Here is a 54,912-nt window from a genome sequence, read left to right as displayed (position 1 = left end):
GGCCACGGCGTCGGCCGGCACTACCACGAGGATCCCCATGTCCCGAACTTCGGCGATCCCGGTCGCGGGCCGCGCCTCTCGGAGGGGATGACGATCGCGATCGAGCCGATGATCACGATGGGCGGTCCCGAGGTCTGGCTCGCAGAGGACGGGTGGACGATCTCGACCACCGACGGGTCTCGCGCCGCCCATTTCGAGCACACCGTCGCGATCCTTCCCGACGCCCCGCGGATCCTCACGCCGAGGGTCGGCATCGCGACCGAACGGGCACGTTTGCTACAGTAAGCGGCCCGCACGGCGGCCGGTCGCTCCGTGCCGCGCTCGTGTGCGGGATCTCAATGAACATCACGACGGGCAGGGCGCGAACCCTGCGCGAGGAGTCGGTTGGCAGTCAGGGAAGAGAAGATCGAGGTCGAGGGCGAGGTGGTCGAGGCCCTGCCGAGCACGATGTTCCGCGTCGAGCTCGAGGGCGGCCAGTCCGTGCTCGCAAAGATCTCGGGGAAGATGCGCAAGCACTACATCCGGATCCTTCCGGGTGACCGGGTCAAGGTGGAGTTGTCCCCGTACGACCTCACGCGCGGCCGCATCACGTTCCGTCTCAAGTAGCCGACCACTCAGGAGCTCACGTTGAAAGTCCGTCCTTCCGTCAAGCGCATGTGCGAGCGGTGCCGCGTGATCAAGCGGCACGGGCGCACGATGGTGATCTGCACGAACCCCCGGCACAAGCAAAGGCAGGGCTAGAAGACACATGGCACGCATCGCCGGCGTCAACCTCCCCAACCAGAAGCGCCTCGAGATCGGCCTGACCTACATCTACGGGATCGGCCAGTCGAGCGCGCAGAAGGTCTGCAAGGAGCTCGGCCTCGATCCCGACCAGAAGGTCAAGGACCTGACGGACGACGAGGTCACGAAGCTCCGCGCCTACATCGACACGAACCTCGAGGTCGAGGGTGACCTGCGGCGAGAGCGAACCCAGGCGATCAAGCGCCTCACCGAGATCGGCTCCTACCGCGGCCTCCGGCACCGGCGCAACCTGCCCGTGCACGGCCAGCGCACGAAGACCAACGCGCGGACGCGCAAGGGCCCCAAGAAGACCGTCGGGCGCGGGAAGAAGGCGAAGTGATGGCACCGCCACGCAAGTCCGCCACCCGTGGCCGCACGCGCCGCCGGGTCAAGAAGAACGTCGCGATCGGCCAGGCGCACATCAAGACCTCGTTCAACAACACGATCGTCTCCCTGACCGACCAGGAGGGGAACGTGATCGCGTGGGAGTCGGCCGGCTCCGCCGGATTCAAGGGCTCCCGCAAGTCGACCCCCTTCGCCGCTCAGGTGACGGCCGACAACGCGGCGCGCAAGGGCATGGAGCACGGCCTCCAGAAGGTCGAGGTGTTCGTCAAGGGCCCCGGCTCCGGCCGCGAGACGGCGATCCGCTCGCTCCAGGCCGCGGGCCTGGAGATCCTCGGCGTCAAGGACGTCTCCCCGCAGGCGCACAACGGTGTCCGTCCGAAGAAGCGGAGGCGGGGCTAGTGGCCCTCCTGGCAACAGTCAGGGCGCCTCTGGCGCGCGATCTGCTGCGCGCTGCGTCGTCCTCGGTCGCGTCCATACCGTCGGGTGTGCACGCTCCCTGCGTCCTCGCATCGCTTGCATCTGGCGCGCCAGAGACGCGAAACCGTCACCAGGAGAACCACTGATGGCGCGCGACATCGGAGCCAAGTGCCGTCAGTGCCGGCGTGAAGGGCTGAAGCTCTTCCTGAAGGGCGAGCGCTGCCTCACCGAGAAGTGCGCGATCGAGCGCCGCTCGTATCCGCCGGGCGAGCACGGGCGCGGCCGGATCAAGCAGAGCGAGTACCTGCTCCAGCTGCGCGAGAAGCAGAAGGCGCGGAGGTACTACGGCCTGCTCGAGAAGCAGTTCCGCAACACGTACGCGAAGGCGTCGCGCCGCACGGGCCCGACGGGCGAGAACCTCCTGCGGATGCTCGAGACGCGGCTCGACAACGTCGTCTACCGCCTCGGCTTCGCCGGCTCGCGCGCGCAGGCGCGTCAGCTCGTCCGCCACGGGCACTTCATGGTCAACGGGCGACGCGTCAACATCCCGAGCTTCGGGGTGAGGCCGGACGACATCATCTCGCTCAGGCAGGGCAGCCCCGCCGAGCCCATCGTCCGCGACGCCACCGATCTCACCGCCGCCGTCACGCCCTGGCTCCAGGCCGACCACGACGGGCTGACCGGAAAGATGCTCAAGTGGCCCGAGCGTGCCGAGATCGACACGCCGGTGCAGGAATCCCTGATCGTCGAGCTCTACTCGAAGTAGGGGCGCGGCCCGTCCCGCCCGTTCTTCGCCCCGAACCACCCCAGATTCGAACCGCCGAAAGGATCACATGGCCACCCGCTCTTCCCTGATGGACTTCCAGACGCCCAAGATCGTCTCCGAGGACGCCGACGAGCGCTCGGGGCGGTTCACGATCGAGCCGCTCGACCGCGGCTTCGGCTACACGTTCGGCAACTCGCTCCGGCGCGTCCTGCTCTCCTCCCTCGAGGGGGCCGCCGTCACGGCCGTCAAGATCGAGGGCGTCGCGCACGAGTTCACGACCCTGCCCGGCGTTCGCGAGGACGTCACCGACATCATCCTGAACCTCAAGGAGCTCGTCTGCCGCCTCCACGGCGAGTCGCCCGAGATCGAGGTGCACCTCTCGAAGAAGGGCGCCGGCGCGGTCACGGCCGCGGACATCGAAGCGCCTGCCGACCTCGAGATCCTCAACCCGGACCTCGAGCTCGCGCACCTCGCCGACAAGGGCAAGCTCGAGATGACGCTCACGATCGGCCGCGGCCGCGGCTACCTCCCGGCCGACCTGAACCGCGGGCCGGAGACGACGCTCGGGGTGATCCCGATCGACTCGATCTTCTCGCCCGTTCGCCGTGTCGCCTACGAGGTCGACGCCGCGCGCGTCGGGCAGCGGACGGACTACGACAAGCTCGTCCTCGACGTCACGACCGACGGCTCGGTTGCACCGAAGGACGCCATCGCAGGCGCCGCCGAGATCCTGAACCCGGAGCTCGAGATTGCTCACCTCGCAGACAAGGGCAAGCTCGAGATGACGCTCACGATCGGCCGCGGCCGCGGGTACGTCCCCGCCGACCAGAACCGCGGGCCCGAGACCACGATCGGCGTGATCCCCATCGACTCGATCTTCTCGCCCGTGCGGCGCGTCTCCTACGAGGTCGACTCCGCCCGTGTCGGGCAGCGCACCGACTACGACAAGCTCGTCCTCGAGGTCACGACCGACGGCTCGATCGAGCCGAAGGAGGCGATCGCTCGGGCGGCAGAGCTGCTCATCGACCAGCTCCGGATCTTCGCGGACCCGGCGCGGATCGAGGGCTTCGGCGAGCTGGCCGCTGCGGCCGAGGCCGAGGTGGCCACGACCTCGCACGGGATGGAGAACTTCCCGATCGAGGAGCTCGAGCTCGGCGTTCGCTCGTACAACTGCCTCAAGCGGGTCGGGATCGAGACGATCGGCGACCTGACCTCCAAGTCCGAGAACGAGCTGGCGGCCATCCCGAACTTCGGCCGCAAGTCGATCGAGGAGGTCCGCGAGACTCTCGCGGCACACGGCCTCACGCTGAAGGGCGAGGAGCTCCCGGCCTAGCCATGCGTCACGCGCGCTCAGGCAAGAAGCTCGGACGCGACTCGGCGCACCGCAAGGCGCTCTACTCCAACCTCGCCGGCGCGCTGATCACCCACGGGCGGATCGAGACGACCGAGGCGAAGGCCAAGGCCGTCAAGCCGTTCGCGGAGAAGATGATCACGCTCGGCAAGCGCGGAGACCTGCACGCGCGGCGGCTCGCGATGGCGGAGCTTCGCTCGAACGACGTCGTGCACCGGCTGTTCTCGGACGTCGCGCCGCGGTTCGCCGAGCGGAACGGCGGCTACACGCGGGTCGTCAAGCTTGGCCCGCGTCAGGGGGACGCCGCCCAGATGGCGCTCCTCGAGCTCGTCGACTACGAGGCCTAGGCAAGCCCCGCGGCTCGTCGGCGTGGGCGAGTAACCGTCAGTCGTCGGTGCCCGGCTCCGGCCGGGCGCCGACGGGCTCTACGCTGCCCGCATGCTCACGATCGTCGCCGTCGTCCTCGCGCTCACGGTGATCCCGTACCCGTGGGGGTGGGTGGCGGTGATCGGGGCGGCGCTCGTCGACGTCGCGGAGACGGCGTTCTTCGTCCACTGGTCGAAGCGGCGGCGTGCCGCGGTCGGCCTCGAGACCCTCGTGGGACGCACGGCCGTCGTGGTTCGCGCGCTCTCGCCTCGGGGCCAGGTGAAGCTGGACGGCGAGGTCTGGGAGGCGCGCGCCGAGCACGCCCTGCTGCCCGGCGACGAGGTCGTCGTCCGCTCGGTGGACGGTCTCGTGCTCGTGGTCGAGCCGACCTGAGCGGCCTCACGTGAGGCCCGTGCACACGATGTGACACCGAGGGGTCAGGCCCTCGTGGACACTGTGTTACAAGGCCCTCGTGCCGACCCTCCGGTTGACCCTCGAGTACGACGGCACCGGGTTCCGCGGCTGGGCGCGCCAGCCCGGGGCACGGACGGTCGAGGGGGTGGTGCGGGACGCGCTGGACGCTGTGCTGCCCCGCTGGGAGACCCTTGCCGTCGCCGGGCGCACCGACGCCGGCGTGCACGCCACGGGCCAGGTCGCCAGCCTCGTCGCAGAGGGCGGCCCGCCGGTGGTGCGGTTGGCGGAGGCGCTCAACACCGTGCTGCCCGAGGACGTCGCCGTCGTCGACGCCGAGCCGGTCTCCGACGGCTTTCACGCCAGGTTCTCGGCCACCGGGCGGTCGTACCGCTACGTCGTCGCCGCTCGCCGGGAACGCACGCCGCTGCGGGCCCGGCGTGCCCTCTGGTGGCCGCGACGCCTCGACGAGGAGGCGCTCCACGCGTGCGCCGCTGCCCTGGTCGGCGAGCACGACTTCACCGCCTTCACGCCCACCGAGACGCACCACGACGTGTTCCGGCGAGAGATCCGAGCCGCGCAGTGGGAGCGGCGCGACGACGAGCTCCACTTCACGGTCACCGCCGACTCGTTCCTCCGCCACATGGTGCGGACGCTGGTCGGGACGATGCTCGAGACCGGCCCCCCGGCGTTCGAGAGGCTGCTCTCCGGGCGGCCTCGCGCCGAGGCAGGCACGACGGCGCCGCCCTGGGGGCTGTACCTGGAGCGCGTCGACTACCCCTGACCGCTGGGGCCGGAGCCTCGCCGGCCGGGCTCCCCGTCGACCCGGCTACGATCGACCACGTGCGCCGCCCAGTCGTCCTCTTCGACCTCGACGGCACGCTGATCGACTCCGGGCCGATCATCCTGGCCTCGATGAAGCACGCCTCGCTCACCGTGCTCGGGCGCGAGCCCGACGAGGAGCTGGTGCGCTCGGCGATCGGCGGGCCCGGCCTGATCGCGCAGATGCGCGACCTCGACCCCGATCGCGTCGACGAGCTCGTGGACGCCTACCGGGCCCACAACGAGCCGTTGCATGCCGAGCTGGAGGCGTTCCCCGGTGTCCTCGACCTGCTCGACGTGCTCCGCGGCGAGGGGCGCCGCCTCGGCATCGTGACGGCGAAGCGCCTGCGCACCGTCGGCCTGGCGATCGATCGCATCCCGGAGCTCGCGAAGATGAACGTCGTGATCGGAGCGGAGGACACCGAGCGCCACAAGCCCGAGCCGGACCCCGTGCTCGAGGCCCTTCGGCGGCTTCGCGCCGAGCCCGCCGAGGCAGCCTACGTCGGCGACTCGCCCTTCGACATCCGCGCCGCGAAGGCCGCAGGGGTGCTGGCCGTGGCCGTCGGCTGGGGCGGCATCCACCCGGACGAGCGACTGCTCCGCGAGGAGCCCGACGCGCTCGTGCACACGACGGAGGAGCTCTACGCCGCCCTCGGGGAGCCCGGCACGACATGACGACGAAGCGTCGAACCGCGACGAGCTCCGGCGCCGCGGAACGGGTCGCCGAGCTGCGGCGACTCGTCGAGCACCACAACTACCGCTACCACGTCCTCGACGATCCCGAGGTGCCGGACAGCGCCTACGACGTGCTCTACGACGAGCTCAAGTGGCTCGAGGAGGAGCATCCGGAGCTCGTCACGCCCGACTCGCCCACGCAGCGCGTCGGCGGCGCGCCTGCCGCGGGCTTCACGAAGGTCGAGCACCTGCAGCCGATGGGGTCGCTCGAGAAGGTGACGACGGGCGAAGCGCTCGAGAAATGGGCTGCCGACGTGCGCAAGCGTCTCGGGACGGACGAGCCCGTCGCCTACGTGATCGAGCCCAAGATCGACGGCTCGGCGGTCTCCCTCGTCTACGAGAACGGCGCGCTCGTCCGGGGAGCGACGCGCGGCGACGGCCACCGCGGCGAGGACGTGACGCAGAACCTCCGCACGGTCGACGCGGTCCCGCTCCGCGTCCGGGCGGACGGCGACCCGCCGCGACTTCTGGAGGTGCGCGGCGAGATCTACTTCCCGCTCTCGGGATTCGCGCGCTTCAACGAGGCGCAGGTCGAGGCCGGGAAGAAGCCGGCGCCGAATCCGCGCAACGCTGCCGCCGGCTCGCTGCGCCAGCTCGACTCGCGCATCACCGCCGCGCGGCCGCTCTCGCTGTGGGTCTACGGGGTGGGCGCCCATGACGGCGAGATCCCGCACACGCAGTGGGAGCTGCTCGGCTGGCTCCGCGAGCACGGGTTCCGCACCAACCCGCACGCGCAGCGGCTCGAGACGATCGAGGAAGTCGCCGAGGCGTGCGGGGCGTGGGAGTCGCGCCGGGCGGAGCTCGACTACGAGATCGACGGGATCGTGATCAAGGTCGACGACCTCGATCAGCAGCGTCGGCTCGGGGCACTGCACGAGAGGCCCCGCTGGGCCCGCGCGTACAAGTGGGCGCCCACCGCCGCCGTGACGACGCTGCGGAAGATCCACATTCGCGTGGGGAGGACAGGTGCGCTCAACCCGTGGGCCGAGCTCGAGCCCGTCCACGTCGGGGGCGTGACCGTCTCGAACGCCACGCTCCACAACGAAGAGGACATCAACCTCAAGGACATCCGCGAGGGCGACCTCGTGATCGTCCAGCGCGCCGGGGACGTGATCCCCCAGGTCGTGGGGCCCGCCGGCGACCATGCGAAGGGGACGAAGCCGTTCCGCATGCCGAAGCAGTGCCCGCTGTGCGGCGTGGACGTGGTCAAGCCTGCGGGGGAGGTCATGCACCGCTGCCCGAACCGCGCGTGCCCGTCTCGCGGCCTGGAGACGCTCATCCACTGGGTGAGCGCCGCCATGGACATCGAGGGTGTCGGAGAGCAATTCGTGCGCCGGCTGTGGGACGAGGGCCTCCTGCGCTCGATGCCCGACCTCTACCGCCTCACCGCCGAGCAGCTCGCGGCGCTCGATGGCTACGGAGAGGTCTCCGCAGCGAGGGCGGTCGCGTCGATCGAGGCCTCCAAGGCGCAGCCCTTCTCGCGCGTGCTGTTCGGGCTCAACATCCCGAAGATCGGGTGGGTGCTGGCGCGCAACCTCGCCCGCCACTTCGGCAGCGTGGACGCGCTCATCGAGGCCAGCCAGGAGGAGCTCGAGCTCACCGAGGGCATCGGGCCCGACCGCGCGGAGCTGGTGGCCGAGTGGTTCGCGGAGGACGAGAACGTCGCGCTCGTGCGCGAGCTCGAGTCCCTCGGCCTGACGATGACGTCGGGCGAGGCGGAGCGCCCGGTCGAGGGGCCGCTCAGCGGTCGCCAGTACGTGATCACCGGCACACTCGAGGGCTTCACCCGCGAGGAGGCGAAGGAGGCGCTCGAGGCGCTCGGGGCGAAGGTCTCGGACTCCGTCTCGAAGAAGACCGCGGGCGTGGTCGTCGGCGAGAGCCCGGGCTCCAAGGTCGCCAAGGCACGGAAGGCCGGCGTCCCGATCCTGGAGGAGGAGGACCTCGTCGCCCTGCTCCGCTCGCGGGCCTGAGCGGCTCTCAGCCCGAAGCGGTCGCCCGCCCGTACGCGGATCGCGCGAGCGCGGTGACGAATCGATCCTGCGCAGCCCGTGCGGGCCAGAAGGCGACCGGTGCGCCGTCCTGGAGCACGGCGAAGGCGACCGAGCCGTTGACGAGGCCCGACAGCGAGCACGCACGGCTCGTCGTCCCCGTCTTGCCGCGGACGATCCCCGAGAGCGCCGGCAGGCGCGACCTGAGCGTGCCGCTCTGCCCCGCGACGGCGAGCGAGCCGACGAATGCGTCCCTGATGCGGGGGTTCTCGAGCCCTGCGCGGATCACGCCGACGAGCGCCTCGGCGGTGATCCGATCGAGCGAGGAGAGACCCGAGCCGTCGACGAGGCGAACGCCCGCGATCGGGATCCTGGCGGCTCGCAGCTCCGCGAGCACGACCCGTGCGCCGCGTGCGCTCGTCCCGATCCGCCCGTCGACCGTTCCGAGGTGCTTGAGCAGCATCTCCGCGGTGAAGTTGTCGCTCTCCCGGTTCATCGCCCGCACGATCGTCGCGAGGCGGGGCGAGTGGTCGGAGGCGAGGAGCTCGGCCCCCGCGGGAGCCTTCCCCAGCCCGGGCAGCCCGTCCACCGTGACCCCGCGCTCGACGAGCGCGGCGCGAAGGGTGCGTGCGGCGAGGAGCGGGGGTGAGTGCGCTGGCCAGCCGCGTGCTCGATCGACGACGAGGGCCGACAGCGGGGGCGTCTCGACGCCGACGAAGTAGGTCTTCCAGCCGGCGACGCCACGGCGCGCGTCGAACAGCGACTCGTCTCCGCGGATGCGGCCGGCGACCCGCGTGATCCCGGACGCCCTGACCGACGCTGCGAGCCGCCGGATGTCCGCAACCGTGAGGTTGGGGTCGCCCGACCCGCGCAGGAACAGGTCGCCGTCCCAGGTTGCGCCGGTGCGGACGCCCGTCCCGAGGAGCTCGGTCTTGAAGCGATACGCCGGCCCCAGGCGCGTGAGCGCTGCCCAGGAGACGGGCAGCTTCTCGTTCGACGCGGGGATCACCGGGAGCCGCTCGTTGTGCGCGAACAGGACGGCTCCCGTGCGCACGTCGACGGCGATCGCCGACGTGCGGGCGAGCGAGACGTGCGGTGAGCGCAGCGTCTTCGACAGCCGCGTCGCAAGGTCTCCGGGCGCCGCGAGCGGGGAGGAGACCGCCGTCGCTGCGATTGCCACCGAGCAGAGCGCCAGCCGGAGTCGCACGACCCGTAACCGTAGACGGTCTTCGTGACGGTATGACGCGTCGCAGGGACGAGGGCGGACGCGCCACGAGCGCTCGTCCGGGCGAAGAGATGCCTCGGCCCTGCTGCGATCGTCGCCGTGGAAGGTGCCGGATCGCACAAATCCGGCTGTTTGCAGAGATTTTCGTGTCGCATGTCCGTGCAGACGTCTTCCGACGCTGCTAGGCTCCCCGACTTGTGGCCGGTGACCCCACCATCGGCGAGCCTGTCGTTGGGCGACCGAGACGCGGCATGAGGCACTCGAGGACCCGACGGGCTCCATTCCTCGTAGCTGCTCTCGTCGCCCTCGCGACGGTCCTCGTCGTCGGCACGGGAGCCGCAACGGCCGACCCGTCGATCAGCTCGAAGCGCGAGCAGGCGCAAGCGATCCTCGGGCAGATCAGGGAGATGGACTCGAGCCTCTCGCACGCGATCGAGTCCTACAACCTCGCGAACATCCAACTCGACGAGATCGATGCCGACCTCGATACGAACGGCCGCCACCTGACGATTGCAAGGGCGAGCCTGGGAGTCGCGCAGCAGCACATCGCCAAGCGGCTGCGGGCGCTCTACATCAACGGGGACTCGGGCGGGGCCGTCGAGGTGATCCTCGGCGCCCGGAGCCTCGACGACCTGCTCGACCGCCTCGACATGGCCCAGCGCGTCGGCGGCCAGGACGCCGAGGTGCTGACGGACGTACGGCACTTCCGCAACGAGGTCCAGACCCGGCGCGCGAAGCTGAAGTCCGACCGGGTCCGGCAGGCACAGATCGTTGCCGAGCGCGCGGCGCGCAAGCGCTCGATCGAAGGACAGCTCGCGGAGCGCCAGCGGCTGCTCGCCTCGGTGAAGGACGAGATCGCACGTCTCGAGGAAGCCGAGCGACGCAGGCAGGCGCAGCTCGAGGCGCAGGCGCGCGCGCGGCTCGAAGCCGCGGCCGCGGCCCGCGCATCGGCACGCCAGCAGACGCTCGAGCTCTCCGGGACGTCGTCAGACGACTTCGGGACAGGAGCGACGTACAGCTCCTCGCCCGCGCCTCCGGCGAAGTACGGGGGCGTCGTGGGAATCGCGATGCAGTACCTGGGCGTCCCCTACGTCTGGGGCGGCGCCAGCCCGTCCGGGTTCGACTGCTCCGGTCTCGTGACGTACGTCTACGCCCAGGTCGGCATCTCCCTGCCGCACAACGCCGCGATGCAGTACGGCAGCGTGGGGGTGTCCGTCTCTCGCAGCGAGCTCCAGCCGGGCGACCTCGTGTTCTTCGACGGGCTCGGGCACATGGGGATGTACATCGGCGGGGACCAGTTCATCCACGCACCCCACACCGGCGACGTGGTCAAGATCTCCAGCCTGAACGACTCCTGGTACGCCTCCACGTACGTCGGCGCGAAGCGGGTCACGTGATTCTCCGCTAGCGCGATCCGCAGGAGCGGATCCTGCCCGCGCTCCCCGCCTTCGGCGGGGCACGTCCCTGAAGCAGCCCGCTGTCGCGGTCGCGACTGCCGCGTAGCGCACGGGCGAGGGGTGGGGGCGGTAGGACCCGTCGTTGCTCTGGACGGTCCCGCCTACGACCTCTCGGCCGGGGCGGCCGCCCCGTCGTACAGAGCCTCGACCTCGTCGGCGAAGTGCTCGAGGACGACACGCCGCTTGAGCTTGAGCGTCGGGGTCACCTCACCCTGCTCCATCTCGAAGTCCCGGGAGAGGATGGCGAACCGCTTGACCTGCTCGAAGCGGGAACGCTCGCGGTTGACCTCGTCGACGATGCCCGAGACGAGGTCGTGCACGCGCGGGTGACGCGCGAGCGTCTCCGCGTCGCCCTCGATCCCGTGCTCGGCGGCCCACTTGCCGATCTCGACGGGGTCGAGGGTGATCAGCGCGGCGGGGAACGGGCGGCGGTCGCCCACCACGAGCGCCTGTGAGACGAACCGCGACGTCTTGAGGTCGTTCTCCAGGTTCTGCGGCGCGATGTTCTTCCCCCCCGCGGTGACGAGGATGTCCTTCTTCCGATCGGTGATCGTGACGAAGCCGTCCGCGTCGATCGTGGCGATGTCACCGGTGCGCAGCCACCCGTCCTCGTCGAGGACGGCGGCCGTCGCCTCGGGCTCCTTGAAGTAGCCCGCGAAGACCGTCTCGCTGCGAATCAGGAGCTCCCCGTCCTCGGCGAGCCGGAGCTCGAAGCCGGGCAGCGCGGGCCCGACCGTGCCGAAGCGATACCGATTCGAGCGGTTCGTCGTGGCGGCGGTCGTGCACTCCGTCAGCCCGTACCCCTCGAGGATGCACAGCCCCAGCGCATCGAACAGCTCCGCGACCTCCTTCGCGAGCGGCGCCCCGCCGGAGATCGGCCTCCGCAGGCGCCCGCCGAGGCGCTCCTTCACCTTGGAGAACACCAGGCGGTCCGCGATGCGGTGCTGGAGCGCGAGCCCGCGCGGCAGCGGGCGACCCTCCTGTCGCAATGCGCTCTCCCGTCGTCCGACCCGCAACGCCCAGTCGACGAGGCGTCGCTTCGCGCCCGTGGCCTCGGAGAACGTCGACATGACGGCCGTGTGGACCTTCTCGTAGACCCGCGGGACGCTCGGCAGGATGGTCGGCCGCACCTCGGGGAGCACGCGCGCGACGTCGAGCGGGTCGGGGACGAACGCGATCGTGTAGCCGACGTACGGGCCCGAGAGATGCATCAGCCTCCCGAAGTTGTGCGCGAGCGGGAGGTAGAGGAGCATCACGTCGCCCGCCGCGCTGTGGTCCGGCAGCTCGTCGACGACCGTCACCATCGCGTAGTAGTTCCGATGCCGGATCATGCAGCCCTTGGGCGGCCCGGTCGTCCCCGACGTGTAGATGAACGTGAAGAGGTCCTCCTCGTCGATCGCGGCCACCGCGTCGTCGAGGGCAGTCGGGTTGGCTGCCCGGTACGCGCGCCCGTCTTCCTCGAGGGCGGGAAGGTCGGCGTAGGTGAGCACGTGGCGGAGCGCGGGGAGCGAGGGCCCTCCGTCCTCGACCTTCGCCCGCTGCTCGTCGTCCTCGCAGAGCACGCCGACCGCTTCGGAGTGCTCGAGGACGTAGTGCACGTCGTGGGGCGAGGAGTTCGCATAGATCGCGGCTCCGATCGCTCCGACGTGCCCGAGGGCGAAGTCGAAGAGCGCCCATTCGAGCGTGTTCCGAGCGAGGATCCCGAACGCGTCGCCCTTCTGCACACCTCGGGCGAGGAGGCCGTTCGCGAGCAGCTCGACCCGCTCGGCCGCATCGGCCCACGGCACCTCCCGCCAGCCTTCGTCGGTCTCGACGAGGTAGGCAGCCCCCGTGTTCTGGGCCACGGCGTCGCGCCAGAGGCGCGGAATCGTGCGGTTGCCGGCCATCCATACGGACTGTAGATGCCGGAGGGAACCGCTGTCAGGGAGCGAAACCCTTCGGTCCGCCCCTAGACTGGAGGGTCATGCGCACCACCTGGAACGGATCGCTGAGCTTCGGGCTCGTGAGCATCCCCGTCGGGCTCGCCCCCGCGACGAAGCCCGCGGCGCGGCAGTCGGACATCTCCTTCCGCCTGCTCCACAGGGAGTGCCTCACGCCGATCAAGCAGAAGCGCTGGTGTCCCAAGCACGACCGCGAGGTGACCCCCGACGAGCTCGTCAAGGGCTGGGAGGTGGCCAAGGGGCAGTTCGTCGTCGTCGAGGAGGCCGAGCTGGAGGCGCTCGAGCGCCACGACGACTCGCGCACGATCGACATCGAGCGGTTCGTCCCGCTCGGAGACGTCGACCCCGTGTGGATGGACAGGACCTACTTCCTGGTGCCGGGCAACGCTCCGGCGCAGCGCCGGCCCTACAAGCTCCTGCTCGAGGCGATGGAGGAGGCAGGCGTCGGTGCGATCGGACGGTTCGTCCGCTCCGGCCGTGAATCGCTCTGCCTCGTCCGCACGCGGGGGCAGGGGCTGGTGCTCGAGACGATGTACCTCGTCGAGGACGTCTACTCGCAGGCCGAGATCGAGGAGGCGATGGGGGAGACCGACGTCAAGCCCGCCGAGCTCGAGCTCGCGCGGCAGATCGTCCAGGGCCTCGCCGCCGAGTTCGACCCCTCGGAGCTGACCAGCGCCTACCGCCGCGACCTCCGCACGCTGCTCGAGGCGAAGTTGCGCGGCGAGGAGATCGCCGCACCCGAGCCGGTTGCCGAGCCGGCGCCCGCGGTCGACCTCATCGAGGCGCTGAAGGCGAGCGTCGCGGCCGCGAAGGCCACGTCGGCGCGCCCCAAGAAGGCGGCGGACAAGCCGAAGGCCGAGAAGCGGCCGGCGCGCAAGGCCGCCCGCAAGTAGCGCCGCCTGCGTGACGAGGGGCCCTGCCGGGCCCCTCGTGAGCGAGATCGTGTGGCTCGCCGCTAGTGCGCGGACGCCTGACCGGCGCCGACTGCCTGCAGCTGAGCCTGGAAGAGGTGCTTGTCGATCTTCCCCTGGTAGATCGGGACGCCTTCCGCGATACAGAGCTTGATGACCGCCTCGCGGTCCATGTTGAGCTCCTTCGCGAGCTCCTCGGGCGTCAGGTGATTCGCCATCGACCGTTTCCTCTCTCGAGCACGAAAAAAGCCCTCCGACGCGGCTGCGTGCAGGCGGGCTCGATCGACGCTCGTTCGTTGGCGACGGGGATCAACGGGCCCGCCTCCCGAAAACGTCCATGTGCTTCGAGGATACTCCGGACCGCGGCCGGTGCGCAATCGTCTTCGTACTCCCTGAACGAGCCGCCTAGACGGGGTTGTCGACCTCGAGGTAGCGCCAGTCGAGACCGAACCGCTCGGAGAGGTGCGCGGCGAGCGCCTGCACGCCGAAGCGCTCCGTCGCATGGTGGCCTGCCGCGATCAGGTGGATCCCGAGCTCGCGTGCCGTGACGGCGCTCGGCTCCTCCGGCTCCCCGGTGAGCAGCGCGTCGTACCCCTCGTGGGACGCCTGGACGAGGTCGTAGCCGGCTGCGCCAGTCGCCACCGCGAGGCGACGGATCCGCCGGTCGCCACCGCGCAGCACCAGCGGCGGCCGCTCGACGACCTCGGCGACGCGCGCCGCCAGCTCGTCGAGGCCGACGGCGTCCATCGTGCAGCCGAGGCCCACCGCTCCGAACTGCTCGACGGGCACGGCGCCGACCCGCGCCGCGAGCTGCGCGTTGTTGCCGAGCGTCCGATGGGCGTCGAGCGCGAGGTGGTAGGCGACGAGCGAGACGTTCCCGCGGAAGAGCGCCTCGAGACGTCCTCGCAGCCGCGCGTCGACGACGAGCGGCTCGTTCCGCCAGAACAGGCCGTGGTGGACGAGCACCAGGTCTGCGCCGCCGTCGACGGCGCGCTCGAACAGCTCCTTCGAGCACGAGACCCCGCAGGCGATGGTCGTCACCTCCTCGGAGCCGACGACCTGGAGCCCCTGCGCTGCGAACTCCGGATAGCGATCGACCTCGAGCAGCGCGTTCGCGTACTCGACGACCTCGTCCCTGGCGGCGGCCACGGGGCGAGTCTACGAAGTCGTCGAGCCCGTGCTCGCGTTCGCGCCCTCGAACCCGGAACCGCTACCCTTCTCCCGCCTCGGGGTGTGGCGCAGCCTGGTAGCGCGCTCCGTTCGGGTCGGAGAGGTCCCCAGTTCAAATCTGGGCACCCCGATTTCTCCGCAGGGCATGAATCCGCAGAAGCGGATTCCTGCCGCGGATCCCCCGCCTGCGGCGGGGGCACGTCCCTGAAGGCGTCCGCTGCCGCGGCCGCAACTTCCTCGACATCTCCACGGTCCTGCGCCGGGAGCAATTACGGGCCCCTCCTTTCGGCGCTGCACCGGCTTGCCGTTCCTGGCCTCCCCCCCGGCCGGCCGAGCCGGCCTCCGGCCGCGGCGGCTTCCTCACGGTCCATCGCTTCGTCGTGGGCGGATGGGAGCCACGCGGGAAAGTCGGCGCTCCGGTGGAGCCTCGCGAAGGCGAGCGCGCGTGCGATCCTTCTCACCATGGACGCACCGATCCGGTATGCGCGGAGCGGCGACGTCAACATCGCCTACCAGCTGACCGGTGACGGGCCATTCGATCTCGTTCTCGTCCCGGGCTTCTTCTCGCACCTCGAGATCGACCGGGAGTACCCGGAGTACGCCCGCTTCCTCGAGCGACTGGGATCGTTCGCGCGGCTGATCTGCTTCGACAAGCGGGGTACCGGGTTGTCCGACCGGGCAATCGGCCTGCCCGACTTCGAGACGCGCATGGACGACGTTCGTGCCGTCATGGACGCGGCCGGAAGCGAGTCCGCAGTGCTGTTCGGCTACTCGGAGGGCGGCCCGATGTGCGTCCTCTTCGCCGCGACGTACCCGGAGCGAACTCGCTCGCTCGTCCTGTACGGCACGTACGCGAAGAGGTGTCACCCCGACGACGACTACCCCTGGGCGCCGACATGGGAGGAGCGGACCATGCAAGCTGCGGAGCTCGAGCGCACCTGGGGTGAGAACGTCGATCTCTCCACACTGGCTCCCAACGCGGACGCGGCGCTCGGCGCGTGGCTACTACGTCGCGGCCGAACGGCGCTCAGCCCGGCGGGCGCCCGCGACCTGATTCTCATGAACTCGAGCGCGGACGTGCGAGAGCTCCTATCCAGCGTCCAGTGCCCGACGCTCGTGATCCACCGGACGGGGGATCGCGATTCGCGCATCGAGGAGGGGCGATACATCGCGGAGCGGATACGTGGCGCCCGCTTCGTCGAGCTCGAGGGCGACGACCACCTGCCGTCCGTCGGACCCGATCAGATCCTCGACGAGGTCGAGGAGTTCCTCACCGGTGCGCGTCCGGCAACGCCTTCCCATCGCGTGCTGACGACGATCCTCTTCACCGACCTCGTCGGCTCGACGGCGCGCGTCCAGGACCTCGGCGATGCCCGTTGGACAGCGCTCCTCGACCAGCACCACAAGGCCGTACGCCGCGAGCTTGGCCGCTTCTCCGGTGAGGAGCTCGACACGGCCGGTGACGGCTTCCTCGCAGCGTTCGACGGCCCGGCGCGCGCGATCCGCTGCGCGCTCGAGATCCGACGAGCCCTCGCGCCCCTCGGCCTGGACGTCCGTGCCGGCGTGCACACCGGTGAGGTCGAGCGGCGGCCCGGAGAGAAGCCGCGCGGGATCGCAGTTCACGTGGGCTCCCGGATCGCCTCCCTCGCTCAGGCCGACGAGGTCCTCGTCAGCTCCACGACGCACGACCTCGTGGCCGGATCGGGGCTCGACTTCGTGGATCGCGGCGAGCACGTGCTCGAGGGCATCGAGGGCCGAAGACGGATCTTCGCGGCGCGCTGACCTCGATCGGAGGCGCCCGAACCGCACGTATCCTCGTCGCGTGCTCGAAGCGGTTCTCCTCGACGTCGACTTCACGCTCTTCCGACCCGGGCCCGAGCTCGGGCCCGAGGGCTACGAGCGGATCGGCGCGCGGCACGGCCTCGCGCTCGACGGCGCTCGCTACGAGGCGGCGCGGCTGGCTGCGCTGGCGGACCTCCAGCGCCACCCGGAGCTGGAGCACGACCAGGAGCTCTGGGTGCGCTTCACGGAGGACATCGTGATCGGGATGGGCGGTGACCCCGTCCTCTCGCGCTCGTGTGCGGTCGATCTCGTCCGGGCGTGGGAGCGGCACGAGAACTTCTCCCTCTACGAGGACGCGCTCCCGGCGCTCGAGGCGCTTCGCGCGCACGGGCTGCGGATCGGGCTCGTCTCCAACGGCCAGCGCGACCTCGAGGAGTTCGCGCGCCATCACGCGCTCGACGTCGACGTCTGCGTGGGCTCGATGAGCCACGGCCACGTGAAGCCGCACCGGTCGATCTTCGAGGCGGCGCTCGTGGCGCTCGACGCAGCTCCGGCCCGGGCGGCGATGATCGGTGACAGCTACGCCGACGACATCGAGGGCGCACGGGCCCTCGGGATGCGCGCGATCCTGCTCGACCGCGACGGCCTGTACCCGGAGGAGCCGGAACGGATCGACACCCTGCTGGCGCTCCCGGCCGCCCTCGGCCTCACGGCCGCCGCCGGCCCAGCCCAGGTTCAGCGGGCGGCGAAGCCTCCGTCGATGTAGAGCTCGAGGCCGGTGACGAACGAGGCGTCGTCGCTCGCGAGGTAGGCGACCCCCGCGGCGATCTCCTCCGGGCGCCCGAGACGTCCCATGGGAGTGAGGTCGAGCATGGCCTGCTCGTAGGGCGTCCCCTTGGTCTCGGCCAGGATCGGCGTGGCGATGAACCCGGGGTGGACGGAGTTGACCCGAACGCCGTTCTCGACCCAGTGCAGCGCCGTGTTCTTCGTCAGCGTGCGGACTGCGCCCTTGGCAGCGTGGTAGGCGGGCGAGGTCCCGAAGCCGCCGCTCGTGCCGAAGATCGAGCTGATGTTGATCACGGAGCCGTGCGCTGACGCGGCGAGCGCAGAGGCGGCGGTCTTCATCCCGAGGAACACGCCCGTCTGGTCGATCGCGATCGTCCGGTGCCATTCCTCCAGGGACGTCTCCTCGATCGTGTGGAGGTCGCCCATCCCGGCGTTGTTGACGAGTATGTCGAGCCCGCCGAGCTCCTCGACCGCGGTGGCGACGGCCGCGTTCCATTCCTGTTCCGACGTGACGTCGAGGTGCGCGAAGCTGGCCCGCGCTCCTCCGGAGGAGAGGCTCTCCGCCAGGCTGCGACCGCCCTCGTCGTCGATGTCCGTGACGAGCACCGCGGCGCCTTCGCTCGACAGCCGCTCCACGATCGCCTTGCCGATCCCGCTCGCGCCGCCGGTCACGAGCGCCACACGTCCCTCGAGCCGCTTCATCGCTCCACCTCCCTCGTGCATCGATTGCCTGCGGTCATGATGCCGAGCGCGCGGCGTGCCGGCGGTCGGCCGCTCAGGGCCCGGCGGCGAGCTCGGCCCGCCAGCGCTCCGTGTCGGCGCCGAGCTCGACGTCCGGCGGCGGCTCCTCCCACGGGCCGAGGTCGGCCCGGGCCTCGTCGAGCGTGGCGACCGGGCCGACGCAGACCTCCTCCGCGTCGAACAGCGCAAGCCACTCGGCGAGAGGTCGCTCGGCGAACAGCTCCGCGAGCTCGGCGCGGAGCAGCTCCTGCCCTCCCTCGTACTGGCGGGCAGCGAGCTCCGGCCGTCCCAGCAGCTCGCACAGTCGTGAGAAGAATGCCGGCTCGAGCGCGGCGACCGTCAGGAGGCGTCCGTCGAGGGTCTCGTAGACGGCGTAGCTGGCGAGCCCGCCGGTCAGGAGCCTCGGCACGGGGTCGCCGCCGGCCCGGTGGGCGACCAGGTCGTGGGAGCCGTGGGTCATCGACACGACGAGGCGCGCTCCTTCCCCGGTCCGCTCGCGCCGGACGAGCGCCGCGAGGATCCCCGTCACTGCCCCAAGCGCGCCCGCGGCGAGGTCGGCCGCCTGGACGGGCGGCAGCGCCGCCCCCGTGTCGGCGAGAGCGCCCGCCCAGCCGAGGTAGTTGAGGTCGTGGCCGACCCGTGCCGCGTGCCGCCCCTCGGCGCCGAAGCCGGTGATGGAGCAGTAGACGAGCGTGGACGGCAGGTGCTCGGGCCCGAGACCGAGCCGGGCGGCGACCCCGGGCCGGAACCCCTCCAGCACGACGTCCGCCTGGGCGCAGAGCGCCCGCGCGAAGTCCCCGTCGCGCTTGAGGTCACAGACGACGGACTCCTTGCCACGCCGCAGGGCGTCGTCCCACGCGGGTGCCGCGCTGCGCATCGGATCGCCGCCGGGAGCCTCGACGCGCACGACCCGCGCCCCGAGTCGCAGGAGCTCGCGGCTCGCGTAGGCCCCCGGCAGGTAGCGCGCGAGATCGACGACGAGGGTGCCGTCGAGCGGCCGTTGCGCTGCGTCTGGCATGCCGCCTATTCTGATCATGCGTTGACTGACCGTTCAATCGCACGCGTCGACCGGCACGCGAGCGCCGAGGAGAAGCGCCGCCTGATCCTCGACGCGGCAGTGCGGGTGTTCGCGCGCAACGGCTTCCACGGCTCCCGTGTGGGCGACATCGCCGAGGAGGCGGGTGTCGCACACGGCCTCCTCTACCACTACTTCTCCTCCAAGGACGAGGTGCTGGAGACCGTCTTCCGCGAGAACTGGAGCGAGCTGCTCCAGCGATTCGGGCAGGTCGCGGCGTCCGACGAGCCCGCGGACGAGAAGCTCCTCGGGATCGTGAAGATCCTCTTGCGCACGTGGCGCAACGACCCCGACCTCGTGACCGTGATGGTGCGGGAGGTCGGCAGGAGCGCCCACCTCGCGAGCCAGGTCGACGACATCGGCAAGGGCTTCGCCGTCATCCAACAGGTGATCGAGCAGGGGCAGGCCGAGGGCGTGTTCCGCGAGGACCTCGACGCCCGTCTCGCGAGCTGGGTGGTGTACGGGGGCCTCGAGGAGATCCTCACCGGCTGGGTGATGGGCCGGCTTCCCGACGGCGACGAGGAGGTCGCCCGTGCCGAGCGGACGCTCGTCGACGTCGTCCACGGCGGCCTCGCCAGGACGCCGGTCGTCTCCTGAGGCGGCCGCCAGGCGCGACACGCTCGTCCTCGGGGCGGGCGCACTCGGCCTGGCCTGGGCGCTGACGACGACCGCGGCGTACCTGCCTCCGATCCTGGGCCGGTACACCGACTCGACGACACTGGTCGGCCTCGTGCTCGCCGCCGAGGGGTTCTTTGCGCTGACGCTGCCGCTCGTGATCGGGCCGTGGAGCGACACCTTCCACACGCCGCTCGGCCGCAGGCGGCCGTTCATGCTCGCCGCGCTCGGCCCCATGGCGTTCGCGCTCGCGCTGCTGGCGTTCATGCCGAACCTGTGGACGACGGCGCTGCTCCTGTTCGCGCTCTTCTTCGCCTACTACGTCTACGAGCCGCCCTATCGTGGCCTGTATCCGGACGTGCTCCCCGACCGGGTGTTCGGACGCGCGCAAGGTGTCCAGCACGTCTTCCGGGGGATCGCGATCGCCGGCGGGCTGATCGGGGGAGGGTTCCTCTTCCACCTCTGGCGCCCCGCGCCGTTCCTCGTGGCAGCAGCGGTCGTCTCGGTCGCGTGCCTCGTCCCGATCGTGCTCGTGACGGAGGACGGCGGTCACGGGCGGGTGTTCGAGGGCGTACGCACGTACGTCGCGCACTCGTGGCAGGTGCTCCGGTCGAACCGCGACGTCGCCACGTTCCTCGTCGCGAACACGGCGTGGGAGGGCACCTTCGCCGGCGCGCGGACGTTCGTCGTGCTCTACGTCACCGTCGGGCTCGACGAGCCCCTCGTCACCTCCACGTACATCCTCGGAGCCGTCGCGGCCGGGTACATCGTGGCGGCGCTCCTGGCAGGCAGGATCGGCGACCGCGTCGGGCTCGCGCGCGTGATCACCGTCGCGTCGGCGATCTACGGGGTCGGGCTCCTCGCCGGTGGGCTGGGGCGGGAGTGGCACGGCTGGTACCTCGTGGTGATCTTCCTCGTGGCAATCGCGGGCGGCACGGTCATGACGCTCGCCTGGGGACTCCTCTTCAAGCTGATGCCTCCCGGCGAGCGCGGCGCGATCTCCGGGCTCGCGACGACGACGAAGGGGATCGGCCTAGTGATCGGCCCGCTCGCGGCGGGTGCGGTGATCGACATCCTCGGCCCCTACCTGGAGAGCACCGAGGGCTACCAGGCGCTCTGGCCCGTGCTCGGGGTGCCGATCATCCTCGCGATCCCGTTCGTGGCACGGCTCGCCCGCGCCGAGGCCGCCGCGAACGAGACGCTCGCCGACGAGACCTGAGCCTCAGCGGCCGAAGGCGTTGTCGCCCGTCAGCGCCTGCCCGACGACGAGCGTGTGCACCTCGTGCGTCCCTTCGTACGTGAGCACCGACTCGAGGTTGTTCATGTGCCGGATGACCGGGTACTCGAGCGTGATCCCGTTGCCGCCGAGGATCGTCCGCGCCGTGCGGCACACCTCGAGCGCGCCGCGCACGTTGCCCATCTTCCCGAGGCTGACGTGCTCGGGGCGCAGGGTGCCCTGGTCCTTCATGCGCCCGACGTGGAGCGCCACGAGCGACCCTCGGCTGATCTCGAGCGCCATCTCGGCGAGCTTCTGCTGCGTCAGCTGGTAGGCGGAGATCGGCTTGCCGAAGACGATCCGCTCCTTGGCGTACGAGAGCGCCTCCTCGAAGCACGCGCGCGCCGCCCCGACCGCTCCGAAGACGATCCCGAAGCGAGCCTCGTTGAGGCAGGACAGCGGCCCGCGCAGCGTGGAGGCGCCGGGCAGCATCGCCTCGCCGGGGACACGCACGTCCTGGAGGACGAGCTCGGAGGTGACGGAGGCGCGCAGCGAGATCTTCTTGTGGATCTCCGGGGCCGAGAAGCCGGGCGTCCCCTGCTCGACCAGGAAGCCGCGGATCTCCCCCTCCTCGGTCCGCGCCCAGACGACCGCGACGTCGGCGATGGTGCCGTTCGTGATCCACATCTTCGCGCCGTTCAGGATCCAGTCGGAGCCGTCGCGCCGCGCGTGGGTGCGCATCGCCCCGGGGTCGGACCCCGCGTCCGGCTCGGTCAGCCCGAAGCAGCCGATCGCCTCGCCACGGTGCATTGCCGGCAGCCAGCGCTCCTTCTGCTCCTCCGAGCCCCAGCGCCAGATCGCGTACATCGCCAGCGATCCCTGCACCGAGACGGCGCTGCGGACGCCCGAGTCGCCCGCCTCGAGCTCCATGCAGGTGAGGCCATACGCGACCGAGCTGGCCCCCGGCAGGCCGTAGCCGTCCAGGTGCATCCCGAACAGGCCGAGGCCCGCAAGCTCCTGGACGAGCTCCCGCGGGAGGATCCCCTGCTCGAACCAGTCGCCGACCTCGGGGAGCACCCGCTCCCGCACGAACCGGCGGACCGTGTCGCGGATCGCCCGCTCCTCGTCGTCGAGGAGCGCGTCGAGCGCGAGGAAGTCGAGCGGGTCGATGTCGGCTGGTGCTGCGGTGGTCGTCGCCACGGGTGAACCTCCGGCAGGGGACGGTCTGATTGTAGAAGCCGCGCCACGGCAACTGGACAGCACGACGGAGCAGACGAGATGATGCCCGGGTGCCGGACCGGGTGGTGCGCGGCGTGGACGACCTGGTTGCGGACGCGCGGAGCCGAATCGAGCGCCTCGCGCCCGACGAGGCCTGGCAGGCGGCGTCCGCCGGCCGGGCGCTGATCGTCGACATCCGCTCCGACGACGACCGCCGACGCGACGGCATCGTTCCCGGTTCCCTCCACGTACCGCGCACGGTGCTCGAGTGGCGCGTCGATCCTGCCTCGGGGTGGAGCAACCCTCACGTCGGCAACCGTGATCGGCGGCTCGTCCTGATCTGCTCGCACGGCGAATCGTCCAGCCTGGCGGCCGCGGCGCTCGTAGAGATGGGCTTCGAGCGGGCCGCCGACGTCAGCGGGGGCTTCGAGGCGTGGCTGGCGTCGGATCTCCCGACCGCTCCCGCCCCGCAGCGGGAGGACGACGGCCTCCCGGGCATGGCGGGGCCGGAATGACCGAGCGCCTTGCCGCGCTTGCCCTGCCGTGGACACGCCGGTAGGCTATTGACTGACTAGTCAATCGACGCCCAGGAGCAGGCGATGGCGACCATGGAGACGGGTCTTGCGAACGGCGTCTCGTTCGCGCTCACCGACGAGCAGAAGGAGCTTCGCGCCCTCGCGCGCGAGTTCGCGGAGAAGGAGATTCGCCCCAAGGCGGCGGAGCACGACGAGCACCAGACGCACCCCGCCGACATCGTCGCCAAGGCCCACGAGCTCGGCCTGATGAACCTCCACCTGCCGGAGTCGCTCGGCGGCCCGGAGCTCTCCGCCTTCGACGGGATGCTCGTCGGGGAGGAGCTCAACTGGGGCTGCTCGGGCATCGGCACCTCGATCGGCGCGAACGGGCTGGCGGCAGGGCCGCTCCTGATCGCCGGCACCGACGAGCAGAAGCGACAGTGGCTCGCGCCGCTCGTCTCGGAGCCGATCCTCGGCTGCTTCGGGCTCTCGGAGCCCGGCGCCGGCTCGGATGTCTCGGGGATCCAGACGACCGCGGTGCGCAACGGCGAGGAGTACGTCGTCAACGGCTCGAAGATGTTCATCACGAACGCGGGACAGGCGTCGTGGATCGTGTGCTTCGCCTCCACGGACAAGTCGAAGGGCCACAGGGGGCTCACGGCGCTGGTGATCCCGATGGACACACCCGGGGTCACGATCGAGAAGCACCTCGACAAGATGGGGCAGCGCGCGACCGATACGTCCGCGGTCGCCTTCCAGGACGTCGTGGTGCCCGTGGAGAACCGCCTCGGCGAGGAGGGCGACGGCTTCAAGATCGCGATGCAGACGCTCGACTTCACCCGCCCGGGCACGGCGGTCGGCGCGGTGGGCGTCGCCCAGGCGGCCTACGAGCTCTCCGTCGACTACGCCAAGGAGCGCGTCCAGTTCGGGATGCCGATCGCGATGAACCAAGGCGTCTCGTTCCTCGTCGCCGACATGGCGACCGAGATCGAGGCCGCTCGGCTGCTCACCTGGCAGGCGGCGTGGATGATCGACCAGGGCTGGGGCCGGAAGGCGACGAAGTACTCCTCCTTCGCCAAGCGCTTCGCCGCCGACACGGCGATGAAGGTCACGACGGACGCCGTCCAGGTCTTCGGCGGCTACGGCTACATCAAGGAGTACCCGGTCGAGAAGCTCATGCGCGACGCGAAGCTGTTCCAGATCTACGAGGGAACCTCGCAGATCCAGCGGCTCGTGATCGCGAAGGAGATCTTCCTGGGGTGAGCTCGCTCGCCGCTCGGCGGGCATTCGGGAGGCGCACTCGGGCGCGGTAGCAGCTGCGCGCCGTGCGGCGGCCCCGGGGCAGGATCCCTGCCGACGCTACCCGGCCAGCTCTCGGTGGAACGGCGTGGGGAAGCGGGGTGTCACCCGGACGTCGCCGATCCAGGCCGAGAGCCGCGCCGCCTCGGCGTCGATCGCGGCCCGAGCGTCGGCACCCAGGTCCTCGAGCAGGCCGTAGACGACCTCTCCGTCCTTGCGCTGCATCCAGCCGCCCACGACCCGGCCGTCCCACCAGACGGTCGGGCCGGCGTTGCCGTTCGTGTCGAACAGCATGACCGCGTGGGCGCCGAGGTACCAGTCGCGCTCCTTCCAGCCCATCGTCGTCGGATCGAGCGCAGGTAGCAGGGCGGCAGACGGCTCCGGCGCAGGGACCGGCTCGTCGTCGTCGCCCAGCACGAGCCCCGTGCCCCCGTCCAGCGAGACCTCCACTGCGGCGATCGCCGCCAACGCCGCCTTGACCTGGGCGGCCGTCAATCCCGACCACCACCTCAGGTCGGTGAGCGTCCCCGGCCCGAACGCGCCGAGCCAGCGCCGTACGAGCTCGGCGCGCGCGGTGTCGGCGTCCAACTCGGGCAAGGGCTCGTCGAGCCACGAGGGCGCGGGTACCCAGCTCCACTGGCTCCCGGTCCACGTCCCGCGCGGGCGGCCGCGCACGATCCTTCCCTCCGCCGCAAGCAGGAAGAGGACCCATGTGGTCATGCTCTGACTGCCCGCCCAGGACTTGCCCTCGCCGTACGTCAGCTTCTCCCGCAGGCGCGGGACGTCTGCGGACAGCTCCGCTGCGAACGCCTGTCCGCGGGCCTCGAGCGCGGCGAGCGCGTCCCGCCCGGCCGCCTCCAGCCACTCGGCACCGTCGCGGGTGATACCGGCTTCCTCCATCACCTTGGCGTAACGCCGGCGTTGTGCCGCCGCGATCGCGTTCGTGCAGGCGGCGCGCACGATGGCCGCGAGGTCGAGCGGCACGACGAACATCGTCCTCCGCATGCCGATCATGCGGAGTACCGTCCGGTCGTCGTAGAGCGCTCGCTCGATCTCTGCCACCGACGCGTCGGAGACTCGCGCATGCGCCGCCAGGTAGACGGACGCGGGATCAGAGGCGTGCAGACCGACGAGCTCTCGGGCCAGCTCGACGAACGACCGGGCCTTCGCGTCCGGGGCGAGGAAGTGGCGCCGGGTCAGCCGCGCCCGCCGCTCCTCCGTGCTCACCTTCCGCATGGTCGCGTTCTACCTCGGTTGACACTTAGATACCGATGGTATATGAATACCGACGGTATCCAATGGCCACCCGCGTCTCACGCAGCGAACGGAAGGCGCGCACGCGCGAAGACCTGCTGCTCGCCGCGCGGACGGTCTTCCTGCGGCGGGGGTTCCACGGGGCCTCGCTCGACGAGATCGCCGAGGAGGCCGGCTATACCAAGGGCGCGGTCTACTCGAACTTCGCAGGCAAGGACGATCTGTACCTCGCGCTGCTCGGCGCGCACTACGACGCGCGGATCGCCGCGTACGTCGAGCTCATGCTGGAAGAGCCGACGTACGAGGACGCCATCGCCGCCGTCGGCCGGTTCATGGCCGCTGCGGACGAACGCGATCCCGACTGGCTGGCGACGCTCGCGGAGTTCGTCTCGCACGCCGCGCGGGACGAGTCGGTACGGCGCGAGTACGTCCGCACGCGCGAGCGGTTCCTGCTCGCCATCTCCGACGTCATCAACGCACTCGTCGAGCGACACGGCCTGAGGCTGCGGGTACCCGCGCTGGAGGCCGCGCGCGCGTCGTCGGTGCTCGCGCGCGGATACAGCGCAGAGCGCCGGCTCGACCCGGACGCGGTGTCGCCGGAGGTCTTTGCAGAGATCAACGCCGCGCTGATGCGCGGGCTCACGGTTACCAGGGAGGAGTGACCCATGACGACCGTCGCCGCAACCTCGGTCGATCCGCTCGACCCCGCGAGGATCGGAGCGCACGGCGCCGAGCTCCTGCAGCGCGACCGCTGGTCGCGCGAGCAGCTGGCCGAGTACCAGCGAGAGCGCCTGCGCGCGCTGATCCGGCACGCCGTCCGGCGCTCGCCCTACTACCGCGAGGTGCTCGGCTCCGGAGCCGAGGGCGCGGAGCTTGCCGAGCTGCCGACCCTGTCCAAGCGCGTGCTCATGGAGCAGTTCGACGCCGTGGTCACCGACCCGCGCCTGCGACTGGCAAACATCGAGCCGTTCCTCGGCCACGCCGATGCGGGGGCGCTCTACCTGGGCGAGTACCGCGTCTTCTCGACCTCCGGGACATCCGGGGTGCCGGGGCTGTTCGTCTACTCGCAGGCGGAGTTCGCGCACTGGGTCGGCGTCTTCATCCGATCGTTCGCGCGGCTCGGCATGACTCCGACCACCCGCATCGTCGGAGTCGGCGCACCCAGCGCGCTGCACCTGTCGCAACAGGTGATCGCCGCGATGCAGGCCGGGCGCAGCGGCGCGCCCAGGGTCTCCGTGACGACACCGTTGCGCGAGATGATCCCGGCGCTCGAGGCGTATCAGCCGGAGGTGATCGGCGGCTATCCGAGCGTGATCGCCCTCCTCGCGGAGGAGCAGCTGCATGGTCGCCTCGCGATCGCCCCGCGCGTCGTGCTCACGACCTCGGAGGTCCTGACCGACGATGCCGCGTGGAGGATCGAGGCCGCGTGGACGAAGCCGGTGCAGGGGTACTTCTCGACCGAAGTGGGGGTCATCGCCGCCGGCTCGCTCGACCACGTGGGCATGCACGTGTCCGAGGAGGCGATCGTGGAGGTCGTCGACGACGCCAACCGCCCCGCGCCGCCCGGCACGCTCGGAGCCCGGGTGCTCCTCACGAATCTCGTCAACATGTCGCAGCCGCTGATCCGCTACGAGCTGTCGGACGCCGTCCTGCTCGAGACCGGGCGGGATCCGAGTGGCAGGCCGTTCGACCGGATCGCGCGGATCGACGGCCGGAGCGACGACGTGCTTCGGCTGCCCGGTGTGGGCGGCGGGGTGGTCGCCGTGCACCCGTACCGGCTGCGCGCGCCGTTCGTAAGGCTGCTGGACGCCCTGCAGTACCAGATCGTCCACCGGCACGACGGTCTGCTCGTCAGGATCGTCGCGCGCAGCTCGGCTCGGCGAGACCTTGCGGAGAAGGTGCGCCGCGCGGTCGGATCCGCGCTCTCGGACGCAGGCGCGGCGGCTCCGGTCCGGGTCGAGCTCGTGGCGGCCATCGAGCGTGAGCCGGGGCACGCGGCGAAGGTGAAGCTCGTCGTGTCGGAGGTGCCGCCGCCCGCATAGGATCGCCGTGTGTCGCTCGAGATCGACCTCTCCGGCCGTGTCGCGCTCGTCACCGGCGGCTCGCGTGGGCTCGGCCGAGCGGACGCCCTGACGCTCGCCCGCGCAGGCGCCGACGTCGCGATCGCCGACATCCTCGTCGAGTCCGACACGAGCGCCGCGGAGGAGTACGGCGTGCTCGCGCAGGCAGCTGTTGCGCAGGGCATGGTGCACACGGAGTCGACGGTCGAGGAGATCCGCTCGCTCGGGCAGAGGTCGCTTCCGGTCCGGTGCGACGTCACGGACCGCGCGCAGGTCGACGCCGCGGTCGCTCGGGTCGTGGCCGAGCTCGGCTCCGTCGACATCCTCGTCAACAACGCGGGGACGCTCGACCACGTCGGCCAGTTCCACGACCAGCGCCTCGACCTCTGGGAGCGCGACCTCCGCGTCAACCTCACGGGCGCGTTCAACTGCGCGCAGGCAGCCTGGCCCCACATGCGCGAGCGGCGGTGGGGGCGCATCGTGAACATGGCCTCCGTCGCAGGGACGCTCGGCGGGTTCGGGCAGGCGAGCTACTCGACGACGAAGGCAGGGCTTCTGGGCCTGACGAAGACACTGGCGATGGAAGGCGGCCGGCACGGGATCACCTGCAACGCGATCGTCCCCGGGATCATCGGGACGGAGGCCTTTCACATGGCGAACGCGGCCATGAACGAGCGAATCGCGAACCGGACGGTGTTCAGGCGACCGGGCGAGCCACAGGACATCGCCAACGCGATCGCGTTCCTCTGCTCCGACCTCGCCTCGTACGTCACGGGCATCGAGCTGAACGTCTCCGGCGGCGTCGAGCTGTTCGTCTTCTGAGCGCGGATTCGAGCGGGTTTCCCCCTCGAACGGGTGAGAAGAGGGCGTCCGGCGCTCGGCTACATTTCCGGGTCGTGTCATCCGGCGCGTCCAGCGTTTCGGGAGTGGCGCGCCGCCGACGGCCTCCCCGGCTCGCGGTGCGCAGGGCCGTCCTCGCAGTCGGTCTGGTCGTCCTGTCCGCGTTCCTGGCTGCGGTGCTCTTCGCCGGGTCTCCGGACCGGCTCCCCGCGGGGACCACGGTCGCGGGCTTCGACGTCGGCGGGCTCGAGATCGCCGGTGCCACGCAAGCGCTCGAACGCCGCTTCGACAGGCTCCAGCGGACACCCGTCCGGTTCGTCGCAGGCGGTCGGACCTTCTCGTACACCGCGTCCCAGCTGGGCGTACGCCAGGACTGGCAGGGGGCCGTCCGGAGCGCGGCCGAGGCGGGCGGCGGATTCGCTCCGCTCCGCGGCCTGAAGCGCGTCCAGACCCGTCTCTTCGGGACGGATGTGGTGCCGCACGTCCAGGCGTATCCGTCCGTGGTCCGGTTCGCCGTCGACGGGGTAGCGGACGCGGTCGACCGTCCCGCGGTCGACGCGGGGCTCGTGCGCCGCGGCCTCCGGATCGCCTACACCCCCGCGCGGGCGGGCCTGCGCCTCGACCGCGCGAGGGCGTCCGCGACGATCGTGTCGGCGCTCGCCTCGCTCGAGCGCGGCGCACCGGTCAGGCTGCCCGTCTCCCGCACCGAGCCGAAGGTCAGGCGGGAGCAGCTCGCCGAAGCAGCGCTCGCCGCGCGGACGGCGGTCTCGGCGCCGGTGACGCTCCAGGTCGGCGAAACCCGTTTCCGGCTCCCGCGCTGGCGGCTGGCGCAGCTCCTCGAGCTGCCGCGCGGCGGTGAGACGCGCGTGGGGCTCGGCGGCCCGAAGGCGCGGCAGTGGCTGGCGTCGCTGAAGTCGAGCGTCGACCTGGCGCCGCGTGACGCGACCTTCAGGGTCGTCTCGGGCGGAATCGAGCTCGTCCCGTCCCGGCCCGGCCGCACGCTCGACGTCGCCGCCGCGCGGGCGGCGGTCGAGAAGGCCATGCTCTCGGGCACGAGCCGCGTGGCCTCGGTCGCGACCTCCACGACCGACCCGGCGCGGACGACGGCGGAAGCGAAGGCGATGGGCATCACCGGCATCGTCGGCTCGTACACGACGACCTACGGCGGCACCCCGGGGCGGCTCCACAATGTCCAGCTCGTCGCGAACCTGATCGACGGGGCGCTCGTGGCGCCTGGAGCGCGCTTCTCCTTCAACGAGACGACCGGCGAGCGGAACGCCGCCAAGGGTTTCGAGGAGGCGCCCGTGATCATCAACGGCGAGCTGGAGAACGGAATCGGCGGCGGTGTCTGCCAGGTCTCGACCACGGTCTTCAACGCGGCGTTCGAGGCGGGGCTCTCGATCGAGAAGCGGACGAACCACGCGCTCTACATCAGCCACTACCCGCTCGGCCGCGACGCCACCGTGAACTACCCGGATCTCGATCTCGTGTTCAGGAACGACACGAACAGGTGGATCCTGGTCAGGACGTTCGTGGGGTCGGGCTCTCTCACCGTCAACCTCTACGGCGCGCCGACCGGGCGCCGCGTCGAGACCGAGACCGCTCCGCTCGAGGTCGTCGGCAAGGTGCCGTGGAAGCGGATCGACGACGACACGATGTTCAAGGGCCAGAAGGTCGTCGAGCAGTTCGGGGCGCCGCCCCGGAGGACCAGCGTCACCCGCCGCGTGTACGCGCCCGACGGGACGCTCATGTACGACACCACGTGGAGCTCGTACTACGTCGGCGAGCCGACCGTCGTCCGGCTGGGGACGAAGCCCCGGCCGAAGCCCGTGGAGCCCGAGCGGCCCACCACGACCGCGGCGGACGAGCCCGAGGCACCCGCGGACACGACGGTCAGGCGGGGGACCGTCCCGCAGACGCCTCGGCCCTGACGACGTCCTCGACGAACCAGGCGGGCACGCGCGTCGGGCGCTGCGTCTCCGCATCGACGATCGCATGCGCAGTCCAGCCCGTCGCCATGCGCTCTCCGTCGCGCTCGACGACGTACTCGTACCGGAACCGCGCGCCCCGGATCTCGCCGCAGCGAACGTGGATCGTGAGGACGTCGTCGAACACGGCTGCGCGCTCGTACTCGACGTGAACAGCCGTGGTGAGCGCCTCGATGCCCCGCTTGCGGATCGCGCGGTAGCCGCCGGCGAAGGCCGCCAGATACGCCACGCGGGCCTCCTCCAGCCACACGACGTAGGACGCGTGATGCGCGATCCCCTGCGCATCGGTCTCGGCGAAGCGGATGCGAACGTCCTGCGAGAAGGGAAACCCGTCCACGGTGGGCAGATATATCTCGCCTCTACGATGCTCGCGTGGGAACCGCGGCCGAGCTCGCCTCGCTGATCCGCGAACGCGGCCCGGCGGTCGTCCTCACGGGCGCGGGGATGAGCACGGAGAGTGGCATCCCGGACTTCCGCTCCGCTGCGGGCATCTGGGCCGAGGTCGATCCCTTCGAGGTGGCCTCGATCGACGCGTTCCGCCGCGACCCGCTCCGCGTCTGGCGCTGGTACGGCCCCCGGATCGGAGGCCTGCTGGCGGCCGAGCCGAACGCGGGACACCTCGCCCTCGCCGAGCTCGAGCGATCCGGGCACGTGCGCGCCGTGGTGACACAGAACATCGACCTGCTGCACAGCCGAGGGGGGAGCGAGGACGTCGTCGAGCTGCACGGGTCGATCCGGCAGTTCGCATGCCTCGCATGTGGTGCCCGCGAGACGCTCGACGGCGTTCTCGCGCAGCTCGACGTCCGTGAAGCTCCGCTCTGCGGCGCCTGCGGCACGATCGTGAAGCCCGGTGTGGTGATGTTCGGCGAGCTCCTGCCCGCCGATGCGATGGCGCGTGCCGAGGTCCTCTGCCGGGCGACCGGCCTGCTCCTGGTCGTGGGGTCGTCGCTGCAGGTGTGGCCCGTCGCCGGGCTCCCGGCCGACACGCTCCGTTCCGGCGGCGCCGTCGCGATCCTCAACCTCGAGGAGACCCCCTACGACGCCGACGCGACGACGGTCGTGCGTGAGCCCTCGGGCCCCACCCTCGCGGAGGTTGCTCAGGCCCTGTGTGCGCGGGCGTCCAGGCGCCCGAGTCCCTAGACTGCCCGGTCATGGAGACCAAGTCGGACGAGAAGGACGTGATCGCGCGTCTCGCGGGGAAGGGTGAGGAGGCCATCCAACGGCTGGCCGACCTCCCCGGCGGCGACCGGGCGCTTCGGGCGTTCAACGACGTGAAGCTCCGCGTCGACGACCTCTCGAGGCGGATGCGCGGCGTGGACGAGCTCGAGAAGCGCGTCACGAGGCTCGAGAAGGAGGTGGCGACGCTCCGTCGGGCGCAGAAGCCGCCCTCCTCGCAGGCACCTTCCCGGAAGGCGAGCGGCTAGCTCGAGACCCGGCGCGGGACGCGCAGCCTGAGCGCCCCCGAGAGGACGTCGAGCCGCACGGGGGTCGTGCCAGGCTGCTCTCCGTCGAGCTCGATCGGCAGCGGGCTGTCGCTGGAGATCGTGACGGTCGAACCGCGGAGCAGCTCCGCCTTCGGGTGCGGAAGGTGCGTCCCGCGGTAGATCTTCGGCATCGTGAGGACGAGGTCGCGCTTCGTGATGTCGCCGATCGTCAGCACGTCGAGCAGCCCGTCCTCGGGGCTCGCCTCGGGGCAGATCTGGAGCCCGCCCCCGAAGAACCGCCCGTTCGCCGCGACGACGTCGAACATCCGCCCCGTGCGGCGCTCGTCGTCGACCAGGAGCTCGATCTCGCTGGCCTGCCACTGCGAGAACACCGCGAACGTCGCCCAGAGATAGGAGGCCTTGCCCCCGAGCATCTTCGTCGTCTCGTTCGCCCGCTTTGCGATCGCGCCGCTCATCCCCGCGCTCGCCACGTTCGCGAAGACCGAGGTGGCCTCGGAGCCGTCCCAGGCGCGGTAGGTCACCCGACCGAGGTCGATAGCTCGGACCTCGCCCTCGAGCGCGACCTCGGCCGCCTGCTCGATCTTCCTCGGTATCCCGAACGTGCGCACGAAGTCCCAGCCCGTGCCGCGCGCGACGACCGCCACCTCCGGGGTCGCTCCGATCCCCGCGAGCCCGTTCGCCACCTCGTTGACGGACCCGTCGCCACCCACCACCACGAGCCGCCCGGCCCCGTCGAGCGCGGCTTCGCGCGCGAGCTCGGCCAGATGACCCGGCCGCTCGCTGAAGAGTGTGCTCCCCTCGAGCCCCGCCGCGGCCGCCCGCCGCGCGAGCTCGGGCCACCGGCGACCGGTCGAGCCGTTCGCCGCCGCCGGGTTGACGAGGAAGACGGTGCGGGTGTCGGGTGGCGTCACGAGCGGTGAGGCCTCGGCCCGGCCCGGTGCGTCACGCGGTCACGGTGGCCAGCGCGAGCTCCGTCATCTGGTCGACGGCGGACTTCATCTCGTCGTCGGTGATGCGGATGAACTCGCCCTCGACGACCACATCCGAGACGATCAGCATGCAGCCGGTCTGGATCCGCCGCAGTGCGCCGAGCGTGAAGAGGACGGCCGCCTCCATCTCCACCGCGAGGATCCCGCGCTCGGACCAGCGTCCCGCCAGCCCCTCATCGGGTTGGTAGAAGATGTCGCTCGAGACGATCGGGCCGACGCGGACGGGCTTGCCGAGCTGCTTTGCCTGGTGCACCGCCTCGTGGACGAGACCGAAGTCGGCCGTCGGCGCGTGGGGCTCGCCCCTGAGGTAGTGGAGCGCGGTCGCGTCCGCCGGCGTTGCAGAGAGGGCGATGATCAGGTCGCCCATCGTGAGATCCTGCTGGAGGCCTCCGCAGGTCCCGACCCGCATGATCTTCTTCACTCCGAGCTGGACGAGCTCCTCGATCACGATCGCCGCGGACGGGCACCCCATTCCGCTCGACTGGACGGAGACGGGCTTGCCCTGGAAGGTGCCGGTGTACCCGAGCATCCCCCGCTCGCTGTTTCGCTGGACGACGTCCTCCATGAAGGTCTCGGCGATGTACTTGGCCCGTAGCGGGTCGCCGGGCAGGAGGCAGGCCTCGGCGTAGTCGCCCTCGTTTGCGCGCACGTGGATCGGCATGGCGGGGAAGCCTACGGCTTCGCGCCTAGAGTGTGCTGCGATGCGCGCCCGCCTCGTCGAGCCGTCGACCGAGCAGATCCTCGCCTACTGCGCCGATGGCCCCGTCGAGCGTGTGTTCCTCGAGGACGTCGCGAGGCGAGGGAACGGGCGCTTCGTCGGGCTCGAGGGCGACGCGGGCCTCGTCGCCCTCTGCCACCTGGGCACGAACGTCGTCCCGTCGGGCCGCGGCTGCGGTGCGTTCGCCGACGTCGCCGCGCGGGCTGCGCCGCGCATGCTGATCGGCGAGCAGGAGGCCGTCAGCGAACTCTGGGGCGAGGCCCGGCGGCGGCTCGGACGGCCCCGCGAGGACAGGCTCGGGCAGCCGGTATACGTCTCCAGGACGCCCCCGGAGCCCGGTAACACGGCACTTCGACGGGCGACCAGGGCCGACCTCGACCTGCTCGTTCCGGCCTGCGCGAGCGCGCACTACGAGGAGCTCGGCGTCGACCCGCTGCGTCGCGACCCGAACGGGTTCCGGTGGCGGACCCGGCTCCAGATCGAGGAGGGTCGCTCGTGGGTCTGGCTCGAGGACGACGCGATCCTGTTCAAGGCCGAGGCGTCCGCCTGGACGCCGAAGGCCGTCCAGCTGCAGCAGGTCTGGGTCGACCCCCCGGTTCGCCGGCACGGGTACGCCGCTCGCGCGCTGCGCGACCTGATCCGGCTGCTGCTCGACGAGGTGCCCGCCGTCTGCCTCTTCGTGCGTGCCGAGAACACGCCCGCGATCCGGCTCTACGAGGCGGTCGGCATGGAGCACGTGCTCGACTACCGGAGCGTTCTCTTCTGAGAGCTCTGCTGCTCGTCCGGCATGCGCACGCGCGCTCCAACGTCTCCGATCGGGTCAGCTCGAAGCCTCCGGGAGAGGGCCTGAGCGAGCAGGGGGTCGCGGAGGCGCTCGGCCTGCGCGAGACGCTCGCGCACGCGGACGTCGGGCTCGGGGTCGCGACGCCTCTCCTGCGAACGCAGGAGACGCTCGAGCTTGCGCTCGGCGGCCGTGACGTGGAGCGGGTCGTGTCCCGCGGGCTCGGGGAGATCGACTTCGGGTCGTTCGAAGGAGGCCCCCTCGCCGACTACCGGGAGTGGGCCTGGGCGAACGCGCCCGACGCTCCCTGCCCGGGAGGCGGCGAGAGCAGGATCGAGGCGGCTGCGCGGTTCGCGGCGGCCCTCGACACTCTCCTCGAGCGGCCCGAGGGGGTCGTCCTGGCGGTCTCCCACGCACTTCCGATCCGGCACGTCCTCGAGGCGGCGCAGGGCCGCTTCCCACCGGCTCGCATCGGGAACGTTCCCCACGCGACTCCGCACGCGCTCGACGCCGAAGCGGTCGCGCTCGCGGCCGAGACGCTGCGCGCATGGGCGTCCGCGCCGCGGTTCGCCGATCTGCCCGGCTGACTGCCGAGCCCGCCTCCCGCGGCCCGCGAGCGGGCGCTCCGACGGCCGAGTCGGGCACACTTCGGGGCGTGGAGGTGCTCGAGCGCGTCGAGGCGCACATCCGCGCCGGGGAGCTGATTCCCCCCGGCGCCGAGGTGACCTGCCTCGTCTCGGGCGGCCCGGACTCGACGTGCCTCTGGCACGTGCTCGGCGAGCTCGGGTACCGGGTGCGGGCCGTCCATGTCCACCACGGCCTCCGCGGCGCGGAGGCCGACGCGGACGCCGAGCACTGCGCGGCCGCCTTCGCCGCCGAGGTCATCCACGCGCCGTCGGCCGGGAACGAGGCGGAGCTCCGCGCCGTCCGCTACGAGCTGACCGAGGGTCAGGGGCTGCGCGCGACGGGGCACACTGCCTCCGACCAGGTCGAGACCATCCTCTATCGCCTCGTCTCGAGCGGCTCGACGCGGGGGATTCGCGCCCGCCGGGCCGACGGTGTCGTCCGGCCGCTCCTCCCGCTCTGGCGCGAGGAGACCGAGGCCTACTGTGCCGCCCACGGGCTGGAGTGGCGCATGGACACGTCGAACCCGGGCACGAAGCGCGGGCTCATCCGCGAGCGCCTCATGCCGCTTCTCGAGGAGCTCGATCCGCGCGCGCGGGCGAACCTGCTCGCCCTCGCAGCCGAGCGGCCACGACTGCCGCGAGGGCTCGAGGCGTCGCTCGTGGAGCTCCTGAGCTCACGCGAGGGAACACGCTCCGCCGACCTCGGCGGCGGCATCCGCGCGGTTCGCGCCTACGACACGCTGCGGCTCGAGGGCTCCGTCGAGTGGGGCCCCTGGAGGCTGGAGACGGACGCCCCTGGCCTCGTCGTGCGCCCGCGGCGCCCGGGGGATCGCCTCGCGGGCAGATCGCGGAAGGTGCAGGATGTGCTCGTGGACGCGAAGGTGCCGAGGGGGGAGCGGGATGCCTGGCCCCTGGTCGCGACGGAGGAAGGCGAGGTCGTCGCGGTCGCGGGGCTGGAGGAGGCACCGGGCTGGGAGGGCACGGTGCGGGTCTCACGGGAGGACGGTTGACCACCGTCCACTCGGACGTCGGGGAAGTCCTGATCGACGAGGAGACCCTGCGCAACCGGGTCGTGGAGCTCGGCGCCGAGATCTCGGCGGACTACGAGGGTCGCGACCTCCTCCTGGTCGGCGTGCTGAAAGGGGCGATCTTCTTCATCTCCGACCTGATGCGCGAGCTGACAGTCCCGTGCGAGATCGACTTCATGGCGATCTCGAGCTACGGGGCCGGCACGGACTCGTCCGGCGTGGTGCGGATCCTGAAAGACCTGGAGATCAACATCTCGGGTCGCGACGTGCTCGTCGTCGAGGACATCATCGACTCGGGCCTGACGCTCTCGTACCTGCGCCGTACGCTCGGCGCACGGAAGCCAGCGTCGCTCGAGATCTGCGCGCTGCTCACGAAGCCGGAACGTCGCGAGGTGGAGGTCCCCGTCCGCTACGTCGGGTTCGAGATCCCGAACCGCTTCGTGATCGGCTACGGCCTCGACTTCGCGGAGCGGTACCGAAACCTCCCGTACATCGGCGTCCTCCATCCGGATCTGATCCCGAACGGCCTCTGATGCAGGCACTTTCGGGGTCGAGCGGGCATTTCCAACCGGTTAAGGGACCCCGGGCGCGATCCTGATCCGCAGGGTCACGCTGCTACCCTCCGGATCACGTGAATCGTTTCTTCCGCAGCGCGCTCTTCCCGCTGGTCGTGATCGTGCTGCTCGTGTACCTGGCGAGCCAGACGCTGATGCCGCGCCGCGACAGCGGACAGGACCTCACGTACTCCCAGCTGATCCAGCAGACCAAGCAGGGCAACGTCAGCGAGGTCACCTTCTCGCCGAACCGCCAGTCGATCACGGCGGTGCTGGACTCCGGCCAGAAGGTCAAGGTCAACTACCCGTCGCCGCAGTCGCAGGTCGCCTATCAGAAGGTCCTCGAGGAGGAGAACGTCACGTTCGACTCCAAGGGCATCGGCACGAGCGCCTGGTGGGCGCTCCTGACCGGCTTCCTGCCGTTCCTGCTCCTGATCGGGTTCTGGATCTTCCTGATGAACCAGATGCAGGGCGGCGGCTCGAAGGTGATGAGCTTCGGCAAGAGCCGTGCCAAGCGGATGTCTCCCGACTCGCCCAAGGTCACGTACAAGGACGTGGCCGGCGCGGACGAGGCGGTCGAGGAGCTCCAGGAGATCAAGGAGTTCCTCGAGAACCCGAAGAAGTTCCAGGCGCTCGGGGCGCGCATCCCGAAGGGCGTCCTGCTCTACGGGCCTCCCGGCACCGGTAAGACGTTGCTCGCGCGGGCGACCGCGGGCGAGGCGGGCGTGCCGTTCTTCTCCATCTCCGGCTCCGACTTCGTGGAGATGTTCGTCGGCGTCGGCGCCTCCCGCGTGCGCGATCTCTTCGAGCAGGCGAAGCAGGCCAGCCCGTGCATCATCTTCATCGACGAGATCGATGCCGTCGGCCGCCACCGCGGCGCCGGCCTCGGCGGCGGCCACGACGAGCGCGAGCAGACGCTGAACCAGCTCCTCGTCGAGATGGACGGCTTCGAGCTGAAGGACAACATCATCCTGATCGCGGCCACGAACCGGCCGGACATCCTCGACCCGGCGCTGCTCCGCCCGGGCCGCTTCGACCGCCAGATCGTCGTCGACCGGCCCGACCGGAAGGGCCGCCAGCAGATCCTCGAGGTACATGCCAAGGGCAAGCCGCTCGACAAGGAGATCGACCTCGACGTGCTCGCGGCTGCGACGCCCGGCTTCACCGGCGCCGACCTTGCGAACGTGATCAACGAGGCGGCCCTCCTCGCGGCGCGCCGCGGCTCGAAGACCATCGGCCAGTTCGAGCTCGAGGAAGGGATCATGCGGGTGATCGCCGGCCCGGAGAAGAAGTCGCGCCTCTTCTCGGAGAAGGAGCGGAAGATCACCGCCTACCACGAGATGGGTCACGCGCTCGTCGGCTACTACCTCGAGGGCACCGACGAGGTGCACAAGATCTCGATCGTCAGCCGCGGCCAGGCGCTCGGGTACACGATCTCGCTGCCGGCCGAGGACCGCTACCTGACCACCAAGGGCACGCTGATGGACCAGATGGCGATGACGCTCGGAGGCCGTGCCGCGGAGGAACTCGTCTTCAACGAGGTGACGACCGGCGCCGCGAACGACATCGAGCGGATCACCTCGACCGCCAAGCAGATGATCATGCGCTTCGGGATGAGCGAGAAGCTCGGCCCGCGCGTGCTCGGTCGCAACCACGACATGCCGTTCCTCGGACGCGAGATGGGCGCGGAGCCCGACTACTCCGAGGAGATCGCGAAGGAGATCGACGACGAGATCCGCCGCGTGATCGAGGAGGCGCACGACAAGGCGACGACCGTGCTGCGGGAGCACATGAACGAGCTCCACCGCCTGTCCGCGATCCTGATCGAGCGCGAGACGATCGACAAGACCGAGTTCGAGCGCCTCATCCAGGGCGAGCCGGAGGAGTCGGTCTTCGTCGACGAGACGCCTCCGGCCGAGGAGCCGACGGCGGAGCAGGAGAAGAAGCCCGCGCTGCGCCCGTCGCCGAGGCCGCTTCCGGGTGCGGCCATGCAGCCGCCGCCCGATCCCGCCGCCTCGTAGCGCAGGGCGCGCTTCAGGCCGCCGAACGCCTCACGAGCAGGAGCACCACCGCGAGCGCGGCGAGCGCGCCCACCGCCTCCACGGCGAGCCCCTCGACGCGAGCGATGTCGACCATCGCGACCAGTACCCAGGCGAGGCCCGCAGCTCCGGCGACGGCGGCCGCGATCCACATCGGCCGCCGCCATGCACCGCCGGGCTCGTCGGTCGTCGCGGAGGCGAGCTCGCGCGACCAGCCGGTCAGCTCCCCGACCGCCAGCAGCGCGGCCGCGACTCCCGCCGCGCGGCTGTCGAGCGGCGGCTCGTCGATTGCCAGGAGCACGGCGTACGCGGCCGCCGAGGCGGCGAGCGAGGGGCCGAGCGCGACCGGCCGGAACAGCGCGCCGGCGGCCGCGGCAGATCCTGCCAGGCCCAGGGCGAGCACCGGCGCGGTCGCGTCGTCGCTCGCCGCGACGGCGAGCCACACGGCCAGGCCGAGCGAAACCGCGACCGCGGCGGCTCCCGCGGCTAGCGACGCACCAGGCGGGCGTGACGCCGGTATGCCCTCACCCCCTCCAGCGCCTCCTCGACCGTGGTGTCGTCCTCGAGCGTGGCCACCGCCACGCCCAGCCGCTCGAAGCTCGCGCGGAGCTCCGCGCGCTGGAGCCGCCAGAGCCTGAGCGCGGCCCGGTCGGTGGGGTCTCGGCTTGGCTCGAGGTACGGCTCGGGCGAGATCTCCAGCACGACGAGATCGTGACCGCGCCCTCGCAGGTCGACGAGCGCGGCAATCGCTCGCTCGTCCAGCAGCGGGGTCACGGCGACCACCATGGCGCGAGGCGGCAGCGTGCGCGCGGGGATCACGTTGACGTCCTTCCACGCGTAGCTGAACTCGACCCCGGTCTCGAGGAGCGCATCGACCAGCCGGTACTGCTGCACGAGCCCGCCGCCGGGCTCGAGCCAGCGGAGGATCCCGCCGAAGGCGACGAGCCCCACGCGGTCGCGACGCTCGAGGAACCGGCTCGCGAGAGTCGCCGCGGTGCGGACCGCCTCCTCCAGCGTCCCTTCCCCGGACGCCCTGGCCTCCGCGAAGCTGTCGAGGAACACCACCACGTCGGCATTGCGCTCGGGGTGGCGCTCGTTGACGACGAGCGAACCGCGCCGTGCGGTCGCACGCCAGTTGATGGAGCGGACGCGGTCGCCGGCGACGAACGGGCGGGTGTCCGCGAACTCGAGCCCTTCCGCGCGGATCGGAGCGACCTCGGACCCCGTCGCGGCCTGCGTATGGGCCGGGCTGACGAGCCTGCGCAGGCGCTCCGGGGTCGGGTAGATCCGCAGCGGCCGGCGGCGGTCGAGGCGCCCCTCGAAGCGGACGAGACCGATCCGGTCGCGTGCACGGAGCCAGACGTCCCCGAGCTCCACCGACGACCAGCGGCTGCAGCGGAGGCGGAGCGGCAGCTCGCGCTCCTCGTCCTCCGCGAGGCGGATGGCGACGGGGTTGCTGCCCTCGGCGAGCTCGACACCTTCCGGCAGCGCCAGACCCACCTCGAGCCGGTCGACCGCAGCGGTCGTGCGCACCGTCACGACCGCGTCGACGTAGTCGCCCTCGAGGGCGCGCTCGCGGTCGACGTCGAGCCAGGCCCGGAGTCGCGGCACGGGCGCCTGGAGTCCGAGGGCGACGAGCAGAGCGAACGGTGCGGCGACCGCTGCGAGCTCCGAGCGCCGGAGGGCCAGCGCGGCCACGAGCCCGGCCGCGGCAAGGGCCGCGTAGGCGCCCAGCCGCGCGTCGGCCGAGCGCGTCACAGCCGTTCGGTCGCCGGCGTCCGGACCTCGTCGAGGAGCTCGCGCACGACGTCCTCGCCGCTCCGTCTCTGTACCCAGAGCTCCGGGCGGAGCACGAGTCGGTGGGCAAGGGCCGGGACCGCGACGCTCTTCACGTCGTCCGGGGTCACGAAGTCCCGGCCCGCGAGCGCCGCACGGCAGCGCGACAGCTTCACGAGCGCGAGCGATCCGCGCGGGCTGGACCCCACGGACACGCTCGGGCTCTCGCGCGTGGCGGAGACGATGTCGACCACGTAGCGGCCGACGCTCTCGTCGACGTGCACCTCCTCGATCGCGCGCTGCATCGCCAGCAGGATCGGGCGATCCACCACCTGATCGAGCTGCACCTCGTCGGACCCGCGTCCGAGCCGGCGCTCGAGCATCTCCCACTCGTCGTCCGTCGACGGGTAGCCGAACCCGGTGCGCAGCACGAAGCGGTCGAGCTGGGCCTCGGGGAGGGGATACGTGCCCTCGTACTCGATCGGGTTCTGCGTCGCGAGGACCAGGAACGGCGGCTCGAGCACGTGCGTCTCGCCGTCGATCGAGACCTGGTGCTCCTGCATGGCCTCGAGCAGCGCGGCCTGCGTCTTCGGCGGCGCGCGGTTGATCTCGTCGGCGAGGAGGATGTTCGTGAACACTGGCCCCGCCCTGAACTCGAACGCTGCGTCGCGCTGGTTCCAGACGGACGAGCCCGTGACGTCGGACGGCAGCAGGTCGGGCGTGAACTGGACACGGGCGAAGCGGAGCCCCGTGACCGTGGCGAACGACCGTGCGGTGAGCGTCTTGGCGAGACCGGGGACGTCCTCGAGGAGCACGTGGCCGTCGGCGAGGATCCCCGCCAGGACGAGCTCCAGCCGGTCGCGCTTTCCGACGACGGCGCGCTCGACCTCGTCGAGCACTGCGCTCGCGTGCTCGGCGAGCTTGCTCAGCTCCACTCGGGCCGTTCCAGGTCGTCGACGACGCGCTCGATCTCGGCGAGCGGCAGCCCCGGCGCGGCACGGTCGTCCGGCGCGGGCCGTCCGGGGCGCACGAGCTCCCAGACGGACGGCCCGAGCAGCTCGCGCGCACGGTCGGGGCGTCGTTCCAGGTCGACTCCGCGGCGAAGCAGCTTGCCCGCGGCGATCGCCCTGACGATCGGCCGCAGGCGGAAATGGACGTCGAACGCCGTGCCCGTGGCGAGCGTGACCTCGCGCTCGACGCGCTCGAGGGTCGCGGGACGGGCCCGGGTCGGCGGCACTGCGGCGAACGCCGCGTCGAACGCCGACGCCCGCCGCGGCACACTCCGCCTGAGGCGCTCGAGCGCCGTGCCGAGGACGAGCGCGAGCACGACGACGAGCCAGACGTGCGCGATCATGGCGGCCCGTTCGGGGACGGCGATCAGGAACACGCCTGCCCAGAAGGTGGCGGCGACGGCGACCGCGATCGTCCTGTCGACGCGGGTCATGCGGCTACCACGGCGCGCTCGGCCTCCCTCGCGGCCGCGGCGGCGGCGAGCTCCCGCTGGACCTCCTCGAGCGTGTCGATCGCCTCTTCCTTCATCTCGGGGCGCACATCGTGCCCCGAGAAGCGAGCCCACGCGAACAGCGCCGTGAGCCGCCCGGCCGAGCGTCGGGACAGCGCGACCTCGGCCACGATGCGCTCGAGGTACTCGTGCGGCGCCTCGGCCGGGCGGCGTGGAAGCCCCGACGCGGCGAGGGCGCGCTCCATCCGCGCATACGCTCCGATCACTGCGCGGCGGGGATCGCGCTCCGCACGCAGGTCGTCGAGCGTCGTCGCCAGCACGTCTGCGAGCGCCTCCTCGGGGGTCGCCGTGAACGCCTCTCGCGCCGACCGACGGCCGCGCGCGGAGAGCCACCAGGCACCGAGGGCTAGGAGCGCGAGCGCCGTCGCGCCCACGACGGGCCAGACCGCGAACTCCGGCTCGTAGCCGGCAGACGGCCCGCCCGCGGCGTTCGCCTCGGAGCCGCCCGCGGCGCCGGGCCGCGTGATCCGCGGCCCGTCGCTTCCGGTGAACGCGCGCACGAAGAGGGCGAGCGCCCCCATCGCGACGACGAACGTGATCACGGACTGGGTCGGGCTCCGGCGCTTCCTCGGTGCTCCGTCGGTCCCGTACCGCCCGAAGAACGAGAGCATCACGACCACGAGGACCGCGCAGACGCCCATCGCGAGGACGGCGAGGCTGAGGGCGGCGTCGACGAGGCCCTCGGACGGGCGGCGGGCGCGGATGCCCCCGCTCGGCGCCGAGCCGCTGGACGAGACTGCGACGACGCCCACCAGCGCCACCACCGCGGCCCCGACGACGAGTGAGCGCCGCCCGGACGACTCGCCCCGCCGCGGCGCGTTAGCGTCCATGTCCGATGAGACGAGAGGCACCGACAGAACGTTGGCCGCGCCCCACGGTGGTCGGGGTCCTGAACGTCACCCCGGACAGCTTCTCCGACGGCGGCTCGTATGGATCCACCGTGGACGCGACGGATGCAGCACGGCGGATGCTCGCCGATGGAGCCGAGCTCGTGGACGTCGGCGGGGAGTCGACCCGGCCGGGTGCGGACCCGGTCTCCGAGGAGGAGGAGCTCCGCCGCGTGATCCCCGTGCTGGAGGCGCTCGCCGGCTGCCCGCTCTCGATCGACACGTCGCGCGCCGAGGTCGCCCGTCGTGCCGTCGCCCTGGGCGCCGTCCTCGTGAACGACATCAGTGCGCTGCGCCGAGAGCCCGAGCTGGCCGGCGTCGTGGCGGAGGCGAGCGCCGATCTCTGTCTGATGCACATGCAGGGGGAGCCTCGCACGATGCAGGTCGCTCCGCACTACGACGACGTCGTCTCCGAGGTCGCCTCCTTCCTCGAGGAGCGCCTCGCCTTCGCCGTCGGCGCGGGAGTCGCGGAGGAGCGCGTCTGCCTGGACCCCGGAATCGGGTTCGGGAAGACCCCCGAGCAGAACCTGGAGCTCGTCAGGCGCCTCGATCGCATCGTCTCGATCGGCCGACCGGTGCTCGTCGGGCTCTCCCGGAAGTCGACGCTCGCCCGGGTCGTCGACGGCCCCCGGGCGAAGGTCGGCACCGACGCGGCATCGGTCGGAGCCGCGGTCGCCGCCTTCGACCGCGGAGCGACGCTCTTTCGCGTGCACGACGTCCGCTCGCACGTCGAGGCGCTCGCCGTTGCCGCGGCGATCGAGCGGGGTACGGTCCGGGTGTGACGATCGAGCTGCAGGGCATCGAGCTGCACGCCTTCCACGGCGTCCTGGACGAAGAGCGTCGCGAGGGGCAGCGGTTCCTCGTCGACCTCGAGCTCGAGCCGGTCGACACGACCGCCGCCTCGACCGACCGGATCGAGGACGCCGTCGACTACCGCGACGTCGTCGCGGCGGTCGTGGAGGTCTCGGACGGGCACGCGTACAACCTGCTCGAGGCGCTCGCCACCGCCCTCGCCGACGGGCTGGTCGACCGGTTCCCGCTCCGGCGCGCGCGCGTCCGCGTGCGGAAGCCCGACGTGGTCCTGCCGCGCCCGGTCGAGCATGCGGCCGTCGTCGTCGAGCGGCGGGTCGGCTAACGCGCCCTGGGGACCGTGCTCGTGAGGGCGAGCCGGTAGGTCGCATCCAGCGTCCCGGCCGGCAGCTTGACGACGACAAAGGCCCAGCGTCCCCGCGGGCCGTTCTGGAACCGGAGCCGCTCGGTCGTGCCGCGGGCCGCGGCGCTGGCGAGGCGACCGGCAGTCGCCAGGCGCCCCACGGCGCTCGGCGCGGTGGCGTTGTACAGCGCCAGGTCGCCGTCCGTGGTGGAGGTGAGGGTGGCGGTCACGCGGCCACGGGCCGGAAGCCAGACGCGATGGACGTCGCGGGGGTCCTCGGAGGCATCGACCCTCCCGCCGATCCGAGCCGAGCGCCTCGAGGGAGTCGTCAGGGCCGGAGCCTTCGAGACGTACCTGTCGCCGTTCGGATTCACCTCGTCGATGTCGTCGTTCGGCTCGAAGGGGTCGCGGACGGGAGCCGGCAGCGCGAGCGCCGCGGCGACGTTCAGCATCCCGAACCCCGAGGCGGGGTCGCGCCCCGGAGGACCGATGTCGCGCGCGGACCGCCGCAACACCTCGGCGACCTGCCCCGCCGTGAGCTCCGGCCGGGCGGTCCAGAGCCACGCCGCCGCTCCTGCGACGAGCGGGGACGAGAAGCTGGTCCCGGAGGTCGGACGCCAGTTCCTGCCGAGCGCGCTCGCGACGAGGATGCCGTTTCCCGGTGCGGCCAGGTCGACGTACGGGGACCGGCTCGAGAAGGCCGAGACGGCGCCGGACCTGTCGGTCGCCGCCACGGTGGTCACGTGCGGGAACGCGGCCGGGTAGCCGAGCGGGCTGCCACGGTCGCCGTCGTTCCCGGAAGCAGCGACCACGAGCGAGCCCGTCGCCACCGCTTCGCTGACCGCGAGCTCGATCGCGAGGTCGCGCGAATCGGAGCCGAGGCTGAGATTGATCACGCTGCGCCCGGCCCGCGCCGCGGCCATGATCCCGCCGGCGATCTCGCTCGACTCGAGGCGCGTTCCGTCACCCTTCGCCGCGTCCCACGAGCGCAGGATCGCGCGCGGGTAGATCCCGACGACCCCGACCCCGTTCAGCGGCGCGGCGATCAGCGACGCCACCGAGGTGCCGTGCTCGCCGCCGATCCCGGGCGGCTCCTGCTCGTTCAGCGGAACCGTGTCCGCACGGCCCGCGAACTCCGGGTGGGAGAAGTCGACCCCCGAGTCGACGATGGTCACCGGGACGCCGGGGCCCGGCGGCGTGAGGCCGTCGATGCCGATCTGCGCTCGCCACCACTCGTCCCCCTGGAGCGGATCGGGCGTCTCGGTGACAGCCGCCACGTCGTACGTCTGCTCCTTCTGCGCGAAGACGAGAGACCCGCGCGCCCGGAGGCCCGGCACGAGCGCTTCGGCCGCCTCGGGCTCCAGGCGCCAGAGCCGCAGCGGTCCGTCCACCTCGTGCGCTCCTGCGCGTACGAGCCCCGCCGCCTCGCTGCACGCCGCGTCGGCGGCCAGCCGGACCAGTGTCGCCGGCGGTTCTGCAAGCGGCAACGCAGCGGCCGCGGGGACGCCGACGAGGGCGAGCCCGGAGAGCGACAGCACTGCGAGGAGACGGGTCGGGGCAATCACGGGAAGGGGGTGACGGAGATCCTCTCGAAGGCGCATGAGCACATGATGTGATCGCGGTTAAGCCGGGGTTATGCGCCGCCGGCAGGTTTGGACGGCTACGGTCCGCATTGTGCTTGCCTACGTCGGGCTCGGGGCGAACCTCGGTGACCGCGGGGGCTCGATCCGACGCGCGGTGAAGCTCCTCGGAGCGGCGGACGGCGTGGAGGTCCTCTCGCTCTCGACGCTGCGCGAGACCGAGCCGTGGGGCCCGGTCGAGCAGCCGCCGTACCTCAACGGTGCGGTCGAGCTCGAGACGGCGCTCGGGCCGCGGGCGCTCCTCGAGCTCCTCCTCGACGTCGAGCGGCGTCTGGGCCGGGTCAGGACGGAGCGATGGGGGCCGCGGACGATCGACCTCGATCTGCTGCTCCACGGGGACGGGGTGGTCGAAGAGCCCGGCCTCACGCTCCCGCACCCGCGCCTCCACGAGCGCCGCTTCGCGCTGGAGCCGCTCGCAGAGCTCGCACCCGACGCCGTGGTCCCGGGCCGCGGGACGGTCTCGGCGCTCCTCGCCGCCCTCGACGAAGACGAGCGCCGGTGACTGGGCCCGATACACCCTTCCCCCGACCCCTACACTTGACGGCATGAGCCACCTGGACGAGCTCGACGAGTTCGAGGCGGAGCTCGAGCTGCAGCTCAAGCGTGAGTACACCGCCGTCTTCCCGCTCTTCCGCTACTGCGTCCTCACCCAGGACGCCACGTACCTCTGCAACAAGCTCGATCTCAAGGTCGTCCCGCAGGCGAGCTATCCGTTCTTCCACGCCCAGATGGAGGACGTCTGGGTGTGGGACAAGAACCGGCCGACGCGGATCATCCCGCGCGCGGAGGTCTACACGTCGGGGGACGTGACGGTGGAGGAGCTTCGCGGGGAGGGCGACGAGCCTCGCCTCACGGCAGAGGCGCTCGCCGAGCGGCTGGGCGACCTCCGCCGCCCGGACGACGACGACGCTTTCTGAGTCCGCTCGCGAGGCGGGATTCCGCCGCGCGCCATCCCGCCGCTTGATCCCCGCCTGCGGCGGAAGGCACCCGATACGCTCGCCTCATGCTCCTGACGGTCGACGTCGGCAACACCCAGACCGTCCTCGGCCTCTACGACGACAGCCGGCTCTCGGAGCACTGGCGGCTCGCGACGGACAGGACGCGGACGGGCGACGAGCTCGGCGTCCTCCTCGCAGGGCTGCTCGACCCCGACGCGGTCGACGGCATCTGCCTCTCGACGACCGTGCCGACCCTCGTCCGCGAGTGGGAGCGCCTGGCCGAGCGCTGGGCACACGCGGCGCTCCTGGTCGTCGGGCCCGGTGTGAAGACGGGGATCCCGATCCGCTACGACGACCCGCGCGAGGTCGGCCCTGACCGGATCGTCAACGCCGTGGCCGCGCGGGCGAGGTACGGTGCCCCGTCGATCGTGGTCGACTTCGGCACGTCGACGAACTTCGACGTCGTCTCGCCGGAGGGCGAGTACGTCGGAGGAGTGCTCGCGCCGGGGATCGAGGTCTCGATGGAGGCGCTGTTCGCACGGGCAGCACGGCTCGTCGACGTCGACTTCGTCGAGCCGCCGAGCGTGATCGGGAAGACGACCGTCGGGGGCCTCCAGAGCGGCCTCGTCTACGGGTTCGCGGGACAGGTCGACGGGATCGTCGCGCGGATCCGCGAGGAGCTCGGCGCTCCCGAGGCGCCGGTCGTCGCGACGGGCGGCCTCGCGGAGCTCGTCGCGCCGCACAGCGCCGCGATCGAGCGCGTCGACCCATTCCTCACGCTCGAGGGGCTCCGGCTCGTCTGGGAGCTCAACCGATGATGCTCGACCCCGGCACGCTCGCGGTGTTCGCGCTCGCATCGCTGCTGCTCGCCGTCGTGCCGGGCCCCGCGGTGCTCTACATCGTCGCGCAGAGCATCCACGGCGGACGCCGCGCCGGTGTGGTGTCGGCTTTCGGCGTCGCGAGCGGGGGCCTGTTCCACGTGCTCGCCGCGGTCGTGGGGCTGTCGGCCGTCCTGACGGCGTCGGCGGAGGCGTTCACGGTCGTGAAGATCCTCGGGGCCGCGTACCTCGTCTGGCTCGGGATCCGCACGCTCCTCCAGGCGAACGAGCGCATCGGGGGGCGCGCCGCCGAGCCCAGCCTCGCGAGCACGTACCGCCGGGGAGTCGTCGTGAACGTGCTGAACCCGAAGACGGCGCTCTTCTTCCTCGCGTTCCTGCCGCAGTTCGTCGATCCCCACGAGTCGACCCGCGCGCAGCTCGCGCTGCTCGGCGCGGTGTTCGTCGTGATCGCGCTCGCGAGCGATCTCGTCTGGGCACTCGTCGCCGGAACGGCCGGCGCGGTGCTGCGGAGGAGCCGGACCTTCCTGCGGATCCAGCGCTACGTCTCGGGGACGATCTTCGTCGGCCTCGGCGCGCTGGCGGCAACGGCGGGCCGCTCGCACTAGAGCAATGGGCTTTGCGTGCGTCGTGCCCGGTGACCCACGCAGACGGGAAAGCGCGCCGAGACGGACGCCCGAGCGGTGACCGCCGAGGCCGGAGGCCGGCTTCGCCGGCCGGGAGGCCAGGCCCGCTTCGCGATGTCGCGGTGGAGAAGGAGGGGGGCGCGTGGGGGAACCATGGGTTCCCCCACGGAATCTCAGCCTCCGCCGTAGATGGAGATCGGGAGCTCGAGGGTCACCTCGTCGCCGCTCGGGACCTCTGCCTCGAGCCGCTCGACCAGCTCGATCGCGCCGGGCGCAGCGGCGAACAGCCGCCGCTCGACCTCCTCGGTCGAGTCGAGGACGACGAGCTCCTGCTTGAACGGGCGCGGGAAGCGACCGTGGCCGAGATACCAGCCGTAGAACTTCTTCAGGAACCCGCTCGCCCTGCGCTCGCCGAGCTCCCGCACGGTCTCGCGGACGAAGAGGACGAGCTCCGCGACGACCTCCTCGCGCGTCGGCTCCCGCCCGGCGCCGTCGACGATCTCCTCGAGTACCCACGGGTTGCCCTGCGCGGCGCGGCCCACCATCACGGCGGCGGCGCCCGTCGTCGCTAGCACCGTCTGGGCCCTGGCGCGGGAGACGATGTCGCCCGAGGCGACCACGGGAACGTCGACGAGCGACACCAGCTCTGCCGTGAGCGCGTGGTCGGCCGTGCCCGTGTACATCTGCTGGGCCGAGCGCGGGTGCAGCGTCAGCGAGGCGGCACCCGCCTCCACCAGCCGCGGGCCGACGACGAGGCAGTCTCGCGACCCGCTCCGAAGCCCTCGGCGCAGCTTCACGCTGATCGGGATGTCGATCGCACCGGCGATCGCGGAGACGATCCTCGCCGCCCGATGCGGGTCGTCCAGCAGCGTCGCGCCCGCGCCGGTCTTCGTCACCTTCCTGACGGGGCAGCCGAAGTTCAGGTCGACGAGGTCGGCTCCGGCCGCTTCGACCATGCGGGCCGCCTCGGCCATCGTCCCCGGTTCGGAGCCGAACAGCTGGATCGCCAGCGGGTGCTCGTCGGAGGCGACGCGCAGGTACCCGAGCGTGCGTTCGTTGCGATGCTCGATCCCGGCGCAGCTGACCATCTCCGAGCACACCAGGCCTGCGCCGAAGCGCCTACCCTGGCGCCGAAAGGCCTGCACGCTGACGCCCGCCATCGGCGCGAGGACGAGCCGCGTCGGGATCTCGACCGGCCCGATCGACCATGATTCGCGGAGGTCGATCACGAGGCGAATGGTAGTTGCGCGCCCGGTCCCGGCCCTCTGGCCCCGGGGGGTTGCCAGGGACGTGCCCCGCCGCTACCATGCGCGTCCGCTTGGCGCGCATCGCGCCTCGTTCTCGTTTCTGGCGACCACACCCGGAGGTCTCTCCCTGAAGGACGTGATCCTCACCGCGGAGGGGTACGACACCCTCAAGCAGGAGCTCGACACCCTGCGCACCGAGCGTCGGCGCGAGATCGCCGAGCGCATCCGCACCGCGCGCGAGTTCGGGGACATCGCCGAGAACGCCGAGTACGACGACGCGAAGAACGAGCAGGCGATGCTCGAGCACAAGATCGCCCAGCTGGAGGAGCGGCTCGCGCACGCCCGCGTGATCGACACCGCCGAGGTCGACACGAGCGTCGTCTCGATCGGCTCGGTCGTCCGGCTGCGCGACGTCGACGCGAAGGAGACCCTCGAGTACCACATCGTCGGCTCCGCCGAGGCGAACCCGGCCGAGCGGAAGCTGTCGAACGAGTCGCCCGTCGGGAAGGCGATCATGGGCCACAAGAAGGGCGAGACCGTCGAGGTGACGACCCCGCGCGGCTCGGTCGTGAAGTTCAAGATCATGGAGATCAAGGCCGCCTGACGACCACCGGGCGGCGGGCTCCCGCAGGGCGGAGCCCGGCTCCGCCCGCCTCGCGCCCCTGAGCGCACCCGGCTCTCCGGGTCTGTGCTCCAGCACTATCCCCTCCGGCCAGGCACGCTCAGGGACGCGCCGGAGGCCGTCAGGCGGCGCGTCGAGGGCTCCCGCGATGCTCGCGCCGCTGGCGCGGTTCGCGTGACCACCGAGGACGTACGATCCGCCGGTGGCCGAGCAGCCTCCGCCGAAGCGCTTCCCCGACCGGGACGAGGTCGCGGCGGTTCGGGCCGAGGCCGAGCCGCTCGAGCCCGGGGGCGAGCTCGGATCGACCCGGCGGCTCGCCGGGCGCGCGATGGCGCGGCGGGGGATGGGCAAGCTCGTGTTCCTCGACCTCGTCGACCGCTCGGGGCGCATCCAGGTGATCTGCGACGTCGCAGTCACGGGCGAGATCGACATCCACCTCGGTGACGTGATCGGCGTCGCCGGACGTCCGGCGAAATCGAGGCGCGGGGAGCCCTCCGTGCTCGCCGAGAGCGTCGAGATCCTCGCGCGGAACACCCAGCCGCTGCCGGACACCTTCCACGGCCTCACGGACGTCGAGCTGCGCTATCGCAGGAGGTACCTCGACCTGCTGATGAACGAGGAGTCGCGCGAGACGTTCATCACCCGGGCGAAGGTCGTCACGGCGATCCGGCGCGCGCTCGACGAGTGGGGCTTCGTCGAGGTCGAGACGCCGATCCTGCAGCCGCGGTACGGCGGTGCCTTCGCACGGCCGTTCACGACCCACCACAACGAGCTCGACGCGGACCTCTACCTGCGCATCGCGACCGAGCTCTACCTCAAGCGGCTGATCGTGGGCGGTCTCGAGCGCGTGTACGAGATCGGCAAGGACTTTCGCAACGAGGGCGTCTCGTTCAAACACAACCCGGAGTTCACGATGCTCGAGTGGTACGAGGCGTACGCCGACTACGGGGACACGATGGCCCGGATCGAGCAGCTCCTCGAGCGCGTCGCCCTCGAGGTGCTCGGCACGACCGCGGTGACGTTCCGCGGCCACGAGATCGACCTCGCCGGCCCCTGGGAACGGGTGCGGTTCGTCGAGGCGCTCGAGCGTCACGAGCTCTGGACCCGCGACGCCGACGAGCTGCGCGCGCAGCTGACCGAGCGCGGGGTCGACACCGACGCCGACAAGGACTGGACGCAGCTGGTCGACCACGCCTTCTCCCACTACGTGGAGCCCGCGCTGATCCAGCCGACGATCGTGCACGACTACCCCGTCGAGCTGTCACCGTTCGCCCGTCCGACCGACGACGACCCGAGCCTCACGGAGCGGTTCGAGTACTTCGCCGGCGGGATGGAGCTCGGGAACGCGTTCACGGAGATCAACGAGGCCGCGATGCAGCAGGCGCGCTTCGACCAGCAGTCCGAGCAGGTGGAGGGGGAGCGCGGTGACGCGGACTACGTCGAGGCGCTCTCGTACGGCATGCCGCCGACAGGCGGCCTGGGACTCGGGATCGACCGCTTCGTGATGCTCCTGGCGGGCAAGGAGTCGATCAGGGACGTGGTCCTCTTCCCGGCGCTGCGCAACATGTAGGCCACCCCTTGCGACATCCCCGCCTCTCCCTAGGATGCGAGGGATGCTCCGTCTCGTCGCCCTGCTCGTCGCCGCCCTCGTGGTCCCCGTGTCCGCGCAGGCCGCGACGAACCCGGTTGTGGCGGCTGCGAAGCGCACGGCGACGGTCAAGAGCTCGAAGCTGCAACTGAACGTCAAGACGACGATCCCCGGCAGGGCGACGATGACGCTGACGGGAGACGGCGCGCACAGCGGCACGAGCGTCGAGCTGACGATGCGCACGCGGGCGGTCGGGGCGCCGGTGACCATCGACGCGATCATGCTGAACGAGAGAGGCGCGTCCGTGATGTACATGCGCTCGCCCTCGTTCCAGCAGCAGCTCCCTTCGGGCAAGTCGTGGCTGCGCGTCGACCTCTCCAAGCAGGCGGCCAGCCTCGCCCTCGATTTCTCCTCTCTGCTCAACACGTCGAGCTTCGCACCGCTCGAGAAGGGGCTCGTCTCGACGACGCGCCTCGGGCGCGAGACGGTCGCGGGCGCGTCGACGACGCATTACCGCGCGGTCATCGACATCAGGCGCGCCGCCAGGGCCGTGCCTGCCTACGGGAAGCAGGTCGCCGCGCTGGAGAAGGCGACCGGGGTCCGGCTCACGAAGAGCTCGTGGAACGTCTGGATCGGCGGCGACGGGCGGATCCGCCGGATGCGGTTCTCGACCCCGGCGGTCGCCGGAGGCGCCCGCGGCACGACCGTGCAGTCCATCACGTTCCTCGCCTACGACGTGCCGGTCTCGATCAGCGCGCCGCCGCGGGCGCAGGTCTTCATGACGCCGTAGGTCTCAGGGCGTGGCTGCTCGACCCGCGCCGGCGTGGGCCGCGCGCTCGTGGTCGATCACGTCGCCGAGGATGTCGTCCAGCGACCGGGTCGGGGCCCAGCCGATCGCGGCCTCGATCTTCTCGATCGCGGGGACGCGGTGAAGCATGTCGTCGATCCCGGTTCCGTACACCTGGTCGTAGGGAACCTGCACGAGCTCCGAGCTCGAGCCCGTCAGCTCGAGCACGCGCGCCGCGAGCTCGGAGACCGAGATCCAGTTCCGCGAGCCGACGTTGTAGATCTGGCCGGTCGTCGCGTCCGATTCCATCAGTCCCTTGAGCGCGCGGATCGTGTCCTGGACATGGCAGAACGTGCGGGTCTGCGTGCCGTCGCCGTGGATCTCGAGCGGCCTCCCTGCAACGGCTGACTGGACGAAGCGGGCCACGACCATCCCGTACTGGCCGCTCTGACGCGGCCCGACGGTGTTGAACAGTCGGGGTACGACGAAGTCCAGCCCACGCTCCTGCCTGTACGCGAGCGCGAGGTACTCGTCCATCGCCTTCGAGTCGGCGTACAGCCAGCGCTTCTGCGTGGTCGGGCCGTACACGCGGCGGGCGTCCTCGTGCAGGGGCTCTGCGCTCCTGTGGTCGCCGTAGACCTCGGAAGTGGACGCGACGAGTACCCGACGGCCGAACCGGGCGCAGTGGTCGAGCACGATCTCGGAGCCCTCGAGGTTCGTGACGATCGTGTGGACCGGCTGCTCCACGATGAGGCGCGGCCCCACGGCCGCCGCGAGGTGATAGACGACGTCGACCTTGTTGACGAGCTCGTTGACGACCGTCCGGGAGAGCATCGTGTCCACGACGAGGTGGAACTCGGGGCGGTCGCGGAGGTGGGCGACGTTGTCCAGAGACCCCGTGGAGAGGTCGTCGAGCACCCATACCTCGTCGCCGTCGTCGAGGAGGAGCTCGCACAGGTGCGAGCCGATGAAGCCGGCGCCGCCGGTGACCAGGACCTTGGCCGCCACGAGCGCGGAGCCTACAGCCGCGCCCAGACGGGCGGGCGGCACCACGCTCACCGGTCCGAGAGAATCTGCGACCGTTCCCCGGGGCGGGGGTCGGCGACCTCGCAGGCGTCGGGTACGATCAGTAGGCCTTCGACCCGGAGCCGGCGGCACCGCAGACTCCGGATCACGCGGAAAGGAGGGTCGAGGGAGCCGTGTTCGAGCGATTCACTGAACGGGCAAGGCAGGTTGTCGTCCTCGCGCAGGACGAGGCTCGCGCTCTCAAGCACAACTACATCGGCACGGAGCACATCCTGCTCGGCCTGCTGCGTGAGGAGGAGGGCCTCGCCGCGCGCGTGCTCGAGCAGCTCGACATCACGGTGGAAGAGGTGCGCGCCCAGGTCGCTCGCATCGTCGGCCAGGGCGACGAGGTCACGACCGGCCAGATCCCGTTCACGCCGCGCGCGAAGAAGGTGCTCGAGCTCGCGCTGCGCGAAGCGCTCTCGCTGGGTCACAACTACATCGGCACCGAGCACATCCTCCTCGGCCTCGTGCGCGAGAACGAGGGCGTCGCCGCGCGCATCCTGCTCGACTTCGACGCGGACGCCGAGAAGATCCGCAACGAGATCATCCGCATGCTCTCCGGCCCGGGCCGCCGCCAGTCGGGGCAGGGCGGAGGTGCGCCGCAGGGCGAGAAGGCCAAGAACTCGAAGCTCCTCGACCAGTTCGGCCGCAACCTCACCAAGCAGGCGACCGAGGGCAAGCTCGACCCCGTGGTCGGCCGCCAGACCGAGATCGAGCGTGTGATGCAGATCCTCTCGCGCCGCCAGAAGAACAACCCCGTGTTGATCGGGGAGCCGGGCGTCGGCAAGACCGCGGTCGTCGAGGGACTGGCCGCGCGGATCGCCGCGAACCAGGTCCCGGAGCTCCTGAAGAACAAGCAGATCTACACCCTCGACCTGGCCGCGCTGGTGGCCGGCTCGAAGTACCGCGGCGAGTTCGAGGAGCGCCTGAAGAAGGTGATGAAGGAGATCACCCAGCGCGGCGACATCATCCTGTTCATCGACGAGCTCCACAATCTCGTCGGTGCGGGCGCGGCCGAAGGCGCGATCGACGCGGCCTCGATCCTCAAGCCGGCCCTCGCGCGCGGCGAGCTGCAGACGATCGGCGCCACGACCCTCGACGAGTACCGCAAGTACCTCGAGCGCGACGCCGCCCTCGAGCGGCGCTTCCAGCAGGTGCGCGTCGAAGAGCCGACGATCGACGAGACCGTCCAGATCCTCCGCGGCCTGCGCGACCGCTACGAGGCGCACCACCGCGTGAAGATCACCGACCAGGCGCTGCACGCCTCCGCGGTGCTCGCCGACCGGTACATCCAGGACCGGCACCTCCCCGACAAGGCGATCGACCTGATCGACGAGGCAGGCTCGCGCGTCCGCATCCGCACGATGTCCGCGCCGCCGCGCTATCGCGAGCTCGAGGAGGAGATCGAGACCGTCCGCGCCGACAAGGAAGCGGCGATCGAGGCGCAGGAGTTCGAGAAGGCCGCCTCGCTCCGCGACAAGGAGCGCAAGCTCTCGCAGAAGAAGAAGGAGCTCGAGGAGCGCTGGCGCAACGAGGCGGACGAGGAGCAGCCGGAGATCGGCGAGGACGAGATCGCCGACATCGTCTCGATGTGGACGGGGATCCCGGTCTTCAAGCTCACCGAGGCCGAGTCGCAGAAGCTCGTCCGCATGGAGGAGGAGCTCCACAAGCGCGTCATCGGCCAGGAGGCGGCGATCGTGGCCGTCTCGAAGGCGATCCGCCGCGCGCGCGCGGGGATCAAGGACCCGAAGCGCCCGACCGGGTCGTTCATCTTCCTCGGCCCCTCGGGCGTCGGGAAGACCGAGCTCGCGCGAACGCTCGCCGAGTTCCTGTTCGGCGACGAGGACGCGATGATCCAGGTCGACATGTCGGAGTACATGGAGAAGCACTCCGTGTCCCGGCTCGTCGGCTCGCCTCCCGGCTACGTCGGCTACGACGAGGGCGGCCAGCTCACCGAGGCCGTCCG

General features: G+C 71.3%; 59 protein-coding genes, 1 tRNA gene and 2 pseudogenes (1 of these 62 only partly in view). 43 read left to right on the top strand and 19 right to left on the bottom strand.

The window, feature by feature from the left end:
* The 12 genes from map to ligA form a co-directional block, all read left to right on the top strand.
* On the top strand, positions 1–285 hold the 3' portion of the coding sequence (gene map / locus VFO26_RS03480) for a type I methionyl aminopeptidase (protein WP_325113492.1). Its footprint begins 498 nt before the window's first position; only the last 285 of its 783 coding nucleotides appear in the window; its start codon lies beyond the left edge, outside the window; the stop codon is at positions 283–285.
* A 99-nt stretch (positions 286–384) separates the two neighbouring features.
* Positions 385–606 (top strand): translation initiation factor IF-1, encoded by a 222-nt coding sequence (infA, locus tag VFO26_RS03475; protein WP_325113491.1) that lies wholly within the window; start codon positions 385–387, stop codon positions 604–606.
* Positions 607–627: 21 nt separating this feature from the next.
* On the top strand, positions 628–741 hold the full coding sequence (gene rpmJ / locus VFO26_RS03470) for a 50S ribosomal protein L36 (protein WP_325113490.1): 114 nt from the start codon (positions 628–630) through the stop codon (positions 739–741).
* Between the two features lie 7 nt (positions 742–748).
* Positions 749–1,123, top strand: coding sequence for a 30S ribosomal protein S13 (rpsM, locus tag VFO26_RS03465; RefSeq protein WP_325113489.1), 375 nt, complete (start codon positions 749–751; stop codon positions 1,121–1,123).
* Positions 1,123–1,527 (top strand): 30S ribosomal protein S11, encoded by a 405-nt coding sequence (rpsK, locus tag VFO26_RS03460; RefSeq protein WP_325113488.1) that lies wholly within the window; start codon positions 1,123–1,125, stop codon positions 1,525–1,527. The genes rpsM and rpsK overlap by 1 nt, the downstream gene beginning before the upstream one ends.
* Before the next feature lie 163 nt (positions 1,528–1,690).
* Positions 1,691–2,311, top strand: a complete 621-nt coding sequence (rpsD, locus tag VFO26_RS03455) for a 30S ribosomal protein S4 (protein ID WP_325113487.1) — start codon at positions 1,691–1,693, stop codon at positions 2,309–2,311.
* 67 nt (positions 2,312–2,378) lie between these two features.
* Positions 2,379–3,644 carry a DNA-directed RNA polymerase subunit alpha gene (locus VFO26_RS03450; protein WP_325113486.1) on the top strand — a complete coding sequence of 422 codons (1,266 nt, stop codon included), beginning with the start codon at positions 2,379–2,381 and terminating at the stop codon, positions 3,642–3,644.
* A gap of 2 nt (positions 3,645–3,646) precedes the next feature.
* Complete coding sequence (gene rplQ / locus VFO26_RS03445) at positions 3,647–4,009, top strand: 50S ribosomal protein L17 (RefSeq protein ID WP_325113485.1); 363 nt, start codon at positions 3,647–3,649, stop codon at positions 4,007–4,009.
* 91 nt (positions 4,010–4,100) lie between these two features.
* The gene (locus VFO26_RS03440) at positions 4,101–4,421 is read left to right on the top strand and encodes an NfeD family protein (protein ID WP_325113484.1); all 321 of its coding nucleotides are present in this window, start codon (positions 4,101–4,103) and stop codon (positions 4,419–4,421) included.
* Positions 4,422–4,500: 79 nt separating this feature from the next.
* The gene (truA, locus tag VFO26_RS03435) at positions 4,501–5,223 is read left to right on the top strand and encodes a tRNA pseudouridine(38-40) synthase TruA (RefSeq protein ID WP_325113483.1); all 723 of its coding nucleotides are present in this window, start codon (positions 4,501–4,503) and stop codon (positions 5,221–5,223) included.
* A gap of 59 nt (positions 5,224–5,282) precedes the next feature.
* Positions 5,283–5,936 (top strand): HAD-IA family hydrolase, encoded by a 654-nt coding sequence (locus VFO26_RS03430; RefSeq protein ID WP_325113482.1) that lies wholly within the window; start codon positions 5,283–5,285, stop codon positions 5,934–5,936.
* Positions 5,933–7,966 carry an NAD-dependent DNA ligase LigA gene (gene ligA / locus VFO26_RS03425; RefSeq protein WP_325113481.1) on the top strand — a complete coding sequence of 678 codons (2,034 nt, stop codon included), beginning with the start codon at positions 5,933–5,935 and terminating at the stop codon, positions 7,964–7,966. Before VFO26_RS03430 ends, ligA begins: the two co-directional genes overlap by 4 nt.
* Positions 7,967–7,973: 7 nt before the next feature.
* On the opposite strand, the gene VFO26_RS03420 is transcribed toward ligA, so the two are convergent.
* The gene (locus VFO26_RS03420; protein WP_325113480.1) at positions 7,974–9,191 is read right to left on the bottom strand and encodes a D-alanyl-D-alanine carboxypeptidase/D-alanyl-D-alanine-endopeptidase; all 1,218 of its coding nucleotides are present in this window, start codon (positions 9,189–9,191) and stop codon (positions 7,974–7,976) included.
* A 269-nt stretch (positions 9,192–9,460) separates the two neighbouring features.
* Here VFO26_RS03420 and VFO26_RS03415 point away from each other — a divergent pair, with 269 nt between their 5' ends.
* Positions 9,461–10,606, top strand: a complete 1,146-nt coding sequence (locus tag VFO26_RS03415) for an NlpC/P60 family protein (protein WP_325113479.1) — start codon at positions 9,461–9,463, stop codon at positions 10,604–10,606.
* Positions 10,607–10,767: 161 nt separating this feature from the next.
* Here VFO26_RS03415 and VFO26_RS03410 read toward each other — a convergent pair whose 3' ends face one another.
* Positions 10,768–12,552 (bottom strand): long-chain fatty acid--CoA ligase, encoded by a 1,785-nt coding sequence (locus VFO26_RS03410; RefSeq protein ID WP_325113478.1) that lies wholly within the window; start codon positions 12,550–12,552, stop codon positions 10,768–10,770.
* 77 nt (positions 12,553–12,629) lie between these two features.
* Between VFO26_RS03410 and VFO26_RS03405 the strand changes: the two genes are divergently transcribed.
* Positions 12,630–13,499 carry a Ku protein gene (locus VFO26_RS03405; protein ID WP_325113477.1) on the top strand — a complete coding sequence of 290 codons (870 nt, stop codon included), beginning with the start codon at positions 12,630–12,632 and terminating at the stop codon, positions 13,497–13,499.
* Between the two features lie 62 nt (positions 13,500–13,561).
* Here the strand turns inward: VFO26_RS03405 and VFO26_RS03400 are convergent, their stop codons facing one another.
* The gene (locus tag VFO26_RS03400; protein WP_325113476.1) at positions 13,562–13,735 is read right to left on the bottom strand and encodes a hypothetical protein; all 174 of its coding nucleotides are present in this window, start codon (positions 13,733–13,735) and stop codon (positions 13,562–13,564) included.
* Positions 13,736–13,922: 187 nt separating this feature from the next.
* Positions 13,923–14,666, bottom strand: coding sequence for a Nif3-like dinuclear metal center hexameric protein (locus tag VFO26_RS03395; RefSeq protein WP_325113475.1), 744 nt, complete (start codon positions 14,664–14,666; stop codon positions 13,923–13,925).
* Positions 14,667–14,744: 78 nt separating this feature from the next.
* Here VFO26_RS03395 and VFO26_RS03390 point away from each other — a divergent pair.
* From VFO26_RS03390 to VFO26_RS03380, 3 genes are all read left to right on the top strand, one after another.
* Positions 14,745–14,818: transfer RNA gene (locus VFO26_RS03390), tRNA-Pro, on the top strand.
* A 331-nt stretch (positions 14,819–15,149) separates the two neighbouring features.
* Entirely contained in the window at positions 15,150–16,469 is a 1,320-nt protein-coding gene (locus tag VFO26_RS03385; protein WP_325113474.1) for an adenylate/guanylate cyclase domain-containing protein, read from the top strand.
* 40 nt (positions 16,470–16,509) lie between these two features.
* On the top strand, positions 16,510–17,235 hold the full coding sequence (locus VFO26_RS03380) for an HAD family hydrolase (RefSeq protein ID WP_325113473.1): 726 nt from the start codon (positions 16,510–16,512) through the stop codon (positions 17,233–17,235).
* Here VFO26_RS03380 and VFO26_RS03375 read toward each other — a convergent pair.
* Both VFO26_RS03375 and VFO26_RS03370 read right to left on the bottom strand, forming a co-directional pair.
* Positions 17,205–17,957, bottom strand: coding sequence for a glucose 1-dehydrogenase (locus VFO26_RS03375; protein WP_325113472.1), 753 nt, complete (start codon positions 17,955–17,957; stop codon positions 17,205–17,207). The genes VFO26_RS03380 and VFO26_RS03375 overlap by 31 nt on opposite strands.
* A 73-nt stretch (positions 17,958–18,030) precedes the next feature.
* Positions 18,031–19,014 carry a CaiB/BaiF CoA-transferase family protein gene (locus tag VFO26_RS03370; RefSeq protein ID WP_325113471.1) on the bottom strand — a complete coding sequence of 328 codons (984 nt, stop codon included), beginning with the start codon at positions 19,012–19,014 and terminating at the stop codon, positions 18,031–18,033.
* Between the two features lie 21 nt (positions 19,015–19,035).
* On the opposite strand from VFO26_RS03370, the gene VFO26_RS03365 reads away from it, so the two are divergent.
* Together VFO26_RS03365 and VFO26_RS03360 are read left to right on the top strand one after the other, a co-directional pair.
* Positions 19,036–19,668, top strand: coding sequence for a TetR/AcrR family transcriptional regulator (locus VFO26_RS03365; protein ID WP_325113470.1), 633 nt, complete (start codon positions 19,036–19,038; stop codon positions 19,666–19,668).
* On the top strand, positions 19,604–20,905 hold the full coding sequence (locus tag VFO26_RS03360) for an MFS transporter (RefSeq protein WP_325113469.1): 1,302 nt from the start codon (positions 19,604–19,606) through the stop codon (positions 20,903–20,905). Before VFO26_RS03365 ends, VFO26_RS03360 begins: the two co-directional genes overlap by 65 nt.
* 3 nt (positions 20,906–20,908) lie before the next feature.
* On the opposite strand, the gene VFO26_RS03355 is transcribed toward VFO26_RS03360, so the two are convergent.
* A complete protein-coding gene (locus tag VFO26_RS03355) occupies positions 20,909–22,102 on the bottom strand; it encodes an acyl-CoA dehydrogenase family protein (protein WP_325113468.1) in 1,194 nt (397 codons plus the stop codon).
* An 89-nt stretch (positions 22,103–22,191) separates the two neighbouring features.
* Between VFO26_RS03355 and VFO26_RS03350 the strand changes: the two genes are divergently transcribed.
* Together VFO26_RS03350 and VFO26_RS03345 are read left to right on the top strand one after the other, a co-directional pair.
* Positions 22,192–22,635, top strand: a complete 444-nt coding sequence (locus tag VFO26_RS03350) for a rhodanese-like domain-containing protein (RefSeq protein ID WP_325113467.1) — start codon at positions 22,192–22,194, stop codon at positions 22,633–22,635.
* 84 nt (positions 22,636–22,719) lie between these two features.
* Positions 22,720–23,898: an acyl-CoA dehydrogenase family protein gene (locus VFO26_RS03345; RefSeq protein WP_325113466.1), complete on the top strand. Its 1,179-nt coding sequence runs from the start codon at positions 22,720–22,722 to the stop codon at positions 23,896–23,898.
* Positions 23,899–23,994: 96 nt separating this feature from the next.
* Here the strand turns inward: VFO26_RS03345 and VFO26_RS03340 are convergent, their stop codons facing one another.
* On the bottom strand, positions 23,995–25,170 hold the full coding sequence (locus VFO26_RS03340) for a winged helix DNA-binding domain-containing protein (protein ID WP_325113465.1): 1,176 nt from the start codon (positions 25,168–25,170) through the stop codon (positions 23,995–23,997).
* A 62-nt stretch (positions 25,171–25,232) separates the two neighbouring features.
* On the opposite strand from VFO26_RS03340, the gene VFO26_RS03335 reads away from it, so the two are divergent.
* From VFO26_RS03335 to VFO26_RS03320, 4 genes are all read left to right on the top strand, one after another.
* A complete protein-coding gene (locus VFO26_RS03335) occupies positions 25,233–25,850 on the top strand; it encodes a helix-turn-helix domain-containing protein (protein ID WP_325113464.1) in 618 nt (205 codons plus the stop codon).
* A 3-nt stretch (positions 25,851–25,853) separates the two neighbouring features.
* Complete coding sequence (locus tag VFO26_RS03330) at positions 25,854–27,230, top strand: hypothetical protein (protein ID WP_325113463.1); 1,377 nt, start codon at positions 25,854–25,856, stop codon at positions 27,228–27,230.
* Between the two features lie 9 nt (positions 27,231–27,239).
* Positions 27,240–28,070 carry an SDR family NAD(P)-dependent oxidoreductase gene (locus tag VFO26_RS03325; RefSeq protein WP_325113462.1) on the top strand — a complete coding sequence of 277 codons (831 nt, stop codon included), beginning with the start codon at positions 27,240–27,242 and terminating at the stop codon, positions 28,068–28,070.
* Between the two features lie 137 nt (positions 28,071–28,207).
* Complete coding sequence (locus VFO26_RS03320; RefSeq protein WP_325113461.1) at positions 28,208–30,019, top strand: VanW family protein; 1,812 nt, start codon at positions 28,208–28,210, stop codon at positions 30,017–30,019.
* Here VFO26_RS03320 and VFO26_RS03315 read toward each other — a convergent pair.
* Complete coding sequence (locus VFO26_RS03315) at positions 29,982–30,413, bottom strand: thioesterase family protein (RefSeq protein ID WP_325113460.1); 432 nt, start codon at positions 30,411–30,413, stop codon at positions 29,982–29,984. The genes VFO26_RS03320 and VFO26_RS03315 overlap by 38 nt on opposite strands.
* Positions 30,414–30,448: 35 nt before the next feature.
* Between VFO26_RS03315 and VFO26_RS03310 the strand changes: the two genes are divergently transcribed.
* Both VFO26_RS03310 and VFO26_RS03305 read left to right on the top strand, forming a co-directional pair.
* Positions 30,449–31,216: an NAD-dependent deacylase gene (locus VFO26_RS03310; protein WP_325113459.1), complete on the top strand. Its 768-nt coding sequence runs from the start codon at positions 30,449–30,451 to the stop codon at positions 31,214–31,216.
* A gap of 11 nt (positions 31,217–31,227) precedes the next feature.
* The gene (locus VFO26_RS03305; RefSeq protein WP_325113458.1) at positions 31,228–31,500 is read left to right on the top strand and encodes a hypothetical protein; all 273 of its coding nucleotides are present in this window, start codon (positions 31,228–31,230) and stop codon (positions 31,498–31,500) included.
* Here the strand turns inward: VFO26_RS03305 and VFO26_RS03300 are convergent.
* Positions 31,497–32,432, bottom strand: a complete 936-nt coding sequence (locus VFO26_RS03300; RefSeq protein WP_325113457.1) for a diacylglycerol kinase family protein — start codon at positions 32,430–32,432, stop codon at positions 31,497–31,499. The genes VFO26_RS03305 and VFO26_RS03300 overlap by 4 nt on opposite strands.
* A 31-nt stretch (positions 32,433–32,463) precedes the next feature.
* Complete coding sequence (locus tag VFO26_RS03295; protein WP_325113456.1) at positions 32,464–33,171, bottom strand: DeoD-type purine-nucleoside phosphorylase; 708 nt, start codon at positions 33,169–33,171, stop codon at positions 32,464–32,466.
* Between the two features lie 40 nt (positions 33,172–33,211).
* On the opposite strand from VFO26_RS03295, the gene VFO26_RS03290 reads away from it, so the two are divergent.
* The 5 genes from VFO26_RS03290 (at position 33,212) to ftsH (ending at position 38,238) form a co-directional block, all read left to right on the top strand.
* Entirely contained in the window at positions 33,212–33,994 is a 783-nt protein-coding gene (locus tag VFO26_RS03290; RefSeq protein ID WP_325113455.1) for a GNAT family N-acetyltransferase, read from the top strand.
* The gene (locus VFO26_RS03285; RefSeq protein WP_325113554.1) at positions 33,898–34,596 is read left to right on the top strand and encodes a histidine phosphatase family protein; all 699 of its coding nucleotides are present in this window, start codon (positions 33,898–33,900) and stop codon (positions 34,594–34,596) included. Before VFO26_RS03290 ends, VFO26_RS03285 begins: the two co-directional genes overlap by 97 nt.
* Before the next feature lie 68 nt (positions 34,597–34,664).
* Positions 34,665–35,645 carry a tRNA lysidine(34) synthetase TilS gene (gene tilS, locus VFO26_RS03280; protein WP_325113454.1) on the top strand — a complete coding sequence of 327 codons (981 nt, stop codon included), beginning with the start codon at positions 34,665–34,667 and terminating at the stop codon, positions 35,643–35,645.
* Positions 35,642–36,196, top strand: a complete 555-nt coding sequence (hpt, locus tag VFO26_RS03275; protein WP_325113453.1) for a hypoxanthine phosphoribosyltransferase — start codon at positions 35,642–35,644, stop codon at positions 36,194–36,196. Before tilS ends, hpt begins: the two co-directional genes overlap by 4 nt.
* Positions 36,197–36,294: 98 nt before the next feature.
* Positions 36,295–38,238 carry an ATP-dependent zinc metalloprotease FtsH gene (gene ftsH, locus VFO26_RS03270; RefSeq protein WP_325113452.1) on the top strand — a complete coding sequence of 648 codons (1,944 nt, stop codon included), beginning with the start codon at positions 36,295–36,297 and terminating at the stop codon, positions 38,236–38,238.
* 13 nt (positions 38,239–38,251) lie between these two features.
* Here ftsH and VFO26_RS03265 read toward each other — a convergent pair whose 3' ends face one another.
* From VFO26_RS03265 to VFO26_RS03245, 5 genes are read right to left on the bottom strand one after another with little or no spacing between them, the layout of a single operon-like run.
* Complete coding sequence (locus VFO26_RS03265) at positions 38,252–38,701, bottom strand: hypothetical protein (RefSeq protein WP_325113451.1); 450 nt, start codon at positions 38,699–38,701, stop codon at positions 38,252–38,254.
* 41 nt (positions 38,702–38,742) lie between these two features.
* Positions 38,743–40,014, bottom strand: coding sequence for a DUF58 domain-containing protein (locus tag VFO26_RS03260; protein WP_325113450.1), 1,272 nt, complete (start codon positions 40,012–40,014; stop codon positions 38,743–38,745).
* Complete coding sequence (locus VFO26_RS03255; RefSeq protein WP_325113449.1) at positions 40,011–40,967, bottom strand: MoxR family ATPase; 957 nt, start codon at positions 40,965–40,967, stop codon at positions 40,011–40,013. Before VFO26_RS03255 ends, VFO26_RS03260 begins: the two co-directional genes overlap by 4 nt.
* Positions 40,958–41,476: a hypothetical protein gene (locus tag VFO26_RS03250; protein WP_325113448.1), complete on the bottom strand. Its 519-nt coding sequence runs from the start codon at positions 41,474–41,476 to the stop codon at positions 40,958–40,960. The genes VFO26_RS03255 and VFO26_RS03250 overlap by 10 nt, the downstream gene beginning before the upstream one ends.
* Positions 41,473–42,384 carry a DUF4129 domain-containing protein gene (locus tag VFO26_RS03245; protein ID WP_325113447.1) on the bottom strand — a complete coding sequence of 304 codons (912 nt, stop codon included), beginning with the start codon at positions 42,382–42,384 and terminating at the stop codon, positions 41,473–41,475. Before VFO26_RS03245 ends, VFO26_RS03250 begins: the two co-directional genes overlap by 4 nt.
* A gap of 5 nt (positions 42,385–42,389) precedes the next feature.
* On the opposite strand from VFO26_RS03245, the gene folP reads away from it, so the two are divergent.
* Positions 42,390–43,223 (top strand): dihydropteroate synthase, encoded by an 834-nt coding sequence (folP, locus tag VFO26_RS03240; RefSeq protein ID WP_325113446.1) that lies wholly within the window; start codon positions 42,390–42,392, stop codon positions 43,221–43,223.
* Entirely contained in the window at positions 43,220–43,576 is a 357-nt protein-coding gene (folB, locus tag VFO26_RS03235) for a dihydroneopterin aldolase (protein ID WP_325113445.1), read from the top strand. The genes folP and folB overlap by 4 nt, the downstream gene beginning before the upstream one ends.
* Here the strand turns inward: folB and VFO26_RS03230 are convergent.
* On the bottom strand, positions 43,573–45,195 hold the full coding sequence (locus tag VFO26_RS03230) for a S8 family peptidase (RefSeq protein WP_325113444.1): 1,623 nt from the start codon (positions 45,193–45,195) through the stop codon (positions 43,573–43,575). The genes folB and VFO26_RS03230 overlap by 4 nt on opposite strands.
* Before the next feature lie 73 nt (positions 45,196–45,268).
* Between VFO26_RS03230 and folK the strand changes: the two genes are divergently transcribed.
* The 4 genes from folK to VFO26_RS03210 all read left to right on the top strand — a co-directional run bounded on the left by folK (position 45,269) and on the right by VFO26_RS03210 (position 47,616).
* Positions 45,269–45,736, top strand: coding sequence for a 2-amino-4-hydroxy-6-hydroxymethyldihydropteridine diphosphokinase (gene folK, locus VFO26_RS03225; RefSeq protein WP_325113443.1), 468 nt, complete (start codon positions 45,269–45,271; stop codon positions 45,734–45,736).
* 43 nt (positions 45,737–45,779) lie between these two features.
* Positions 45,780–46,151, top strand: a complete 372-nt coding sequence (locus VFO26_RS03220; protein ID WP_325113442.1) for a DUF2469 family protein — start codon at positions 45,780–45,782, stop codon at positions 46,149–46,151.
* Positions 46,152–46,237: 86 nt separating this feature from the next.
* Positions 46,238–46,990: a type III pantothenate kinase gene (locus tag VFO26_RS03215; RefSeq protein WP_325113441.1), complete on the top strand. Its 753-nt coding sequence runs from the start codon at positions 46,238–46,240 to the stop codon at positions 46,988–46,990.
* Positions 46,987–47,616, top strand: a complete 630-nt coding sequence (locus VFO26_RS03210; RefSeq protein WP_325113440.1) for a LysE family translocator — start codon at positions 46,987–46,989, stop codon at positions 47,614–47,616. The genes VFO26_RS03215 and VFO26_RS03210 overlap by 4 nt, the downstream gene beginning before the upstream one ends.
* Before the next feature lie 191 nt (positions 47,617–47,807).
* On the opposite strand, the gene VFO26_RS03205 is transcribed toward VFO26_RS03210, so the two are convergent.
* On the bottom strand, positions 47,808–48,863 hold the full coding sequence (locus tag VFO26_RS03205; protein WP_325113439.1) for a tRNA dihydrouridine synthase: 1,056 nt from the start codon (positions 48,861–48,863) through the stop codon (positions 47,808–47,810).
* 145 nt (positions 48,864–49,008) lie between these two features.
* Between VFO26_RS03205 and greA the strand changes: the two genes are divergently transcribed.
* The 3 genes from greA to VFO26_RS03190 all read left to right on the top strand — a co-directional run bounded on the left by greA (position 49,009) and on the right by VFO26_RS03190 (position 51,881).
* Positions 49,009–49,485: a transcription elongation factor GreA gene (greA, locus tag VFO26_RS03200; protein WP_349259040.1), complete on the top strand. Its 477-nt coding sequence runs from the start codon at positions 49,009–49,011 to the stop codon at positions 49,483–49,485.
* 220 nt (positions 49,486–49,705) lie between these two features.
* The gene (gene lysS, locus VFO26_RS03195; RefSeq protein WP_325113437.1) at positions 49,706–51,073 is read left to right on the top strand and encodes a lysine--tRNA ligase; all 1,368 of its coding nucleotides are present in this window, start codon (positions 49,706–49,708) and stop codon (positions 51,071–51,073) included.
* A gap of 43 nt (positions 51,074–51,116) precedes the next feature.
* Positions 51,117–51,881, top strand: a complete 765-nt coding sequence (locus tag VFO26_RS03190) for a hypothetical protein (RefSeq protein ID WP_325113436.1) — start codon at positions 51,117–51,119, stop codon at positions 51,879–51,881.
* Positions 51,882–51,884: 3 nt separating this feature from the next.
* On the opposite strand, the gene VFO26_RS03185 is transcribed toward VFO26_RS03190, so the two are convergent.
* Positions 51,885–52,886 carry an NAD-dependent epimerase/dehydratase family protein gene (locus VFO26_RS03185; RefSeq protein ID WP_325113435.1) on the bottom strand — a complete coding sequence of 334 codons (1,002 nt, stop codon included), beginning with the start codon at positions 52,884–52,886 and terminating at the stop codon, positions 51,885–51,887.
* A 191-nt stretch (positions 52,887–53,077) separates the two neighbouring features.
* On the opposite strand from VFO26_RS03185, the pseudogene VFO26_RS17970 reads away from it, so the two are divergent.
* Both VFO26_RS17970 and VFO26_RS03180 read left to right on the top strand, forming a co-directional pair.
* Positions 53,078–53,443, top strand: a pseudogene (locus VFO26_RS17970) (Clp protease N-terminal domain-containing protein); the annotation flags it as partial.
* Between the two features lie 126 nt (positions 53,444–53,569).
* A pseudogene (locus VFO26_RS03180) lies at positions 53,570–54,912 on the top strand (ATP-dependent Clp protease ATP-binding subunit); the annotation flags it as partial.

Origin of the sequence: Gaiella sp. (assembly GCF_035710885.1) — a bacterium.
GTDB lineage: Bacteria > Actinomycetota > Thermoleophilia > Gaiellales > Gaiellaceae > Gaiella.
The sequence above is the reverse complement of the archived record's forward strand: the minus strand, read 5'-3'. Positions and strand labels throughout refer to the sequence as shown.

What these genes read in the sequence shown, in the direction of transcription:
- VFO26_RS03410 (WP_325113478.1), bottom strand. Translation starts at nt 12,552, where the DNA reads ATGGCCGGCAACCGCACGATTCCGCGCCTCTGGCGCGACGCCGTGGCC.
- VFO26_RS03190 (WP_325113436.1), top strand. Translation starts at nt 51,117, where the DNA reads ATGCTCCGTCTCGTCGCCCTGCTCGTCGCCGCCCTCGTGGTCCCCGTG.
- VFO26_RS03415 (WP_325113479.1), top strand. Translation starts at nt 9,461, where the DNA reads ATGAGGCACTCGAGGACCCGACGGGCTCCATTCCTCGTAGCTGCTCTC.
- VFO26_RS03290 (WP_325113455.1), top strand. Translation starts at nt 33,212, where the DNA reads ATGCGCGCCCGCCTCGTCGAGCCGTCGACCGAGCAGATCCTCGCCTAC.
- rpsD (WP_325113487.1), top strand. Translation starts at nt 1,691, where the DNA reads ATGGCGCGCGACATCGGAGCCAAGTGCCGTCAGTGCCGGCGTGAAGGG.
- VFO26_RS03370 (WP_325113471.1), bottom strand. Translation starts at nt 19,014, where the DNA reads ATGCCAGACGCAGCGCAACGGCCGCTCGACGGCACCCTCGTCGTCGAT.
- VFO26_RS03405 (WP_325113477.1), top strand. Translation starts at nt 12,630, where the DNA reads ATGCGCACCACCTGGAACGGATCGCTGAGCTTCGGGCTCGTGAGCATC.
- ligA (WP_325113481.1), top strand. Translation starts at nt 5,933, where the DNA reads ATGACGACGAAGCGTCGAACCGCGACGAGCTCCGGCGCCGCGGAACGG.
- VFO26_RS03335 (WP_325113464.1), top strand. Translation starts at nt 25,233, where the DNA reads ATGGCCACCCGCGTCTCACGCAGCGAACGGAAGGCGCGCACGCGCGAA.
- VFO26_RS03220 (WP_325113442.1), top strand. Translation starts at nt 45,780, where the DNA reads ATGAGCCACCTGGACGAGCTCGACGAGTTCGAGGCGGAGCTCGAGCTG.
- VFO26_RS03250 (WP_325113448.1), bottom strand. Translation starts at nt 41,476, where the DNA reads ATGACCCGCGTCGACAGGACGATCGCGGTCGCCGTCGCCGCCACCTTC.
- VFO26_RS03330 (WP_325113463.1), top strand. Translation starts at nt 25,854, where the DNA reads ATGACGACCGTCGCCGCAACCTCGGTCGATCCGCTCGACCCCGCGAGG.
- VFO26_RS03345 (WP_325113466.1), top strand. Translation starts at nt 22,720, where the DNA reads ATGGCGACCATGGAGACGGGTCTTGCGAACGGCGTCTCGTTCGCGCTC.
- folP (WP_325113446.1), top strand. Translation starts at nt 42,390, where the DNA reads ATGAGACGAGAGGCACCGACAGAACGTTGGCCGCGCCCCACGGTGGTC.
- VFO26_RS03385 (WP_325113474.1), top strand. Translation starts at nt 15,150, where the DNA reads ATGGACGCACCGATCCGGTATGCGCGGAGCGGCGACGTCAACATCGCC.
- VFO26_RS03245 (WP_325113447.1), bottom strand. Translation starts at nt 42,384, where the DNA reads ATGGACGCTAACGCGCCGCGGCGGGGCGAGTCGTCCGGGCGGCGCTCA.
- VFO26_RS03375 (WP_325113472.1), bottom strand. Translation starts at nt 17,957, where the DNA reads ATGAAGCGGCTCGAGGGACGTGTGGCGCTCGTGACCGGCGGCGCGAGC.
- VFO26_RS03210 (WP_325113440.1), top strand. Translation starts at nt 46,987, where the DNA reads ATGATGCTCGACCCCGGCACGCTCGCGGTGTTCGCGCTCGCATCGCTG.
- rplQ (WP_325113485.1), top strand. Translation starts at nt 3,647, where the DNA reads ATGCGTCACGCGCGCTCAGGCAAGAAGCTCGGACGCGACTCGGCGCAC.
- rpsK (WP_325113488.1), top strand. Translation starts at nt 1,123, where the DNA reads ATGGCACCGCCACGCAAGTCCGCCACCCGTGGCCGCACGCGCCGCCGG.
- VFO26_RS03215 (WP_325113441.1), top strand. Translation starts at nt 46,238, where the DNA reads ATGCTCCTGACGGTCGACGTCGGCAACACCCAGACCGTCCTCGGCCTC.
- VFO26_RS03450 (WP_325113486.1), top strand. Translation starts at nt 2,379, where the DNA reads ATGGCCACCCGCTCTTCCCTGATGGACTTCCAGACGCCCAAGATCGTC.
- rpsM (WP_325113489.1), top strand. Translation starts at nt 749, where the DNA reads ATGGCACGCATCGCCGGCGTCAACCTCCCCAACCAGAAGCGCCTCGAG.
- VFO26_RS03295 (WP_325113456.1), bottom strand. Translation starts at nt 33,171, where the DNA reads ATGCCGATCCACGTGCGCGCAAACGAGGGCGACTACGCCGAGGCCTGC.
- VFO26_RS03340 (WP_325113465.1), bottom strand. Translation starts at nt 25,170, where the DNA reads ATGCGGAAGGTGAGCACGGAGGAGCGGCGGGCGCGGCTGACCCGGCGC.
- VFO26_RS03400 (WP_325113476.1), bottom strand. Translation starts at nt 13,735, where the DNA reads ATGGCGAATCACCTGACGCCCGAGGAGCTCGCGAAGGAGCTCAACATG.
- VFO26_RS03440 (WP_325113484.1), top strand. Translation starts at nt 4,101, where the DNA reads ATGCTCACGATCGTCGCCGTCGTCCTCGCGCTCACGGTGATCCCGTAC.
- VFO26_RS03230 (WP_325113444.1), bottom strand. Translation starts at nt 45,195, where the DNA reads ATGCGCCTTCGAGAGGATCTCCGTCACCCCCTTCCCGTGATTGCCCCG.
- VFO26_RS03305 (WP_325113458.1), top strand. Translation starts at nt 31,228, where the DNA reads ATGGAGACCAAGTCGGACGAGAAGGACGTGATCGCGCGTCTCGCGGGG.